Origin of the sequence: Williamwhitmania taraxaci (genome assembly GCF_900096565.1) — a bacterium.
GTDB classification, from domain to species: domain Bacteria; phylum Bacteroidota; class Bacteroidia; order Bacteroidales; family Williamwhitmaniaceae; genus Williamwhitmania; species Williamwhitmania taraxaci.
The window spans coordinates 1-57,671 of the sequence record NZ_FMYP01000013.1 but is presented as its reverse complement, the minus strand read 5'-3'; the positions used below and the strand labels follow the sequence as shown (position 1 = coordinate 57,671).

Genomic DNA, 57,671 nt, shown 5'->3' with positions numbered 1-57,671 from the left:
CATATAATCGCACTGCAGCATTCATAACCTGCGGATGATCTTCACGGGTTTTTTCACCGATTACCAACTGTTTAAGACGGGATAGACTTCGGAATGGATCTACAATAACTTTTCCAGTATCGGTATCGGAACGCAAAAACAACTGTCCTTCGGTAATATAACCTGTATTGTCAGGAATGGCGTGGGTAATATCTCCTCCATTAAGGGTTGTAACTGCAATGATCGTAATTGAACCACCCTCAGGAAATTGCACCGCTTTTTCGTAAATACGGGCTAAGTCGGAGTATAAAGATCCCGGCATACTGTCTTTCGATGGAATTTGGTCCATACGATTGGAAACAATACTCAGAGCATCAGCAAAAAGAGTCATGTCGGTTAGGAGAACCAGTACTTTCTCGTTCTTATCTACCGCAAAATACTCTGCTGCTGTTAATGCCATATCGGGAATCAGCAAACGCTCAATTGGCGGATCGTCAGTGGTGCTTACAAAACTAACAATACGATCGAGAACCCCAGCATTATCAAAAACATTCTTAAAGAAGAGGTAATCGTCATTCGATAGGCCCATTCCGCCAAGGATAATTTTATCGGCCTTAGCGCGTAGTGCAACCATGGCCATAACTTGGTTGTATGGTTGATCTGGGTCAGCAAAGAAAGGTATTTTTTGTCCTGAAACTAAGGTGTTATTCAAGTCGATACCTGCAATTCCGGTAGCTATCAGTTCCGAGGGTTGCATCCGGCGAAGCGGATTTACTGAAGGGCCGCCAATTTCTCTTGATTCGCCCTCAATTTCGGGACCTCCGCCCATAGGTTTACCATAGGCATTAAAGAAACGACCGGCTAGATCGTCACCAACAGTAAGTTTTGGAGGCTCTCCAAAGAATATTACCTCGGCGTTGGTAGCAATACCTTCGGTTCCGGAAAATATCTGGAGCGTTACAACATCGCCCATTATCTTTACGACCTGTGCAAGTTTGCCACTAACTAATGCAAGTTCCTCGTTGGAAACCCCTTGAGCCTGGAGTGTACACGTAGCTTTGGTAATACCTGTAAGTTTCGTATATATCCGCTGAAATGCTTTTGTTTCCATCCCTATGCCCTCTTTTCGTTTAGAATTGAATTAAGCTCATTCTCATATTTTTTGAACTGCTCGCTTTCGAATTCGGCGTAGTTCATCTGCTTTAGCGTGTGAATGATACGCTTGTAGAAAGTTGTGCAACTTTCAAATGAATCAAAATTGATGGAGTGACGAGAAATGCTCATTACAAGGTTAAGCATATACTGCTGGCGAATCAACGGGCAAGATTGATCGATTGCATCGAATCCATCTTGCTGAAGAATAATAAAGTCAATAAGTTCAGCCTTCCAATATTTGTCATGATAATCAATTGGCACGCCATCATCGCCAAGGATGTTGATTTGTTCATAAACTTCTTTTCCGCGACGAACTAAGTTTTTTGCTTCTAAGACTAGTTCCACCCAGTTCGGCTGAATCTTTGCATTTAGGTATTCGATAATTTCCGGATACTCTAAATATTTAGAATAACTGTCGAGCGGGTCGATAGCGGGGTAACGTTTTGAGTCGGCACGCTGCTGAGATAAACCATAGAAGCAACGAGCTGCTTTTTTTGTGGATTCAGTAACTGGTTCTTTTAGGTTACCTCCGGCAGGGGATACGGTACCAATAAAGGTAACTGATCCTGAAGTTCCATTATTTAGGTTAACGTAGCCAGCACGAGCATAGAAATTCGATATAATAGCTGGAAGATCCATAGGGAATGCGTCTGGGCCGGGTAATTCCTCGAGTCGATTCGACATTTCGCGGAGCGCTTGGGCCCAACGGGACGTAGAGTCGGCAAGTAGTAAAACTTTAAGGCCCATTGAACGGTAGTATTCGCCAATGGTCATAGCCGTGTAAACTGAAGCTTCACGCGCAGCAACGGGCATGTTTGAAGTGTTGCAAATGATGGTTGTGCGCTCCATCAATTTACGGCCAGTGCGAGGGTCTACGAGATGTGGAAATTCAACAAACATTTCGACCACTTCGTTGGCGCGTTCTCCACAAGCAGCCATGATAATCATATCGGCATCAGCCTGTTTCGATATTGCGTGCTGAAGAACGGTTTTGCCGCAACCAAATGGCCCAGGAATAAAACCGGTTCCACCTTCGGCCATGGGATTAAAAGTATCAATGGATCTAACACCAGTTTCCATGATGCGGAACGGTCTTGGCTTATCCTTAAATGCTGTGATAGCCATCTTTACAGGCCACTTTTGAATCATTGTGACACTATGCTCCTGCCCCTTTTCATCAACCAATACGGCTACTTGTTCCGTTATTTTGTAGGTTCCAACAGGCACTATAGATTTAATGGTATACCGTTCATTCATTTTAAACGGTACCATAATTTTATGCTTAAGCCAATTCTCTGTTACCTCACCAAGCCAGTCAGCTGCGGTTACTTTCGCTCCAACCTTTGCGATTGGGGTGAAATCCCAAACACTGTCGTAATCCAATGAATCGGTATAGTTCCCTCTTTGAAGAAAGATACCATCCATTTTAGCGAGGTCGTTTTGGAGACCGTCATAATTTTTTGAAAGAATACCGGGTCCTAGAGTGGCCTCTAGCATGTGCCCTTCAAACTCCACTTGGTCGTTAACCTTAAGTCCACGTGTGCTTTCGAACACTTGAACGGAGGCAATTTTCCCTTTCACCTTAATAACCTCGGCCATGAGCTTGGTTATGTCATGCTGAATATAGCAGATTTCGTTTTGGGCAACAGGACCATCAGCTTCCACCATCACAAGATTGGCAATAATACCAACTACTTTTCCTTTTGTTTTCATATGTTGCCTATTCCGGTTTTATGCAAAGTTATACCAACAAATTGAATTACTGAACTTTAAAACTATCTGTTAGGTCGAAACTGTTTTTAAGTTCGCTTACTAAATTCTGGAATAAGGTCTCCCCGTAGGTTCTATCGAGGCTTATCCACCTATGAACAATTAAGGCTTTAATCAAGAACGCCATCAATGAGTTCACATTAAAATAATCATAAACGGCAATTTCTTCCGCTTTTTCCCAGCGCAGTAAATCAAACTTTTTTTCTCGCTCAAGTAAGTTTGGAATTTCCGCAATATGAATTAGCCTATCGATATAATCAATTTCTTGATGCACACCAAAATCGGAAGCACTACTATGAGCCAATAATTCAACTAATGCACCAGTTCCAATAAGATGAGGAGCTATTTCTATTTTTTGTTTTCTGCAGGTAATTGCGGTGAGAATATTTCTAAAATCCCGATCGAAGGAATACCAATTCCGGATGAAGGAATTATTCTTCTTTTGCATTGCGCTGTAAAAATTTGTCCACAGCAGCATCTCCGGCTTAAGCGTTTCGATTTCCGTGTAAGGGATGACATTATCATCCTCGGAAGATATCGGTTCTTTCAGAAAATCGCGAATGAATGTAGGCAGTATTGAGATGTTTTCGAGCGCTAGATTCATTTCTTCTTCCGAATAATTCCCTAGTTCGGAGAATCTAGAACCATCAATACCTTTTAGATAGAGGATATTTGCAACATCGTACTGTCTGAAAATCTCGGACATACGTTTCCAATCGGAGGGAGTTATCGCCTCCTGTATCTCTAGCTTAAGGGATTCAATACTGATAGTCTTCGCCTCTAAATCGAATGCTAATTCAGGAAGACTAGCGGTAAGAAAGTAATAGTTCTTACCCATGCTATTTTCCTCCAAAAAGTAGTTCTACTAACCGAGGTCGAATATATGCCTTGAATAGGTTTTCAAAATCAGAATCGGTGAAAGAGATAAGGTATCCTGCGCCTTTAGGGCCAATTTTAAATCCTGCGCTGAATGAATCGTCAAAAATTAGTTCGACACCTGCATGTAGAATTTCCCCAGTGCTATTTACAAACATGGACTGTAACTTAGATTCCATGTCTTTAGGTAGTAAAATTGTAAGATCAACAGTATTGTTTTTTTGCGGATTCCATGCTGCTATGGCTGTATCAATAATTTGCTTGATAAAGGCAACTTCGTTGATGGCCTCTTTCATGGGAGGATTAACAATGCTTGTCTCTATTAAGCTAGTTATTTGTTGCTTAAGTGCATTTAATGTTTGTTTTCCGGCGAGCCTAATTTCAGATTCGGAGTTTTTTCTTAACTCCTCTGAATCTTTATTTGCTTTGGCAATCAATAGATCTGCATCTTTCCGTGCATTATTGAGAATCAGACGAGCATCTTCCTTTGCCTTTGCAATAATATGCTCGGCTTCTTGAGCGCCTTTGTTAACCCCTTCGTTATAGATCTTCTCAGTGAGTTCATGAAGCTTGTTTTGCATGCAAGTATCTCCTATGTTGGTTACCTTTAATGGTTAAATTCTAATGTCAGAATGATTTAGGTGTCTTACTTCTAAACAAACTGTTTTCCTACGGTTACAAAAATATAAATAATGAGAATAAAAACAACTGCATAATGATGTCTAATAAACTAACATTTATCATCGTTATCAGAATAACAGTTTGTTGAGTCAAAAAAAATTCTTAATTTTAACATACCTTAAATATACCATTATGACCGATCGAAAAAAAATTAAGATAATAGTTAGCATTGATTTTAACGACGAATCAATGGCGGCATTAAAGCAGAGTTATAGAGTAGCGAAGTTTCTCAAGGCTGAAATCGTTTTGGTTCACGTCTTTGAACTTCCAGATTTTCTCGAATCGCTATTTACGAAAAATGAAGATTTGGTTAGGATCACTGCTGAGACGGTTCTAAAACTTAATGATTTGGTAACTCGCGCAAAGCAAGAATCTGATTTAGAGGTTACCTCACGATTTGAAACGGGAAAAGCCTATATTAGAATTGTGGAGGTTGCCAAGGAAATTAATGCACGTCTGATTATTATGGGACGAAGTGGGACAGACGCCACTAAACGTCTTGGATCTAACACAATACACGTAGTTGGTAATGCCCCCTGCCCCGTAATTACGGTGAAAGATTTTAATCATAAAATAGATTTCAAGAACATTATCTTACCGCTTGACCTTTCGAAAAAGACTGCAGAGCAAACAGCAATGGCGGTTGCTTTAGGAAAACATTTTGGTAGCACGATTCATATAGTATCCGTTCTTACGGGTGGAATTTTCCTATATCGCAGCAGAATTTATACTAAAATGCTTCGAGTGGAGCGCGAATTGGCTAAGCAAAATGTAATTACGAAATTGAAACTTTACCCAAAGTCGGCCATTCCTGCGTATGAGTTGATCATGAAGTATTCGGAGGAGGAAAATGCCGATTTGATAATGCTGTTGGCTCGTCAAGAATCTTCGGTCAATGAGCACTATGTGGGGGCTACTGCCCAACACATAATAAATGAATCAATAATACCAGTTCTTAGTTTGATTCCAGCCGAACGACATAGTGGAGAATCTCCTTTTGAATCGGTATGGAACCCATTAGGTGTATACTAAGTAAAGATTCATCAAGGCACTAGCGAATGAATTTATTGCACTACAAACGCTCAAGTATTCGCAATTTAACAAAATGATTACGGTGTATTTTACAATAGGATTTTCGCTATTGGATCATTTGAATAACTTTGCCTCACATCTTACTTATTAGAATAAAACAAAATATATGAATAATTTTGATTGGGCAAATGAACTTAATGTGGCGGTTACTGTCTGCGATTTAAATGGTATTGTTCTATATATGAACGAAAAATCGGCAAAGACATTTTCTAAGGATGGCGGTAAAAACCTAATTGGAAAAAGTTTGATGGGTTGCCATTCCGAAAAATCAAAAGCCAAGATTAGTGAGTTAATGGGAGATGCAAGTACAAACGCCTACACCATTGAGAAGAATGGAATAAAGAAAATGATCTATCAAACGCCATGGTTTGTGGCGGGAAAGATTGAGGGATTAGTAGAGTTTTCGATGGAAATCCCTCTTGAAATGGCTCATTTTAAAAGGGAATAACTTATTTCCCTTTGCGCCACCGCTTAAGAGGGTTAATGCTCTCCCCAAATGTTGAAATTCCATCGGGAACAATACCGTTCTTGACTGATCGTAAATCTTCAACGGAGTAAAATGCCTGCGGGTAGAAGGTCGCAATTGCCTCTTCTACATTGTGAAGTTGCTTACGGTTAACGATCGTATAAATAATACTAACCTTTCCGTCACGACCAGAACCATCAATAACTGTGGCACCAAATCCTTGATGGTGTAAATTTTCAATGAGGCCTGTTTGCTCTTTGGGTGTTATTATGCGAATAATTAGTGTACCCATTGCCAACTTTTCTTCCACTAACATTCCAATATAATTTCCAGTAGCAAAACCGGCAGCATACCCAATATAGCAGACAACATTATCGAGGTGAGTCATAATCTGACCAATTGCCACTATCCAAATAAACACCTCGAAAAAACCCAAGATGGGCGCAATCTTTTTTTGACCTTTGGATACAAGTATTATGCGTATCGTACCAATTGTTACATCACAGATTCTAGCGAAAAATATAATCAGCGGTAGAATTCCGTAAAGGAATATATTTGAGTCGGGGAATGACATATCTAGTTTGTTGTAGTTATACAAGTATAACCATTTTTCTCCAATTATGCCATAAATGAGTATGGAGACCGTTGGTCTCCATACTTTCTATTTTTTTATCCAGTTAATAATCTTTTCCGATTGTGGTTTCTCTTTTGGAGAGGCAAAATCCACCAGTTTACCATTCTCGTCTATCATAAACTTTTGGAAATTCCACGAAACTTCTGCATCCATAACTCCATTCTCACTTTTATTAGTCAACCATTTATACAAAGGGTGAATGTCCTTTCCCTTTACTGATATTTTTTCCATCATTGGAAACGTAACCCCATAGTTCTGAGTGCAGAAACTTTTAATATCGGAATTACTTCCTGGCTCTTGAGACATAAAGTTATTTGCAGGAAATCCAATGATTATGAAATTTCCGCCGCCATAGGTTTCGTATAACTTCTGTAAGTCAGTATATTGCGGAGTTAATCCGCATTTTGATGCAGTATTAACAACCAAAACCTTTTTACCTTTAAGTTCAGATAGATCGTAATCCGTTCCATCAATGGCTTTAACTTTAAAATCGTAGAAGGTACTGGTTTGGCCAAAAGCAATGGCTGCAATAACCATTAGCGAAAAGAAAGAGAGTGTTGTTTTCATATTTTGAAGTTTATGAAGAGAACGCTATTACTTCGATATTGTTCAACAATTTATATCTTTTCTATATCGGCTGCATTAACCCATCCTGAATTACCATCAGAAATTTTAACCTCTATCCAGTGTGTAAGTGAGTCCGTAATTACAACCTTTGTACCTTCGTGAAGAATGAATAGGTCTTTCCCATTTTGATCGGGAGAACTTTTTACAGTTACAACGGGCCGCAGTATTACCGCTTCGTTTTTAGTTCCATAACGATCAGCTTCCGAAAAACTTATTAGAAGAGAAACGACGAACAGAATTGCAAACAAGCTTGAGGCCAAAAATCCAGCTCGTTTGAGAAACAAGGATAACCCAAACCGCCATAATAGAATCGATGATGAACAAACGATAAATAAGAATATAGCAACAATTGCCCAACCGTTAGGATTTGCTAAACTCTTTAAATTCGATATCCAACTGTAGAGAAAGAATTGGGGAATTATTTCAATTTTATCAACCACCTTGAGCTTGGCCACATCAAGATTGTACCGGTAATCCTCATTTGATGGAGAGAGCTTTATCGCCCGTTCATAAAATAGTATTGATTGCGCTAATTCATTCATTTTGTAGAATGAGTTACCTAAATTAAAATACAAATCGGGAGCGCTGAGGCCTTTTTCGAGAATGGAATTATAGCTGTTAATAGCAGCTTGATAATTGCCATTTTGATAGGCAGTATTTCCTTGTGCCCATAATGAGTCTACGGGTTGTTCCGCAAAAGAGAATATCGTAGAAATTGAAAAGACGATTGAAAGTAACAACTTATTCATCGGAATAGAGTTTTTTAACGGTTGTTCATCTTCATTTGATGTGTAACAAATTGAAATACTATCGAATAGTTTGTTCCAAGGTGCTGATAAGTTCTACAGCATTAGAATAAACCTCTTCGCGCCGCTCTACTGTGGCCGCGGGTGAGTAACGGGCAAATTCACAAATAGAAAGTACTTCTAATAGATCCGAAATTGTTTTTTCTGCCACTGATTTTTCTTTAAGCAAGTCAACTGCTCGTTCCGAAGTTAATTCCCCTGATTTTATACTCAGCTTATCGGAAAGGTAACCCAGAATTGCGTTGTGCAGCGCATCGAAATAACTGTCGTTGTCATTTAATTTCAATGCAATAGCCGCATTTTTCAATCTCTTTTTCGCGATTTTATTAGCTGTTTTGTTTTTATATAACAGAACATCCGATTTTACTTTTTGCCGCACGGACAAGAACAATGCAAGGAGAATGGAAATAACAATTACAAGTAGATAGCCCACGTAGTAAAGCCAATTAGTGATGTATAATGCATTAACTTTTTCGAAGGTTTGTGGCTGTATACTAATATATTTTATGTCTTTGCCTAGAACCTTGAGGTCTTGTTTTGAAACGCCACCAGAAGATACAACCTGCGAACCTCCATTTGGATCGGGGAGAACAGTCATGGCAATATCAGAAGTTTTTACCGTAGTGTATGTTCCCTTTTGTGGATCAAAAAAAGTAAATTGCACTTCAGGTATTGTAAAATCACCAGCGCTTCGCGGTATCAATGGATACTCAAATATTTTGAAACCGGTGGAACCTGAATTCTGCGATTTTATACTTTCAGTAATCTTCGGATCGTATGACTCAAAATCGGGAGGAAAAGAGATTTTAGGAGCGCTAATAAGCTTCAAATTTCCATTTCCAGTGATTTTAATGCGATACGAAGCTGCTTCATTTGCCTTTAACTTGGTTCGGTCGATCGTTGATTCGATCGTAAAGTTGCCAACTGCTCCAGTAAATGTAGCGGGTTGGTTTGCGGGTAAATCCTTAACTACTACTGTAGATATTGAACTTACCAACTTTCGCTTAACGGCTTGTGAGGAAGTGAAGAAGCCATCAAAAATATTTTGAGGAGCATTTCCTCTAACTTGGATTATGCAATCGAGGATATAGGGATCGATTTTAATTTTGCCTTTCTGTTGAGGAAACAGCAGCCATTTTTTAATAACTCCTGCGCTGTATACTTTTCCATTCAATGATTCGCGTTGAAAGACAAATTGACTAGGAGTCTCAATTTCCTGACTCCAAAAGCCGTTGAACGATGGAAAGGTCATATTCTCAAAATTTGAAACACTTACCCCTCGAGAATACAGCTTAATCGTTGCGACCAAAGCTTCACCTAAGTATACCGACTGTTTCGATAACTCTACACGCACAAAGAGGTCTCCAGATTCCGATTCCGAGTTCTGACTACTTCTATCTGCTTGATTAGTTGAGTTTTCACCTTTAACAACCTCGATTTCAAAAGGAGTTGAGGTATAGGTCTTACCATTTACTTTTACTTCGGCTGAACCAATTCGATATTTCCCTTCCTTATCGGCTTGTAAAATATAGGTATATACTAAAGTATAGGACTGAGAAACCTGTCCATTTATTACTTCAAAATTACTAGAACTCGATTGGCTTGGTCCAGCAAGAACTGAAAACCCGCGAATTTCGGGTTGTGCGAATGCAGAAGGCTTTGCATTCAGGGTAAATGTAAGGGGAAATCGTTCTCCTACCTCCACAACTTGAGAAGCCGATGCCTCAAAAACAACTTCTTGACTAAAAAGAGATAATTGGCTGCATGCAAAAAGCAGTATGAGTATAAACCTTTTCATTGTATTAGTTGCGTTAATGCTAATTACCAATTTTTTTGAACCTTCACTTTTACCGGTTGACCTTTTTGTTCTCTTGCTTTTTCTTGGACTTTTTGCTCATTATTTTGGAGTGCATTCAAAATTCTCTCTGCATCATCCTTTGATATCTTTTGTTGCGGTTTTTGCGGTTGCTGTTTATCTTGATCATTTTTATCCTTATTTGGATCTTTCTTCTTTTGATCGTCGGGTTTATTTTTATCTTTATTTTTGTCGTCTTTCTTTTTTTGGTCTTGTTTCTTCATTTGCATCGCATACGCTAGGTTATACTTCGTATCCGAATCTTTTGGATTTGCTCGTAACGAGTGCTTATAAGCATTTATACTCTCATCGAACTTTTTTGCCTTGAGTAATGAATTTCCTAGATTATACAAGGTATTTGCTAAATGATCGCGTTGTTCCTTTTGCTTAACCAACGGAAGTGCCTCATTAAAAACTTTAGCAGACTCCTCCACTTTTCCTTGTTTGTATAGGGCATCACCTAGGTTAAACATGGCATCTACTGAATTGGGATTATTCTCCAATGCTTTACGATATTTTACTTCGGAATCAAGGTATTTTTCCTTTTCATACAGGCGATTTCCCATCCGTATATTCTTCTTATCAACCTGCGAGAGAGATTGAAATACGGCGAGCAGTATAACTATGAATGTAAGGATTATTTTCATTTCAAGCGAGATTTAAAAAATTCAAACTTTTCTTGCCACCGGTTTTTTCTTTCTAAAATGAAAAATTCAACGAAGAGAAGAAATAAGGCAAACCAAAGGAAGTAAAGAAATTTCTCATCATACTCTGAGTATACCTTTGAACTAAACTCTTGCTTGTCCATTTTCCGAATTTGTGCAAGCACATCATTGAGTCCAAAGTTGGAATTATTTGCGAGCGTATATACGCCCCCTGTAGCCGACGCAATGGACGAGAGTATATCTTCGTCCAACTTCGACATCACGATCTTACCGTCGGAGTCTGTTAGAAAGGCACTACTGCCTGTGCTTACCGGAATCGGTGATCCTTGAGGCTTACCAATTCCAATGGTATGGATAATAATGCCATTGTTAGCTGCCCTTTTTGCCGAAGTTAAGGCATCATCCTCATGGTTTTCGCCATCGGTAATAATTATGAGTGTTCTGCCTTTTTGATTTTGTTCGCTAAACGAGTTTACAGCCAAATCAATCGCTTTCCCAATTGACGTTCCTTGGGTTGGAACCATTCCAGGATTGATACTTCCCAGAAACATTTTTGCAGAAACATAATCGGAAGTTACCGGTAGCTGAACATAAGCATCGCCGGCAAAAACTATTAAACCAATTCGGTCGTCGGACAGTCTATCGACCAATCGCGCAATAGCTTGCTTTGCTCGTTCTAACCTGTTGGGTGAAATATCTCGAGCCAACATGCTATTGGAAACATCTAGGGCAATGACTAACTCTACTCCTCTTCGTTTAACTTCTTTAAGCTTTGCACCAAGCTGTGGACGCGCCATAGCGAAGGTTAAGGAGAGAAATACGAGGCACAACATTATTGCTTTTACGAGCGGACGTTTGGATGAGGCTTCAGGCATTAACTCCTTTAGGACCTCAAAATCGCCAAATTTACGAATAGCCCGTTTCCTTATTCGATAAGCCAAATAGTAAATGGCCATCAGTAAAGGCAATGCAATAAGCAAATATAAAAAATCAGGATTAGCGAACCGAAACATGGTATTCAATTTAAGGAATTGTTCTTAGAATTGTCACCTTAACAATAAAATCGAGTGCGATAAGTAAAAGCGCGGCAAGTGCGAATGGGAAAAATTGTTCTTCCTTTTTGCTTAAGGTTTTAATATCAACCTTCGATTTCTCAAGTTTATCGATGGCAGAGTATACTTCCTCCAGCTTACGATTGCTCGTTGCTCTGAAATATTTTCCATCGGTCATTTTAGAAATTTCTTTAAGCATGGGCTCGTCAATCTGAACTTCCATATCCTGCATCCGGATACCAAATGGTGTTTGCATTGGATAAGGAGCCATACCCATGGAGCCAACGCCAACCGTATATACCCGTATGCCATAGGTGTGTGCAATTTCAGCAGCGGTGAGAGGCGCAATTTCACCTCTATTGTTGACACCATCGGTCAAGAGAATAACAACGCGACTTTTTGCCTTGCTCTCCTTTAATCGGGAAATTGCGGTACCTAACCCATTCCCAATAGCGGTTCCATCCTCAATTAAACCACTCTGAACCTCCTTCATAAGATTAATTAGGGCAGCGTGGTCGGAAGTTAAGGGGCACTGAGTAAAACTCTCGCCGCTAAAAATGACCAGCCCGATTCTATCGTTTGGCCGGCCAGTAATAAATTGCATACCCATTGCTTTCGCAGCAGTAATTCGATCGGGTTGAAAATCGCGGGCCAACATACTACTTGAAATATCCAATGCGATAATAATATCAATCCCCTCAGTTGTCGTATTTTCCCAGTTTTCGGTTGATTGAGGACGGGCTATTGCAAAAATTATTAGGGCAAATGCCAGCGATTTTAAAACAAATGGAATATGCCTAAAGTGAGTCTTCCATGAATTCCCTACTTTCTCGAGCCCACGTATGGTTGAAAGTTGCAGCGTTGCATTTTGATCTTTTTGACGAAGAACATACCAAACGATTGCTGGAATAAGGCATAACAGCAGGTAAAGCACTTCGGGGTTATCAAAAACTAGTTGTCCCATAGTTATTTGCTACTGTTTATATCTGGTTTACTTTCATTGTTTTTCTCAACTACAGTTGATTCATCTTCAGTAACTTCAGAGAACACCTTTGTGTTTCTAACAAATGTCTCAGCATAATTAATACTCTCCTCGTTCTCAAAAGAAGTTGGGGTGTACTTTGCGAATTTTGTAAGATCGGCAATGGTAAAGATGGTTCGAAGCAAGGTCTGGTTCTCTGTAGTTACCACATTTTGGTTGCGAATACTTTGCAGGGTCTCTTCACTTGTTTGTTCTAGGGCATTTATTTGTTGCGTGCGATAAATATATACCCTTATAATTTCAGTAATGTTCGAGTGGTATTGCTTGAACTTATTGTTTTGCCAGAGTTTCTCTTGTCGTAGATTTGTCAGAAGCCGAATTGCCTGAACGTCGGCTGGTTCTTCTGTCTTAGCAATCGAAAGCAATGGTTTGTTTTGAATACGCCTAATAATAAACCAAGCAACGAGTGCAAGTAGTGCAAGAAATCCGATGCCACCAAAAAGCCATGGTGCGATTTCGCTAAAGGTAATTGGTGCTTTCATCGGTGGTTTTATGTCCCGAAGAACGGCTTTGGTGGTATCGATGGCAATCGTATTCACTTTTAAATGAAGCAATTCTGTGATTATGGTATCAGCCTTTGCACCCTTGAGTAGCAGCAACAGCCTTGGTTCGGGAATAGTATAAGATCCGCTATCGAAAGAGGTCAGCAAATATGCTTTGGATAGCGAAACCTGATCGCCTTCTTTTGCTATCGTATCCACCGGAAAATCGGCTAGTACTTCAATGCCATGCATCAAACTATCCTTATATATAGGGAACCCAATTTTGATCCTATTGGAATGAGTAACAAGAATGCGCATAGCCACTTGATCGCCAATTAGAATGCTATTGGTATCGAGCATTGCTTTATACGATAGGTTTTGTTGTCCAAATCCGGCACTACTAAAGAGTATCAGGATAGCCACCAAAAAAACCTTAAAACTATTAAAACCTGTTAGCATAATTTTTGAAACTATCTGCGTTTGAAAAGCTTAACTAAGGGTTGAACGTAATCTTCATCGGTTCCAATAGAAACGGAATCGACTCGACACTTAGAAAAAATTTCGTTTACCGATAAAGTAGCCTGATTCCACCATTTAGCATAACCATCACGAACAGAATTACTATCGGTATCTATCCATTTATCAACACCAGATTCAGCATCTTTTACCTTGAGCAATCCTACGGCAGGCAATTCTGCTTCCCTCCTATCAAATACTCTAATAGCAACAATATCATGCTTGTTACTGGCAATTCTCATTGCTTCCAAATAGTTTGGTTGGGTAGAGTTGGTCTCCTTAAAATCGATAAAGTCGGATAAAATGAAGGCAGTGCTCCGTTTTTTAATTCCATTTGTTAGGAACCGAAGGGCTTCTGAAATATTAGTTTTGTCGCTAGTTGGCTTAAATTCAATCAACTCACGAATAATCCTAAGAATGTGTCGTTTCCCTTTTTTTGGTGGCATGAATTTCTCAATCTTGTCGCTAAAGAATATGACACCAATTTTGTCGTTATTTTGAATTGCTGAAAAGGATAACACGGCACCAATTTCAGTCATAAGACCCATTTTGAGTTGGTGGGTTGATCCAAAGAACCTGGAGCCGCTAACATCAATCAGTAGCATAACGGTTAACTCACGCTCCTCTTCAAACACCTTAACGAAAGGGCTATTAAATCTTGCCGTTACATTCCAATCGATATTCCGAATATCGTCACCGTATTGGTATTCCCTAACTTCGCTAAAGGTCATACCACGTCCCTTAAAGGCGCTATGGTATTCGCCAGCAAATATATGATTTGTAAGACCGCGTGTTTTAATTTCGATCTTACGAACTTTTTTCAATAGCTCAGTTGTTTCCACGTCTACTAGTTTTTCGAGGTTTAATAATGAGCTTTAAATACCATTCATCTTCCTTAAGTATTACTGCAAACTCCTTGCCTCTTGAGACAAATCTCCATTCGTTTTTAGAGATCTTTTTATACTTACCTGTGAGTTCTTTCATAACAGCATCTCTTTCAAAAAAGTTATACATGCGATTAACGGCAGTACAAATTCCTTGATTGTTAATTAGAAACAACACCGTTTGCTCTTCGAAAGTATTCTCATACTTAATAAAGCCTTTATTTCCATTATGTATCTCTTTAGCAAAGAAAAAACCTTGTAGACTATCTTTCGCCATGCTCTTGATTTGTGAGCGAGAATACCCTATGAAGTTTTGGGCACGGAGAGTCATCGTTAAGCAGCAACTTAACTCAATGAAAAGAAATAGAAGTGCTCTACGGTACTTCAACGGTATTTAGTATTTCTGAAATTAAGTCGTCGCTAGTAAGGTTTTCTGCCTCGGCTTCATAGGTAAGCCCAATCCTATGACGGAGTACATCGCCACACACGGCGCGAACATCTTCCGGAATTACATATCCTCTCCGTTTTATAAAGGCGTATGCTTTGGACGCAAGAGCAAGGGAGATAGATGCACGTGGCGATCCACCATAGTTAATCATACTCTCGAGACGTTCAAGGTTGTATTCTTTTGGATAACGTGTTGCGAAAATTATATCGAGGATATATCGCTCAATTTTCTCATCCATGTAAACCTGCTTTACAACCTCACGTGCCTTAGCTATATCCGCAGTTGTAACTACTGGTCTTGCCGTTGGAAATTCGCTTAACAGGTTTTGGCGCATGATTAATTTTTCCTCGTCCTTTTTAGGATAGGTAATCTTAACCTTAAGCATAAAACGGTCAACCTGTGCTTCGGGAAGTGGGTAGGTTCCCTCCTGCTCTATTGGATTTTGGGTAGCAAGAACCAAGAATGGGTTATCCAGTTTGAATGTTTGATCGCCAATAGTAACCTGACGTTCTTGCATGGCTTCAAGCAGCGCGCTTTGAACCTTTGCAGGGGAACGGTTAATCTCATCCGCCAATATAAAGTTTGAGAATATTGGCCCTTTTCTCACCTCAAAAGTTTCCTTTTTTTGGCTGTAAATGAGGGTGCCAATAAGGTCGGCGGGTAAAAGATCCGGCGTAAACTGGATGCGGTTAAACTTTGCTTCGATAGAATCGGCCAATGTTTTAATTGCAAGTGTTTTTGCCAATCCAGGAACACCTTCCAGCAAAATGTGTCCATTAGAGAGTAGCCCTACCAGCAAACTTTCCACAAGGTGCTTCTGTCCAATAATCACCTTGTTCATCTCCATTCCAATGATATCAACAAATGAGCTCTCTAGCTGAATGCGCTCATTTAACTCTTTTATGTTTACCATTTCTCCCATAATACTGAGAATTCAAAGGGTTGATTAATACATTCACAAATTTGCAACTATAAACGATTTATCGGTGTTAAAAACCGTTAAAAAGAATTAAGATGGCTAAAAACATTGCCTTTTTGAGGCTTTTTAGCTTTCGTCCGCTAGTATTGTGTAATTTTACCAAAAATAATGAAAACAGAACAATGGTTCGACACTTTATAGAACTTTCCTACAATGGGAAAGATTTTGTAGGCTGGCAATTTCAGAAAAATGGAATTAGCATTCAGGAGGTTTTAAATAAATCTCTTTCAACTATCTTTCAGGAGGATATTGAAACGGTTGGCTGTGGCAGAACCGATGCAGGTGTTCATGCCAGCTACTTTGTGGCGCATTTTGATATGGAGAACCCGCATTCGCTAGAAATAGGAAAGGCCATTTATAAACTGAACAGAATACTGCCAAGGAGCATTGCGGTAAGCACTATAACGGTAGTTCAAGCAGGTGCTCATGCTCGATTCGATGCCTGTGAACGAACTTATCGATACATAATATCACCAAAAAAGAATCCCTTTCTAACGGATATGGCCTATCAATTCTCTCTTCCGCTGGATATGGATAAGATGAACATTGCCGCTGGGTTATTACTATCCATTTCGGATTTTACCAGCTTTGCAAAGCTTCATTCCGATAACAAAACAAATATTTGCCGAGTGATTAAGGCGGAATGGACGCAGGAAGCCGATACATTAGTCTTCACCATAAGTGCCGACAGATTCTTGCGGAATATGGTAAGAGCTATAGTTGGAACGTTGATTGATATTGGGTTAGGAAAACTCGAACCGGAATCAATTATTGAGATTGCCGAAGCAGAAAACAGGAATTTCGCTGGCAGTTCAGCTCCTGCCGAAGGATTATTTTTAAGCAACATTGTATATCCGTCACCAATATTCAAGCCTTAATGTCCTTGCAAAAAAAAGCGGTTTCCGAAGAATCCGCTTTTCGTTTAGGTGACAAAATATCTACTAGTATGATTTTTTCATTTTAATCTTGATCTCCTTCTTATCTCCAGCCGTCACACTAAGGTTACTGCTTTCACCGTTGATGTATGAAATCATAGAAGATTCAAAAGAATAGTTTCCTTGACAAAGGTTTGCTATTGAGAATTTACCATCAAAATCAGTATAGGCTACCTTATCGGTTCCTGCTACTTTAACGGCAACTCCAGCCAACGCTTCACCCGTTACTTCATCAATTACACTTCCGGCAACAGAACAAACAAGAACAGTGGCAGTGGTTGTTTCTTTTGCCACCCGGGTATCCTTGTTTTCCGCTATTCCATTTCCACTAATAAACAGACTTAACGAAAGTAGAATGATTTTACTGAAATTTTTCATGGCTATGTAGTCTTTAAATTTTTGTATCATTTACACTACAAATGTATGGCTGCCATGTTACTTCATTCTTAACGTGAGTTGATTTATACATTAACTTTGCGTTAAGAATTTGGAAAGACTACTTTCATAAACTCTGCGGCTGATGTTCTTTTCTTAACAGATCGTTTACCGATTTTACGGGGTTAAAGGTGATTAAGGGAACTTCAACAAATACGGTAATCCAATTGGCCATGGCACCATTCCACAAACCAGGCAACTCCTGGGCTTTAAGGATTTTACCGTCCTTTGATTTTTCTGCGATAAAACCTGTTGCTGGGTCGACAAAGTGCCGTAAGTCGAACTTCTCATTTCGGTAATTGTAAGTCCAGCATACCAGATCAACCGGATTAAAATGGGTTGATTTCTTAAAAATATCTTTGTAGGTTTTCTCCTTTAAATTGATTTGTGAACTTTCGACAATTTGGAGCGATAGAGCTCCACTCTTATCCTTTACCCAAAAGGGGCCTCCTCCCGGTTCTCCTTCATTTCGGACCATTCCACAAACTCTGATAGGTCTATCGAGAAAGCGAATTAACTCTTTGCTCCAAACTTCCATGCTATTCTCATTCTTCTTGGGCAACACAATAAAGTATTTGCGCTCAAGCAATTCTGCTAGTTGTAGAATATCTTCATCCTCTACTTTGGAGGATATTTTATTTAGAATAGTTTGCGTGATTTCTTTTATTTTCAACAGGATACCTGCAATAACCATTTTGTAGTTGACCGTCTCCTGCTTAAGATGATCGGGGACTATGTTGTCAATGTTTTTGATAAAGATTAGCGGCTCAATTCGGTCGTTAAGATTTTCGATAAGAGCACCATGTCCTCCGGGGCGGAATAGCATGGATCCATCACTATTTCGGAACGGTTCATTGTTTTCATCAACGGCAATTGTGTCAGTCGATTTCTTTTGAACAGAAAAGGTCAAGTCGTATTTTACACTGTATTGGTACTCGTATTGAGAAATCACTTTTGCTACCAACTGGTTGAATCCTTCAATATGCTCTGGCGAAACTGTAAGATGGATTTGAACCGTGCGCTCTGGGGTTGATGCGTAAAGCGCACCTTCCACCAAGTGCTCCTCGAGTGAGGTTCTTGAAATATCTTGATATTGATGAAAAAGTAATAGCCCTTTTGGCATACTGCCATAATTGAGCCCGTTTTCGCTTAAAAGGGCATCCAGTAGTTCAACGAATTTTTTCTGCTCGATCAGGTTTTTTGTCGATTTACCAACAGAATTAAGATAGTGTTCTAATTCGGGATAGAAGGCAAACTGATCGATGTGAGCAAAAAAGTGATAGGCAGAGGAAAACGATCGGTCTTCGAATTGGGAGTAGCCTTTCTTTCCAATCTCCTCGATACATTCAAAAAGCGATTTGAACATACGAGATGCGGCACCCGAAGCGGGTACAAACTTGAGGCGTTTACCAGTATAACTCTGGTATTCTTGTATATATTCTTTTACATGAACATCATCGAGAGTTACAATCCCATTGCCTGGCGTTGCTGGCAAAGTAATCTCCGAAAAGGGAAATCCCTTCTTGAAATTTTCAATTTGGGTAATAATTTTGTCGGAAGAAATACCGTATTGCTGAAGTTGAACTTCGTCTTTATCCTTTATTTCCATAATATTGTGATATTATCGCTTTATCCACTGTGTACGTGTTCGCACCAATTCTTTTTGATCCGATTCCCTTACAACATTATTTAAGTAAATACCCTTGCCTTTAGATGCCATGTTTATTTTATAGACATCTCCCAAGACTGCTTCCGCAAGAAAGTTAATGTCGAGTGTTCCAATAATCATTTCGGAGTAATGCTCTTGCGAGTATACATCGCTAATCCACTCGAAATAACGAGTATTTTTAACATTTCCATCCACGTCAACATCGCTACTATTAACCAAACCAGATGAATGGTTCCATGCACATGGCAGCGCATCAACCTTAGCAGGATGCTCCTTTATAGCGAATATTTCATCCGAAACAGGGATTGATCCCGCAACCAGTTCAATTTTTTGGGCACGGCGGGACTCTATGTTAATCAACGACCACGCGGAAGTGGCTCTGATGATAGGTTTATCCAAATTACTGGAGTTAAATAGTAAAAAATCGCGGTATAAAAATTGATCATCACTTGATTTTGGCCAGGTAACGAGTGTAACCTCTGAATCGAGGATTGGCATCTCATCAATTACAATATTTATTCGGCTAAGAATATAACAGAGGTCTTGCGAGCGTAGTTCTTTCTGGTCTAACCCAATTGATGTTGCTTGCCTTTCAGCACTTTCTTGAAATATTTGAAGAAGTGATGAGATTTTAAGATTACTGTAACCATCCAAGTTATCGGACTGGATCCTGTATTTATCTCTACCCTTAGGGATTATATCCTCCATATTGAACCAATTCATCTGTAAAAACAAGGTCTTAAGATAGGAATATTAGGTAGATATTGCCCATAATTATCAAACTTTTCGAAAAGGTTACTTCGCTATCCTCCAAATTGCTTAAAATTGATTAGAAAAAGAAAAGGGCAAGGAATGAATTCCTTACCCTTTTGAAAGACTTTTCCGCTTGTTGTTATTTTTTGAGTTTTTCCATGAATTTCTCAATATTTATAATGTATCGGCTGTGAGTTCCTTTTCCAATCAGGCCTTCCTCGTCGCTTGCCACAACTTCAAAATCAAGTTTTCGACCATCAACCTTAGTAAGGGTTGCCATACATTTCACAACTTTGCCCATTGGGGTTGCCTTTACATGAGAAACAGAGATATCTACCCCAACACTACTAAAGCCTTCGGGTAGATACGGCAGCACTGCATTTAAGCAGGCATTTTCCATGAGTGCAACCATCGCTGGAGTAGCAAAAACCTCCACCAGTCCCGAACCGTATTTACTGGCAGTATCGTTAGCCGTAACAGTTTGGGTAGATTCGAAGGTTATTCCATGGGGTATAATAATATCTGCCATAAACCAACTTTATTTTAAATTTTCCATTACACCTATTTTCTAAGTGCTTTCAGCTTTACAGCCATACCTTCGGCTAGTAATTTACAATTGGCAAGCTTTTCGTCGTTGGGCATCCCAAAAATATCGGCAGGTTGTGCAGCCATTTCCCATCCAATGTTTTCAGCAAATTTGGTGAGATTCTTTACTCCTCCTCCATTCCAGCTGTAGGAGCCAAACAACCCAAGCAAGTGATCTTTTACGCCCATATGTTCAAGTTCTCGAGTTAGGTTCTCCATCAATGGAAACATTTCAGAATTATAAGCACAGCTGCCAAGCATTACTCCCTTATACTTCCATATTTCATTGATTAAATGCGAAATATGTGTTCTTGAAACATCAAAAACACGAATATTCGTTATCCCATTTTCAACAAGCTGGCGCGCAATATAATCGGCAACCTCTTCAGTATTTCCATACATTGAAGCATAGATGATAACAACCCCTTCCTCCGTTTGATACTTGCTCCATTTATCATAAAGTCCAAGAACCTTTTGCGGATCGGTGCGCCAAACTGGCCCATGGGTTGGGCAAATGGCTTTAACCGGAACGCCTTCTAGTTTCTTGAACGCTTTTTGAACCATATTGCAATACTTACCTACGATATTGGAGAAGTACCGACGCATTTCATCTTCATAGTAGGCGAAGTTGATTTCGTCATCGAAAACGCCACCATCCAAAGTGCCAAAAGATCCAAATGCATCACCCGAAAACAAAACTGCATCAGTCTGGTCGTAGGTCATCATAGTTTCTGGCCAATGAACCCATGGGGTCATCACAAATTTTAGTTTATGATATCCAAGATCCAAAGTGTCACCGTCATCAACAATATGGAGGTTGTCCTTGATTCCCCAGTAGGCCTCAATAATCTTAAAAGTTTTAAGATTTCCAACAATCTTAACACCAGGATACTTGTCAATAATTGCCTTAATTTCGCCGGAATGATCTGGCTCCATATGGTTGATAATAAGGAAATCGAGCCTTCTCCCGTTGAGCATTGCATCAACTTTCGATACAAAATCACCGCCGGAACGCAATTCGACAGTATCAACTAAAGCAGTCATATTGTCGAGAATGAGGTAGCAATTGTAGGCAACGCCCTTATCCAATGGCCACATATTTTCGAAAAGGAATTTCCTCCGATCGTTAATACCTAGCCAATATACTTTCCCTGTAACTTTTAAAGGATTCATGGTGAAATATTTTTGTTGTTACTATTACCTTACCAATACTTTCCGTCGCAAAAATAAGCAAAGCTAGGATGAATCCATTGGTTATACAAAAATAATACGTCGATAATTGGACCATAGGTTTCGTGCCAATCTTCTGTATTCAAACCAGAGAAAGACATTTGACTATACAGACAATAGCAGAATAGACTTAGTGAAATAATAAAGGGGATACAAATTTGTATCCCCAATTATAAAGAAGAGAGTAGCGATTATTTTTTTACAAAAATTGAAAAGCCCCATGGCTCAAAGGTGAACTCTTTAGTTGATTCGAGTTTAACTTCTTTACCGAGAAGCCAATCCATATAGTTTCCTGCAAGAACTTCGTTTTCAAGAGTTACCGTTTGTTTTTCCTTACTAAAGTTAAATACTGCAAGCACCTTGCCACCTTCATTCTCGCGGGTGAATGCATAAACAAATGGATTCTTGGATTTGATACGGAACATATCCGCCCCCTTTTCACCATTCATTAAGGCTGAATTAGTTGATTTTAACTCAACCATTTTCTTATAAAAAGGAGTCCAAGGGCTTTCATTCCATAAAATTGTATCCTTCTCAAAGAACAGGAGACGTTTACTTAGGCCAACTTCTTGTCCACTATAAATAAGAGGCATTCCCGGTACTACAAAAGAAAAGACACCCATTGCTTTAACGGCGGCGCCCATTCTTTCAAACTCTGTTCCATTCCAGCTGTTTTCGTCGTGGTTGGTAATGAATACCATCCGGAATGCATTCTTTGGAAATCGCACTAGTTCCTTTTGAAAGAATGAATCCAATTTTGCAACGGAATCTTTACCTTGAGCAATTGTATTCATCAAGTGGTGTAGGTCCCAAGAATAGGTCATATCGAAAGCATATTCCTGCAAATCGGGTTGTTCCGCTTCGGCAAGCATAAATACAGGTTTGATTTTATCCAATTCGGCACGAGCTTTGTTCCAAAATGGTGTTGGGACCATTCCTGCAACATCACAACGGAATCCATCCACATCGGCCTCAGTAATCCAATATTTCATGGCACCAATCATATAGTCGTGCAATTCTGGTTTTGAGTAATCGAGTTGGGCTACGTCTGTCCAATCAAATGGTGCTAATATTTTCCCAGTAGAATCTTGCTTAAACCATTCGGGATGTTGACCGATAAGTGCGTTGTCGCGAGATGTATGGTTCGCAACCCAATCGAGAATTACTTTCATGCCGTTGTCATGAAATGTTTTCACAAGGTCTTTAAACTCTTCCATAGTCCCAAACTCAGGGTTAATTGCCATGTAATCTTTCACAGCATAGTAACTGCCGAGCGAACCCTTTCTCTCTTTTTCACCAATTGGGTATATTGGCATAAGCCATATAATCTTAACTCCAAGATCTTTTATTTGGGGTATTCGGGTTTTCAACTCTGTAAAAGTTCCCGATGGTGTATATTGTCGAACATTCACCTCGTAGATGGTGGCATTGTCCGACCACTCTGGGTGAACAATTTGAAACTTTTCGGCAGGTTGTTTGTTCTCATTACCATTGCAGGAAGTAAGGGCAATAGCAGAAGCGATCAAAAGCGCCAAAATAAAGCTCGTAAAATACAAGCGCAATCGTTTTAACATTGAGGTCATAGCTATAATTATTAAAGTTACAAAACTTATTATCAGTTATTTACAAATATAAAAAATAAAATTTAGTTTCCCATTTCATCATACATTTCGAACAAAAAGCTATTTTTGTATAGTGGTAAATTTCGCTAAATGTAAGATAAAACGTTAATTACAAATATATTAACATCATGAAAAGAGTTTTAGTTGCTACCGGAGGAGGCGATTGTCCGGGATTAAATGCGGTAATAAGGGGTATAGTAAAGCGGGCAGCCCAAGAACAAGACTGGGAGGTAATTGGCAGCATTCAATCATTTGATGGTATTCTGCGCGAACCAACAGAAATAAGAGTACTCGATGAGAGAGCTGTTGCTGGCATTCACGTTCAAGGCGGTACACTTATCGGTACAACCAACAAAGGTGGTCCTTTTGCTTGGCCTGTAAAAAACAGTGATGGTACTTGGTCGGCAGTTGATCGCTCCGACGAAATGATAAGAAAACTTCAATACCTAGGAGTCGACGCTGTTATTAGTATTGGCGGTGACGGTTCACAAGAAATAAGCCAAAGATTATACGAAAAGGGGCTAAATGTAATTGGCGTTCCTAAAACGATTGACAACGATCTTTCTGCAACAGATTTTACTTTTGGATTCCAAACAGCCGTTCAAATTGCAACTGATGCCGTTGATAAGTTAGTAACCACTGCTGCAAGTCATAACCGGGTATTGATTCTCGAGGTTATGGGACGTAATGCAGGTTGGATTGCACTACACGCTGCTGTTGCTGGTGGAGCGGACGTTTGCTTGATTCCAGAAATACCATACAACCTTGATAAGGTGTTAGAGCGATTGAATGGCCGTTTCTCAAAGGGAAAAGGATTTGCAATTGTTGTAATTGCTGAAGGAGCGAAACCTGTTGGAGGCGATATCACTTCCGAAAAATCAGACGAGGTGGGCTATGCAAACCTTCGAATGGGCGGAGTTGCTTCCAAACTAATGAAGGATCTAAAAATGGCTGGTTTCGAAGCAGATATGCGTGAAACTGTACTGGGTCACCTTCAACGTGGAGGTATCCCAAATGCTTACGATCGAGTTCTTGCGACTCAGTTCGGTGTAAAAGCCTTTGAGATGGTTTTGGAGGAAAACTTCGGAACAATGGTTGCCTATCGACATCCAGACATTATTTCGGTTCCCCTTATTGAAGCCATAAACCGACCAAATTTTGTGGAGCCAACCTGTTCCTTGGTTGTTACTGCAAAAGGGGTTGGAATTAGTTTTGGAGATTAATTCTAGCAAAATAAAAAAAGCGGCGTAAGCCGCTTTTTTTATTTCCATACATTCTAGTTCTCAAGTAGAATTACTTTGGAACTTCGCGCTGGAAGCATCACTGTTTTAGTAATATCCAACGTTTCCTTTTTTAGAATATCGAAGCCTTTGGCTGTATTGTTTAATACCTCATTAAAACGCTTCATTCCCAATTCTACATCCTTGTCACTTGCATTTAACACTACCATTACTGTCTGCTGAGCATGAACTCGAAAATACACGTAAACATTCTCTTCGGGAACAAACTGAATTAAGCTACCCTTAGTTAAGGCTGGTGATTCTTTACGCCACTTTGCCAGTTTTGAAAAAAAAGTATATGCTTCATTCTGTATTTGGGTTCTACCTTCAGGCAAAAATGCATTGGCCGTATCCGAAGGCCATCCACCGGGGAAGTCCTTCCTTAAGTTTCCATCTCCATTAGCCTTATCTGCGGCCATCAGTATCTCATTTCCATAGTAGAACTGAGGAATACCTCTAGTTGTTAGCAGAAAGGTCATAACCATTTTATACTTGTTTATGTCTACTGCCTCGTTTGTTTTAAACAATCGGCTAAGATCATGATTATCTGCAAATACCATAATATTATTAGTATTTGCATACAGGAAATCTTGGGAGATAATATCATATAGGCGAATTAGACCGGTATCCCAACTTGCTGGCTCATCAAATGCTTTTTCGATAGCACCCATCAACGGAAAATCCATCACGGTTGGTAAATTTGAATTATAACCGCGAGCAGTTGGTGAATTCATCTGCCAGTACGAAACCCAAGCCGGTTGATTCATCCAAACCTCTCCTACGATGTTAAGGTTCGGGTATTCCAGCATTAACTTTTGCCCCCAAATGGACATAAAATCGGCATCGGGATAAGGATGTGTATCCATTCTGATGCCATCAATTCCCGAAAATTCTATCCACCAAATGCTATTCTGAACTAGATAATCGGCAAGTAACGGATTTCTTTGATTTAGGTCGGGCATGGAAGGAACAAACCATCCGTTAGCCATCTTTTTAATATCCGATTTTGCAGCATGAGGATCGGAAATCGAAGCAGCACGGAAACTCGAGTTTGTATATTCAGGCCACTGGTTCAACCAATCCTTGGAGGGCAAATCTTTAATCCACCAGTGTTGGCTGCCACAGTGATTAAAAACCATGTCCTTAATAACTTTAATTCCATTTGAGTGGAACTTGTCTACCATGCCTTTATAATCAGCATTCGATCCAAATCGGGAATCAGTTTTGTAGTAATCGGTTATAGCGTAGCCATGATAGGAGGAGTTATCCATATTATTCTCATCCATAGGGTTAAACCAAACTGCAGTTACCCCAAGATTTTTGATATAGTCAATGTTCTTTTCAATACCCTTTATATCTCCACCATGTCGGGCATATTGGTCTTTTCGGTCTACAGTATCCTTGTAATTAGGTAGTTTATCATTTTTCAAATCACCATTAGCGAACCTGTCAGGCATAATAAGGTATACAACATCTTCACTGCTAAAGCCTTTCCTTTCAGCCGATCCTTCAATGCGCGCTTTCAACTCATACGTTACGGAAGAAACCTGTTTTCCATTTTTGGTGAAGGAGATCTTCAACATTCCCGGTTTGGCCTCTGGCATAATCCCTAAATAGAGGAAGATGTAATTTGGATTTTCGGGCTTCACTTCTTTTCGAACAGAGACACCCGGATATGAGATAGATGCTGAAGTAGTGGCAATCCCTTTTCCATAGATTACGAGTTGAAGGCTACCATCCTTCATTCCAGTCCACCAAAAGGGAGGATCGATTCGCTCTGGTTTCTGTGCAAATAGGCTTGCCATACTCAGCACAACCAATGAGAATAGTAAGAAAGATTTTTTTGTCATGGTTCATAATTTTTTATGAAAAAGGGTTGGTCCGAATATGCTTTCGGCAACCAACCCTTCGTCGTTGTTATTATGTTTTGGTGCCCGAAGGGCAATTACTTATTTCGACCTACTGCATTTAAGTCTTCAAATGCCTCTTTAAGACGTGCCACCATCTCCTTTTCGCCCTCACGTAGCCAAACACGAGGATCGTAAAACTTTTTATTTGGAGAATCGGTTCCTTCAGGATTTCCAATTTGACCTTGAAGGTAGTCCTTCTTTGCTATTGAGAATTTACGGATGCCGTCCCAGTATGCCCATTGCATATCGGTATCAAGGTTCATCTTCACAACTCCGTATGAAATTGCTTCGGAGATAAGGTGTTTTTCGGAACCCGAACCACCGTGGAAAACAAAATCAACTGGCTTTGCTGTGGTTTTATATGCTTTTTGAATAAACTCTTGGGAATCCCGCAGAATCTTGGGATTCAAAACAACGTTACCCGGTTTATAAACGCCGTGTACGTTTCCAAAAGAAGCGGCGATGGTAAAGTTTGGGCTAATTTTGCTCAACTCTTCATACGCATAGGCAACTTCTTCGGGTTGAGTATACAACTTGGAGCTGTCAACATTGGAATTGTCGACACCATCCTCTTCCCCACCGGTGATACCCAATTCGAGTTCGAGGGTCATGCCCATCTTACTCATACGGGTAAGATACTTTTTACATATTTCTATATTCTCTGTCAAAGGTTCTTCGGAGAGATCGAGCATGTGTGAACTGAACAAAGGGGAACCTGTTCTTTTAAAATGCTCCTCGCCAGCATCTAGCAAGCCATCAATCCAAGGTAAAAGTTTCTTTGCTGCGTGATCGGTATGAAGAATTACAGTAACACCATAAGCTTTAGCTAGGGTATGTACATGAAGAGCACCGGCAATTGCGCCAAGAATGCTTGCATTTTGGCCATCGTTAGAAATGCTTTTGCCAGCAAAAAAGGCTGCACCGCTATTCGAAAACTGCACAATTACTGGAGTATTTACTAGGCGGGCTGTTTCAAGAACAGCATTTATGGTGTTTGTACCGGTGACATTAACGGCTGGAAGTGCAAATTGGTTAGCTTTTGCAAAGGCGAAAATTTCTTGAACGGTTTTGCCCGTTACAACACCAATTGGGAAACGATTGTTGCTCATCATAATAATAGTTTATTGAATATTTTGTTCTCATGCAAAGATAAAGAAAAGCGATGAGAGGAAAAACCTCTCATCGCTAAACAAACTATTATTTGGATAGTTCAGCAACAATATTGCTATTCTTTGCAACTGTGTAAGGTTTTCCATACACCATGATTTGGCTGTCGGGCCCATGTTCATTGAATACCATGACTTCCTCGGTGGTTACTCGAATGCGGAGTGCCGTTCCACGATGCACAATTCGGAACGAATAGGCATTCCAACCCTGGGGTATACTTGGCGTAAAACCAACTTTACCATCAACCACACGCATGCCACCAAAGCCTTCTACAATTGACAACCAGGTGCCGGCCATGCTGGTAATATGAAGACCTTCTCGAACTTCCTTATTGTAGTCGTCAAGGTCAAGACGTGCAGTTCTAAGATAAAGTTCGTAAGCTTGGTCGGTCTTGCCTATTTTGGAAGCAAGAATTGAGTGAACGCAAGGGGACAGAGAGGACTCATGCACCGTTCTCGATTCGTAGAATTCGTAGTTGCGCCGAATGGTCTCGATATCAAATCGATTCTCTAAAAAATAAATTCCCTGCAGAACATCGGCTTGCTTAATATAGCAGGAGCGAAGAATTCTATCCCATGACCATTTTTGGTTCAAAGGCCGGTTTTTAATATCCAGATCCTTTACCAGAATTTGTTCCTTATCCATGTATCCATCTTGCTGAAGGAAAATCTTCAATTTCTCCTCGGTTGGATAATACATGTTCTTAATAATATCTTGCCATTTGCCGACTTCCTTCTTATCATCGAAGGCCGTTTTGGTAATGATCTCCTTATAGCGTGCAATGTTGGTCTCTTTAACCTTCTGCAGTGCCTCAATGGTATACTCCAAGCACCAGCACGCTATAGTATTGGTATACCAGTTGTTATTTACATTGTTTTCGTACTCATTGGGACCAGTTACGCCAAGCATTACATACTTTCCCTTTGCTTCGGAGAAAGTAATCCGTTGAGCCCAGAAGCGGCTAATTCCCATGAGCACTTCAAGCCCTTTATCGGCAAGGTAGGATTCATGACCGGTATAGCGGATGTAGCTGTTAATGGCAAACGCAATGGCGCCATTGCGGTGAATTTCCTCAAAGGTGATCTCCCACTCGTTATGGCACTCTTCCCCATTCATGGTAACCATTGGGTAAAGCGCAGCACCGTCAGTAAAGCCTAGTTTTTCGGCATTTTCAATGGCCCTTTGGAGGTGGTTGTATCGATACACCAGCAAATTTTTTGCTACCTCTTCGCCAGCAGTGGCCATATAAAAAGGTAGGCAATATGCTTCGGTATCCCAATAAGTGCTTCCGCCATATTTTTCGCCGGTAAACCCTTTTGGTCCGATGTTAAAGCGTGCATCTTTCCCAGTATAGGTATGATTGAGCTGAAGTATATTGAAGCGGATACCTTGCTGTGCGGCAACGTCACCCTCAATTACAATATCGCTGTGCTCCCACTTTTGAGCCCACTCGTTTATATGATCTTTGAGTATTGCATGAAAACCCTTACTGTTTGCATCTTGCAATTTCTTACGAGCAACCTGCATCAGGTCCGAAACCTTGTGGTCGAGAGAGGTTACAACCGTTGCATACTTATAAACAACAATCTCTTCATCGCTATTGGCATTTAGAATCACTTTGTTTCCTAGAAGAAGGTCTTCTTCAACTAAATGTGCCTTTGTTGTTAGCTTATTGCCTCCAGCAAAAACGTCAAAGAGCATTCCGGTGCAAATATTGAAATCGAGTTTCTTCGTTTTCGATGTAATATATGCCTCGTGATGGTAGCAGGAACCATCGGTTTTCTCCCAAAACTTCTCATTATAGTTAGAATCCTCATTTTCAACATCCGCATCAATGTAGGGAAGGATTTCTAAGCTTACGCTTTGGTTCAATGGTGTGATTGAATACCGAATAAGACCCAGTTCATGTTCGGTAATACTTAAAAAACGTGTAGACTTCACGTGTAACTGAATACCCGATTGCATAGCCACGGTAAACTCCCGTTCAAGTACCGATTGCTTCATGTTCAGCTCTCTGCGGAATTCAAGAATCTTACAGGTAGCCAAATCGAGCATCTCACCATCAACCTTAACGTCGATGCCGATCCAACTCGGTGCATTAATCACTTTTGCGAAATATTCAGGGTAGCCATTTTTCCACCAGCCCACTCTTGTTTTATCAGGGTAATAAATACCGGCGATGTAGTGACCTTGCAACGTGACGCCCGAATACTTCTCCTCAAAGTTGGCACGTTGGCCCATATGTCCGTTCCCGATGCTAAAAAGGCTTTCGGAGTCCCTACTCTTTTCGGGATGAAATCCTTCTTCAACAATACTCCATTCGTCGTGCTTCAGATAGGTGCTCATACAAATATTTTTTTGAAGTCTTAAAACTTAATTAGTTCGATGTTTGCATTTTCAAATCCAGGTACTACCTTATCGGCACGGCCCAAAATCTCTGGCGATCCAATTCCGATACATTTCATTCCGGCAGCCAATGCCGCTTCTATGCCAGCAGCAGCATCCTCAAAAACCACACAATTGGTTGGGTTTTCATTTAGTTCCTGTGCTGCCAATAGAAATACTTGAGGATCGGGTTTCGCTTTAAGTGCCTTATTTCCATCAATTACGGCATCAAAGAAGGATTGAAGTTGAACGCGCTCAAGGATCAACATTGCATTTTTACTGGCTGATCCGAGTGAAATTTTAATACCCTTTTCGCGCAGCATCGTCAAGAAACTTATCACCCCGGGAAGAATCTCATCAGGAGTCATTTTATAGATATACTCCAAATACCACTCGTTCTTTCTAGCAGCCATAACTACCTTTTCCGCATTGGAATAGGTAAGTCCACCAACTTCCAGTAAAATATCAAGCGAGGTCATGCGACTAACCCCTTTTAATCGTTCGTTATGCTCAATGGAGAATTCAAAGCCCAGCTCATTGGCTAAGCGGTTCCATGCGAGATAGTGGTACTTTGCAGTATCCACAATCACTCCGTCGAGATCAAATATGCAAGCCTTTATTATCATTGGTAACAAAATTGCGATGGTTATCTTATTTCGTTTTTGTCGTGTACAAAGAATACTCCAATAGCCGCAAATACCATGGATAAGCCGGCAACACCAAGCATGAATATCGCTTGCCCTCCAAGAAGGGCAAGGATAACTCCGCCTAAAAGACCAGCTGCTATTTGTGGAATAGTTATGGATGCATTAAAAATACCCATGTAAACACCCATCTTGCTTGCAGGAAGTGATGAAGAAAGGATGGCATATGGCATTGCTAAAATTGCAGCCCATGAAATACCTACTCCCGCCATTGCAAAAATCAGCATATATTGGTCTTTTATAAAAATCATCGATAAAAGGCTTAAACCACCTAATAATAAGGAATAGCGATAAGTATTCTTTCGACCAATAATTCGGGCAATACGTGGCATGAGCATTGAGAAACCAGCTGCGAAGGCGCTATAGCAGGCAAATATTACACCTGTCCAGTTTCCAGCAGCATTAAATGCGGCGGAGGTTGAATCGGTTGGAACTACTCCCCATACATTCTGGGCAATTCCACTGGTAGTATACACCCACATTAAAAACAAAGAGAACCAAGAGAAAAACTGGACAATAGACAGCCGCCACATGGTTTCTGGAATATCTTTTAGTAGCGTTAGAAAGGATGTGTGCTTCTTTTCTTCAGCAGTGATATTATTAAGTTCCTCATACTCTTTTGGCGGAAATTCCTTAGTAGTGAAGGATGTCCAGAGAACTGTTATAAGCAAAATAGCACCCCCAATGTAGAAAGCCCATATTACAGTTGGTGCTACTTTTGCACCTTCTGCCGGAATATTCGACACACCAATATAGGTGAGTAAAAATGGAAGAATCGACCCTAAAACAGCTCCCGTATTAATGAGAAAACTCTGAACCGAATAACCAATGTTGCGCTGATCGTCGTTAACCATATCGCCCACCAATGCTCGGAATGGCTGCATCGTTACATTAAACGATGTGTCCATGAATAGAAGCATGACGGCACCAAATATTAAGGGTGGAAATAGGTAGGTGAAAAATTCCGAGTTCGGCATGAAAAACATGGCGAGGGCTGAGGCAATGGCTCCACCAAGAATAAATGGCACGCGTCGGCCCAACCGAGTCCAGGTCTTATCGCTTGACAGACCAATAATAGGCTGGACGAGCAATCCCGCAAGTGGTGCGGCTAACCAGAAATAACTTAAATGGCCTACATCCGCACCTAAGGAAGAGAGAATACGGCTGGTATTACCATTTTGCAGGGAATAACCAATTTGAACGCCAAGGAAGCCAAAGGAGAGATTCCAAATTTGCCAAAAACTGAGGTGTGGTTTTTTAGCCATACTACTATGCGTTTAGTTGTTTGAAAGGTTAGATGCCAGATTTGCAAACTATTGCAAAATATCATATCCCAATGCACGCCCATCAATGGCGAACTTAGGTTGTGGGTATTTCTGCGGATATTGCTTACAACTCTTTCTCAAAAATATGAAAAAGAACCGAATTAACACACCTATCCAGAGCAGAACCACTTAAATATGAGGAGATTTAAGGCATTCAATCCCATATCTAAATCGATTGCGGATAGAGTAAAAAAAAATAAAAAAATCTTAATATTCAGTTAACAAATGACCTTGAACGCTATATTTCGCAAGCATTAATGCCTATTTTGATCCGCAATTTCTTGTAAATTGAGCATTAGGGGACATGGAAACGATCCAATAAAATTTGCTATTTGCTCGCTTGATAACCATTAGGATAAAACCAAGCCTAATGCAGCACGATTATTAGTACAGCAGGTAGTGCATACGGAAACGGGCCCACTAAATGTGAGCCCGCTAACAACACCTTTATATAATAGGCGAAATTCAGAATAGCGATTACACCCTTAATGAGCTGTTTCTCTGAACTAATTCGGCCTGCAAAACCTCTGAGACAATTTCAGTATTTTCTTCGATACTACTGAGCCGTTTATGGAGCATTTCCATGGCACGAATACCCATCTCTTTGCCAGGTTGTCGAATTGTGGTAAGAGTAGGATAAATCATTTTCGCAATATCATCATCCCCATATCCTACAACAGCCATATCGTCTGGAACAAGTTTGCCTAACAATTTGAGCGATTGAATAACCCCAGCAGCCGTAAAATCGTTTACGGTAAATACCGCATCGAATTGCAAACCGCTGCTTACCAATTCCGGCATTTTTTCGAGTGCCTTATCAAATGTATCGCACGAAACAACAAGCTTCTCATCAAATGGGATATGATTGTTCTCCAATGCCTGCAAATATCCTTTTAGTCGTTTTCGACCAATAAGCCTTGTTTGTGGTCCGGCAAGGTGAAGGATACGTTTATGTCCACCATCAATTAGATGCTGAACGGCCTTAAGGGCACCTTGAAAATCGTCAATAACAACGCTATCGCTTTTGAAATCGTCAGGAATCCGATCGAAGAACACGATCTCAATCCCCTCCTCCTTAAACTGGCGGAAGTGGTCATACTTCACTGTCTCTTTCGAAATAGAGATTAGTAGCCCATCAATTCGACCATCGGCTAAGGCGGCCATCGCTTCAACCTCTTTATCGAAAAGTTCATTCGATTGTGCGATCATCACACTATATCCGTATTTTGTAGCCACCTCATCAATTCCGCTGATCACTGAAGAGAAAAAGTAGTGTACTATTTGGGGAATAATTACCCCCACCACATTACTCTTTCGATTCTTCAGACTTAGGGCAATCGCATTCGGTTTATATTTCAATCTATCTGCCAGTTCCTTCACAACCCTACGAGTTTCCTCGCTAATATCAGGATGATCTTTCAGGGCGCGTGAAACAGTGGATGGCGATACGCCTAATTCGCGAGCTATGTCCTTGATTGTTACTGGATGTGGCTTCATATGAACTTTATTGGTAATATTCAAATGTAATTAGATTAATGGAAAGGTCAAAATAGGTGTTAATTCTAAATAAAATGACAAACGTCATTCCAATAAAGATCAATTTGCAATCGATTGCGGTTTCGTTTGCATTGATTTACACGGCATAAGGTATTAACTTCACATATAAAATACGTTAACTTTACCTAAATTGAGCAGCGCAAAATCTAAAAAAGAATTATAAACAAAAAATTATTGTTTTACCTAAGCCTAATGTAAGTATTATGAAGCACCTCTTCACACTTGTAGGACGAATGCTATTAGTTAGCATCATTCTATGCTCAGGGGGCCTGGCTTATGCTCAAGACCTATCTGTCTCGGGTAAAGTCACCGATGCCTCGAACGGTTCAACCATGGTTGGAGCAACCGTTTATGTAAAAGGAACCAGCAATGGTACCGCCACTGATCTAGATGGTAACTACACAATTAGCGTTGCCAGTCAGAACACGCTGGTATTTTCGAGTATTGGTTACACTACGCAGGAAGTAGTGGTTACCGGTAATATTATTAATGTTGTGCTAAAACCCGCAACAGAGCAAATCGATGAGGTTGTAGTTATCGGTTATGGTACAGTAAAGAAATCTGATGCAACAGGATCAGTTGTTGCAGTAAGTTCGGACCGATTCAACAAGGGTGCCATTACTTCTGCGCAAGATCTATTAGTTGGCAAAAGTGCTGGTGTTGTAATTACAAATGCTGGCGGAGCTCCCGGAAGTGGCTCAACTATTAGGATTCGTGGAGGTTCTTCGTTGAATGCTTCAAATGATCCTTTGATTGTTGTTGATGGTGTTGCCATCTCAAACGAAAACGTTTCGGGAAGCAGCAACTTCCTCTCCTTTATTAACCCAAACGATATTGAAACCTTCACGGTACTTAAAGATGCTTCGGCAACTGCTATTTACGGGTCTCGTGCATCGAATGGTGTTATTATAATTACCACTAAAAAAGGTAAAGTAGGAAGTGCATTTTCTGTAAGATACGATGGCAATACATCGATATCTAGCGCAATCGAATTTTTAGATGTGTATTCCGCTGACGAAATAAGGAAGATCGCATTCGACAAGCAAGATCTTTTTGGTGTTAGCAGCTTTACCCGCCTTGGAAATAGTTCGACCAATTGGCAGAAGGAAATTTTCCGCACTGCTATTTCACAAGATCACAACGTAAGTGTAACGGGTGCCTATAAAACATTACCTTATCGTGTATCTGTTGGATATACCGATCAGAATGGTATTATGAAAAACACCGACCTACAAAGGACAACAGGATCGATTAATTTGGATCCTAGTTTTCTTGATGGTAGCCTTAAAGTTTCGGTTAACGCCAAAGGAATGTATACCAAAAATAATTTTGGTGATGCAGGAGCATTAGGATCAGCTGTAAATATGGATCCAACCAAACCAATTAAAGATGGCAATGCCGTTTCTGACGGATATTTTCAGTGGGCAAACTACGGTTCTAGCCTTGGCACATCTAATCCTGTAGAACAGTTAATGGCTGCAGATAATAAATCAGAAGTGTCTCGTTTTGTTGGAAATGCTCAGATTGATTATAAACTTCCATTTATTGAAGGGTTAAAGGCCAACCTAAATGTGGCGACAGACTTCACTAAATCGGACGGTTATAACAATCGACCAATAACATCTCCAACCGGACTAACTGGTGGCTACTTAGGACGATTGAGCGATTACAATGCAAAAAGTTATAATAACCTTCTCGATTTTTACTTCAACTATAATAAAGACTTAACTGAAGTATCGAGCAAGTTAGATTTAACAGCAGGTTACTCATGGCAACACTTCAAACGTGAAGGTGGTTCTTATACCGATGGTGTAATACCTAACAGTAATGCTCCAGTTACAACTTCATACATTTCTGAAAACTATCTCGTTTCATTTTTTGGACGATTGAACTATACCTTCATGGATCGGTATTTGTTTACCGCAACCCTTCGTAACGACGGTTCATCTCGCTTTGCAGGTTCCAATCAGTGGGGTCTTTTCCCTGCAGCAGCTCTTGCTTGGAAAATTAAGGACGAGACGTTCCTAAAGGATGTAAAGGTTGTTTCTGAAATGAAACTTAGATTGGGATGGGGTGTCACTGGACAACAAGATATTGGAAGCGATTATCCATCTCAGTCAGTATTCATCGCCTCATCTCCAGGATCGTTTTATCTCATCGATGGAGAATATATCCCTACATTGCGCCCTGGTGCATCCGACCCAAATATTAAATGGGAAGAAACAACAACCCAGAACATTGGTTTAGATTTTGGGTTCGTAAACGACCGTATTTCTGGATCTATCGACGTATACAAGCGCAAGACCAAAGATCTATTAACCATTGTTCCAATACCTACAGGAAGCAATAACTCAAATAGACTCTTCACTAATGTTGGTAGTCTTGAAAACAGTGGTGTTGAATTATCAATTAACACCCGACCTATTTCTAAAAAGGACGTGTCGTTGGAGTTAGGGTTTAATGTTACTTATAACAAAAATAAGGTTACTAAATTGCTGATGAGCGATGATCCAAACTTTCCAGGTATTCTTGAGGGTGATGCATTTACAGGGATTAAGCAAGTTGTAAAGGTTGGTTACCCTGCTCACTCATTTTACTTAAATCAGCAAGTTTACGATGCCAACGGCAATCCAATTGAAGGTTTGTATGTTGATCTTTCAGGTCAAGGCGGAGTTGTTAGCGGAGATAATGCAGACAGATACATTTCAAAGAGCCCATCACCGGATTACCTACTAGGATTCTCGGCACGATTTACTTACAAGAATTTTGACTTCTCCGGATCGGCTCGCGCAAGCATTGGCAACTACGTTTACAACCTTGTATCAGCAGGTGCTTCTTACGACCAAATGTTTCAGCTTAACTACTGGAAGAATTTTACAAGACAATTGAATGAGACCCAATTTGTAAAGCGTCAGTTCTCGAGCGATCACTTTGTTGAAGATGCTTCGTTCTTCAAACTTGACAACTTAAGTGCAGGTTACAACTTCGACAATTTTTATGGTAAAACGACTGCTCGTATTAGTTTCACCGTTCAAAACGTGCTTACAATTACGAAGTATTCTGGCCTCGACCCAGAAGTGTCCGGTGGTATTGACAATAACTTTTACCCAAGACCTAGAACATTTATGCTTGGTTTAAGCCTAAAGTTTTAACATTTACAAGGAGGAAATAAAATATGAAAACTAGAAATATAATTCTTGGAATTGTTCTTTCAACACTCATGGTAACATCGTGTGTGAAAGACCTTGATATAACACCGAAGGACCCCAATACCATATTATCAGGAAACCTCGGAGACGATCCAGTATATACAAAACAATTTTTAGCTAAATTGTATGCTAGCTTTATTATCTCGGGCCAAGGATCAAATGGTGGCGATGATATTGCTGCATCGGATGGTAACTTTTTTACCACTGTGCGTGCACTTTGGAACGTTCAGGAAATCACTACGGATGAGGCAATATGTGCCTGGGGTGACATTGGTATTTCCGATTTGAATACTCAAACTTGGAGCGCCACTAATCCATTCTTAACAGCGCTATACCAACGTTTAGGTTTATCAATTACGTATGCAAACCAGTTTATAGGTGCTACAAATGGCAGCACGGATCCTACAATAATTCGCTATAATGCTGAGGCTAGATTTTTAAGAGCGTTGGCTTATACATACTATATGGATCTATTTGCTAACCCACCTTTTACAACTGAGGCCGATGGTGTTGGTAAATTCTTTCCTAAACAAACTGATCGCGTAACATTATTCAACTACATTGTTGCTGAACTAACAGATATTGAAGACAAACTCTCTGAGCCAGGTTCAAGTTCCGCTCAAGCTAATAAAGCTGCAGCATGGATGCTTTTAGCACGTGTTTATCTTAATGCTGGAGTATATACCGGAACTCCACAATGGGAAAATTGCAAAATCTATTGTGACAAGGTAATTAATTCAGGCAACTACTCTTTAGCTTCGAATTATCGCCAAAATTTTAGCGCTGATAACGACAGAAGCACTAATCCTGAAATGATTTTTGCCTATGCTCAAGATGGTGTAAATATCCAAGGCTATGTTGGAACTACCTTTATTATTGAATCATCAAGCGATGCTAGATACATTAAAGCTGAGGATTTCCATGGATTAACCAACAATACCAACTGGAATGGCAACAGGGCAAGAAAGCAATTTATGAACGTTTTAGTTGACACACTTGCCACTTACGGCAACATTGCTGTGCCAGCCAATGATACACTCTTTAAAATATCGAAAGACACCCGTGTATTAATTAAGATGAAGAAGAGCATGGATATACCTAGTCCTTCTTCGAGCGGCGATTATGGCATTGGAGTATATAAGTTTACTGCAACTAATGCTGACGGAACTCAAGCCGCTACCTATAATTCAGCATATGCTAGTACTGATTTTCCTGTTTTCCGCCTTGCTGATGCATATTTGATGAGAGCTGAGGCAAATTTCAACGGTGCCACAGGTGGTGCAAGTGAGGCGCTGGCTGATGTAAACTACATTAGAGACAGAGCATTTCATGCAGGTGCATTTGGTGCAAATCCAGCAAATCGCATTGCCGCTGTAACAGCCAAAGCGTTGCTCGACGAACGTGGACGTGAATTCTACTATGAGGCTCAACGTCGTACCGACCTAATTCGTTTCGGACAATTTACAAACGGAACTTATGTATGGGCTTGGAAAGGTGGCGTAGCCAACGGAACTAGCACAAGTTCGCATTTAAACATCTTCCCTATTCCAGGCGAAGAAGTTTCTGCAAACCCGAACATCAAACAGAACACTGGTTACTAATCTTTAAAACTCAGAAGAAATGAACAAGCTATTATATATTATGTCCATTGGAATGCTGGGGCTTCTATTCTCCTGTGAGAAGGATGAATCGAAGGCAACCATGCTAGAGAATCCTATCGTGCCAACGTTTCAAACAATTCCGGATCTTACGCTTACCCGTGCTGCTGGAACAAACACATTGAAGTTTGTTGGTACACTCTTAAATCCTGGTTATAATGCCTCAGCGAAATACTTTTTAGAGGCTTGCCCTAAGGGAAATAACTTCGTGAATACTGCTGCTATTCTTTCAGATGTTCAAGACACAAGCATGCTAATCACCGTTAGTGATTTGAATAGCATTTTGTTGAAGAAATTTCCAGGAGATCAAGTTTCGGAAGCGGATTTAAGAATCCGTGCAGTAATGGTTGTCGATGGTGGTACTGGAAGCAAAACTTTCGAGTATACTTCAGAAACTAAAACGGTTAATGTAACACTTTATGGCTTACCTCGTCTTGATTTCATAACAGGTGGTGTCGTTGTTGGAAAAGTTGAATCGGCTTTAGGAAATGGTGTCTATGCTGGTTTTGTTAAGTTCGACAATACAAAGACCTATACTTTAAAGGATCCTGATGCAAACAAGACCTATGGGGGAAATTCTGGTATCCTTTCAGAAAATGGCTCTGCAATTTCTATAAACGATAATGGATGGAACAAGGTTAATGCTGATGTTAATGGATTAACCTACGCTGTTGCACAGTATCGAATTGGACTTGTAGGCTCGGCTAGTCCTAATGGATGGGATTCACCTGATTCACCTATGGATTACGATGCAGCTACCGGAACTTGGCAAATCACTGTTGATCTCATTGTCGGCGAAATAAAATTCAGAAAAAATGATGGTTGGGCTTGGAACCTTGGAGGTACTGCCAGCAGTTTGGTTCACAACGGAGCAAACATTGCTGTAAGTGCTGCCGGTAATTATACCATTACACTTACTATCACAAATGATGTAGGTGAACTTGGTTCTTTTACGATTGTTAAAAACTAATTTTTCAAGCCTTCCCTTAAAGGGAAGGCTTGAAATTCAAAATTTAAGTTTTTTTTGAAAGAGTCTTAAGAGTGACGATCTCATAAAAATCATCATTACTCACAAGGTAATTTCAGTTAACATTTTAAAAAACTGTTCCATGAAAAAAATATTATTACGATCGCTTACATCCTTTTTTGCGGTTACAATGCTATTTGTTGCTTGTACAAAGGAGGATAAGGATGTTACGCTAGAATCAAAACTCGCAACCTCCGAAACCACTAAAATCTTTAATACCTCTGCCACTGTTATCGGCTTTGTAGTTTCAACGGGAAGTGGTATAAGTGAAAAAGGTGTTTGTTACAGTACTTCACCAGAACCTACGATAGCTGGAGACAAAGTAATATTTACAGCAGATTCTGTTATTACAGCAACTTTTGAGGTTACTCTTACAGGATTGGATTTTGCCACCAAATACTATGCGCGTGCGTATGCAATAACTGTTGGTGGTGTTTTATATGGTGAAGAACTGTCTTTTACAACTTTACCAAATGTACCAACTGTTACTACCGCTGTTTTTACGGCTATGTCTGGAACAACAGCCCAAGGTGGCGGTGAAGTTAGCGACGACGGTCGTGGAGCAATAACTCAACGCGGGGTTTGCTATAGTGTTCTACCAAATCCTACACTTGAGCATTGCAAAGACAGTATTACTTCCGATGGTAAAGCAGTTGGAACATTTACAAGTTCTATCTCCAAACTAAAACAGAAAACGAAGTATTATGTTAAAGCTTTTGCAACAAACAGCGGCGGTACAGGTTACGGCACAGAGGTTTCCTTTACTACACCTGCTTCTATTGTAAAATTGTATGCGGCCGGTGCTTTCCAAGGTTGGGATCCTGCTGCTGCTAAAGATTCCTTAATGAACACTGAAACCGACCCAATTGTAAGAGGTTTTATTTACTTCCCTGCTGCCGGTGAATTCAAATTTGTTGCGCAAAAAAGCTGGACAGGAACAGCTTATGGTTTGGGAAGTGCGGCTGGGATACTTAGCACTGCTGCTGATGCCGGTAATTTGAGCGTTCCTTCGGCTGGATACTATCAATTTGCAATAGACATGATCAACATGACCTATACTGCAATCAAAACTGATTGGGGTATAATCGGCAGTGGTACTGCAGGTGGCTGGGATTCCGATCAAAACATGACTTACAGTGCATTCTTCAGAAGTTGGTTTGCCACTATTCCATTAACTGCTGGAGAAATTAAATTCAGAGCTAATGATGGCTGGGATATCAACTTTGGTGGCCCTGACGGAAAACTAACTGCAGGAGGCGATAATATTGCCGTATCTACAGCGGGTACTTATAGTGTTATGATGAATCTATCCTCGCCTAACAATTACAAATATTCTGTTACTCAATGGGGTATTATTGGTAGTGCTACTGCAGGTGGCTGGGATTCTGATCAAAACATGACGCCAAACGCAAACAACACCTGGACAATAACTGCTAACCTGACTGTTGGTGAGTTTAAGTTCAGAGCAAATGATGGCTGGGATATTAATCTAGGCGGTACTCCATCAAATATATCATGGGGTGGCGATAACATAGTAGTATCCACAGCAGGAACGTATACAATTACGTTAGATCTTGTAAATGGAACATATACTATTCTATAGTATCGATAAAATGTAATTTTGAAAAAGAAGTTACCCAATTTGGGTAACTTCTTTTTCTATAATATTGGGTAACTAAATATGTTATTCCATTTCACCTAACTTTTTTACACTTAATACGTTTTTGGAAGATAGGTAATCATTTCCTCCGATAAAATGAATGCTAAATATGGTAACGTTTCAACCAAATCATTTTCAAAAATGAAGACCATCCTAACTAAAGTAATTGCAATAACTGTTTTTTTATTTTGGATGAGCAGTACATTGCTATCTCAAGTCATTACCGTAACTCCTACCCTACCCACAGCCACCGATCAGGTTGTTGTTACCTTTGATGCAACCCTAGGTAATGCTGCATTAAAAGATTTTGCCGGCGATATCTATGCTCACACGGGCGTAAATGTCGATGGTATTGAACAGTGGGCCTATGTAATTGGAGCTTGGGGCGTCAATACCGCGCAACCCAAACTCACCCGCTCCGGTTCAAATCCCAATCTTTATACCCTAACTATTTCTCCATCAATCAGGGAGTTCTACAAAGTTCCTGCCGAAAAAAAAATCACAAAACTCTGCTTTGTATTTAGAAGTGCTGACGGTTCAAAGCAGACCAGCCCCGATATTCTATATAACGTTTATGAGCCAGGGCTTTCGCTTACCCTCTCGAATCCACTAAAAGATCAACCAATTTACGAACTTAATTCAGCTGTAGCCATTGAGGCCTCTGCCAATAACTCTACTTCATTAAGCATATTTATCGACAATATTCAAGTAAATACAACCACTAATGCTACTATTAGCTACAGCTATCCTGCGTCGGCCTATGGCAATCACTGGATAAAAGCGGTAGCTTCAGATGCGACTTCAACGCTCGCCGACTCTGTTAATATTATTGTCCGTCCTGCCGTTATTACAGAAGAACTTCCTGCCGGAGTTAAGCCCGGCATCAACTATATCGATAATACTACCGTAACTCTCGTTCTAAAAGATCCGGCTGCAAAAAAGAGCTATGCCTTTGCTTTTGGCGATTTTAGTGACTGGCTAATTAAAGCTGATTACTATATGAAGCGCACATCCGATGGCAAATACTACTGGATAACGCTTTCAGGGTTAGATCCTAACAAAGAGTATGGTTTCCAATATAATGTGGATGGAAATATAACCATCGCCGATCCTTACTCCGAAAAGTTGCTCGATCCCTGGAGCGATCAGTATATTGTAGATTCAACGTATTCAGGATTGAAGCAATACCCAGTTGGGAAAACCACTGGAATAGTTTCGATATTCAAAACCGGTCAGCAGCCATACCCTTGGCAAGTCACAAACTTTTCGAATCCCGACAAATCAAAGCTGATTATCTATGAGCTACTAGTTCGGGACTTTACACACGCTCATTCCTATGCCCGTGTTGCCGATTCAATTGCCTACTTCAAACGTCTAGGCGTTAACGTAATTGAATTAATGCCTATAAACGAATTCGATGGGAACTTATCGTGGGGTTATAACCCTAGTTTTTACTTTGCCCCTGATAAGTATTACGGACCCGCAAATGAGTTGAAGCGATTAGTTGATGTTGCACACCAGAACGGCATTGCCGTAGTTTTGGATCTCGTGCTTAATCACTCATATGGGCAATCACCATTCTTAAAACTTTACTTCGATAAAAACACGAATAAACCAACTGTTGATAATCCATGGTATAATGTTCAATCGAACTTTACTAACCCCGATGCGCAGTGGGGATACGACTTTAATCATGAGAGCATCGAAACTCAAGCATTAGTGGATAGTATTAGTAGATTCTGGATGTCGGAATACAAAGTCGATGGCTTTCGATTCGACTTTACCAAAGGGTTCAGTAACACTCCTCACACAAGCAGCGACCCTTGGGGAGGTCAATATGATGCTGCCCGTATTACCATACTCGAGCGCATGGCAAACAAAATTTGGGAGTATAAATCTGATGCTTACGTGATTGCCGAACATCTATCAGATAATGCAGAAGAAACCGTGCTTGCAAACCATGGCTTAATGCTTTGGGGTAATTTGAATGGGAGTTATTTAGATGCAGGAATGGGCTTTATACCAAACTCTAACTTCTCTGGAATATCCTACAAGAGCCGTGGTTGGAATAACCCAAACCTAATCGGGTATATGGAAAGTCACGACGAAGAGCGAAGTATGTATAAGAACCTGACCTCTGGAAATTCGGACGGTGCCTATAGTGTAAAGAATTTGAAGACAGCATTAAACCGTTCAAAACTAACCTCTCTATTTCTTATCCCGGTACCAGGTCCAAAAATGATTTGGCAATTTGGTGAGGTTGGTTATGATTTTTCCATCGATTTAAATGGAAGAACGGGTGAAAAGCCTATCCGGTGGGACTATATGAATAACGCCGATCGCAGTTTGCTATTCTCTCACTACGCTACCCTCAATAAGCTGAAACGTGAGTATGCTCCATTCTCAGGTACAGACTTTACAACTTCCTTTTCCGGAGTCATTAAAACTATGAGATTAACTTCAGGAGCAGAAACAGCAGTAATTATCGGCAACTTTGATGTAAAATCAATGGTTACTACAGTTTCCTTCCCTACAACCGGAAAATGGTATGAATTCTTTAGCCAGGATTCAGTAACAATTACATCCACAGATTTAAACCTAACCCTTGGAGCTGGGGCCTATCGGATGTTCACCAACACTAGACTAATCCAAAAAGACACCTACACTTCCACACCAATAATTCAGGCCGATAACAGTGGTGTTTGGTTAAATGTATATCCGAATCCATCCAACGGTTCAAGTATCAATATCCTTGCAGGAAGTAAGGTTCCAACTGAAGCTGAAGTTTCCGTGTATAGCTTGTCCGGCCAAAAACTCGCTACCCTATTCACTGGAACAATAATAGATCAGGAGTTAATCCAAGTCCAGAATAATTACAGAGCGGGTATTTATATCATTTCTGTAAAGACAAAGACTACCACGCTATCGCAGAAGCTAGTTATTTTCTAATATTTTTCGAATAAAAAAGAAGCCGGCATATACTAGCCGGCTTTTTTTTTACTTTTGTGCTCTGCAAACTATCTTAATATGACTATCAAACAGCTGTTCGCTGTTTTTTTCTTTTTTGCCATTAGCCTCCAACTTGGTTATGGCCAACTGAACAGCATCGAACAAAACCCATTCGAAGTTTCTGTAAGATCACACTACGGTTATTTAGCGTATCATCACCCACAAATGCGACTTCTGCAAGAGCGGCATGTGAGCGCACTCGAGGTTGCAATTACCATGCAATCGCCCGAAAATCGGAAGTGGGCAAAAGGATTTGGTTACCCTGAACTGGGCTTCGTTTATATGTGGTTCGACTTAGGCAGCCCCACCTATCTGGGACAAGCCTTCTGCTTGATGCCTGCAATTAACTTTACCCTAAATGGCAGAGGACCCCGCTCGACCTTTTTCTTCCGGATGGCCTCTGGCGTAGGTTATGTAACCAAGATTTTTGATCGAGAGACAAACTATAAAAACACGGGGACGAGCAACCACATCAATGCAGCAGTAAATTTCCTTTTCGAATACCGTTATACCATATCTCCTTCGCTCAACTTGAGAGGTGGCCTAGCACTTTCGCATCTCTCCAATGGCTCATTTAAGAAGCCAAATGCAGGATTAAACTTGCCAACTGTATACTTTGGAGCCGGATATCGGTTCAGCCGCAACGCTACTTTTAAATCCTACTTTAATGCAGACAGGTTGGATACCTTGCAGGGAAAATTTTCGGTTATTGCCTATGGAGGGGCAAAACAGGAGAACCCAATTGGAACTGATCGTTACCCCATTGGTGGCATATCATTGGAATACACCTGGAGAGCTAAACCATTTCAACGTTTTGGCGTTGGTTTTGATGCCATGTATAACGGGGCGTGTGTGGAAAACCTGAAGGACGTAGATGAATCGGCACATGGAGTTGCACTTACGCGACTTGGTGTTAATTTTCGCTATGAATTTCAAGTAGGACGAATAGGAATCAACCTCGGGATTGGCCCATACCTTTACGGTATTGACAAAACCGGTGGTCCCCTATACGAACGTCTAGCGCTTCGGTATTTCTTCTCGGAAAAATTATTTGGACATGTTGCATTGAAAACCCATTGGGGCAATGCCGACTATGTTGAATACGGTTTAGGTATTAGGTTATGAGAAAAGGGGTTTACTATATTAGCTCAATAATAGCCTTGCTATTGTTGAGTTCTTGCGAAATTGGTTTTGATTTTCTCAATCCAGCAGGTCCTATGAAAGAGGTTGAACGCCCCATCATTGGAAGAGTTTCGAAAATAGTCATCAACCATGATGTGAAGGTCACCGTTCACGTTACCGAAGGACGTCAATACGCCACAGTTAAAGCAGGTGAGAACATTATTAGCGAGGTAACAACGACGATGGTAGACTCAACCTTAACCATTCGTAATGAAAGTGGAAAGGCATGGTCTACGAGTTTTAAGAACAGAAAAGAGGTTTCCCTCTATTTAAATAATACCGTAACAGCTATTTCCTATTTTGGAATACAAGACGTCACTGTTATGGATACCATAAGAGCAAATCAGTTTACTTACTACTGCGATGAATCGGGAGGAAGAGTATCGATACCACTAATTGCCAATCGATGTAATATTGAGCAGCACTCCGGTGTATCGGACCTAATTATAGTGGGTAGGTGCAACGATGTAGATGTCTACTACAAGGGAACCGGTTGGATTTATCTACAGGATTTCAAAAATAGCAACATGGTAGTCACCAATAATGGAACCGGCGATATTCTCGTAAACGCATCCAACAATCTCACCGCTACAATTAAAAGCATCGGAAACATTGTGTATATGGGCTTTCCCAGTATCACATTGGTTAAGGATGGAAAAGGGAACTTACGCCCGGCCAACTAATCACGACAAGGATGGTAATTGGTCTCTAAAAGCATTTGCCATACTAAACTAGACTGTTGTTTTACACCACAATAGATTTACGTCATCCTCTAAAAAAAGTCACGTGTGCTTCGGAACAAAGTCACGCTTGTCTCGTGGTAAACTCAATCGGGATTTATTAAGGTTGAATCACTGGGGACAAATAGTTTTCATCAGTATTAAAAATTCCATTTTGCCGCAACGGTTGGCATTATTTCGAGTTTATTCGAAGGGAAAATAAAGTTACTGCTGATTTCAAATTCACTACCTATCGATAAATTTTTATTTACGTTGTACCAAATCTGTGGTTCCGATAGAAAAACCCATGTCTTTCCATCGGCAACACCAAGCCCGTTTATTTTATCTTGGCTCCAAACGTCGAAAAATCCAGTTAGTGTAATCTTCCCATTGGCAATCATGGTGAACCATGTACCGGTCCACTGAATATCGGGTCCCTCTTTGCCCCCGCCATTAAAATGTTTATAAGCAATATAGGAACCTAAATTTACCTTGCCAAGTGTAAATGAGGTGGATGCTCCAAAAAGGTATGCATTTCGAATATGGCCGCCAAAGTCTGAGTTTCTATCCTTGAACAATCCTCCATTGAACTCTAAATGCAGTGCAACAGGTGCACTCCAAAGTTTTACATCACGCGCAATTTCCCAGTAAGATGCTGAGATATCGCCATCCTTACCGTTGTAATCCATATCAATAAAGAAGAAGGTTGAGCCCAGACTATCAGGACGAAACATCTCCACGGTAGATGTAAAGAAACCCCTATCGGAGGTGCGTTTATCATTGGCCTTGCCCATATCGTAATGTAGCTGCAGATTCTGGGCACTTAACGCGAATCCGGAGATAAGCAGGAAGGACAAAATGGCGTATCGCATAATGGTACGGATTTGTTAGTTTTGTTGGTTTGGATATTCAAGGCAAAATAATGCCTCAATATACAGGGACAAAAAGGGGCTAACGCCCCTAAATGCCAATTATCAAGTTCTAATTGTAATTGATCAGTGGAATACGTAAAACACTAGAGTAAATTACGCCCCTTAGTTAACTCCTCTGGCAAAAAGCTAAGCATGGTATCCCCACGTAAGCCTAATCGCAGCGTTTCAAGCGAAACAACCTCGTTTACTGCAATGTTTCCCAGGTTTACGTTTGATCCAAAATGTTTTATAAACCAAACCTGTTGATTCTTCAATGGAGCTTCCCAAATAACATTATCACCATGCACGTCCTTGTCGATAAGGCTAACTAGCTCTGTATCGGCAGACCCGTCGGTATGGTAAATGCCGATATTTCCGCTTTCGCGTGCCTCTGCAATAACCTTGGTTGATCCTGATTTCAACTCCAAATTCATCATCGAAACCCAGGCTTCGTTGGAAATCTCCACCCCGGCCACCTTCGATCCCACTTCGGAGAGCACAATCCTGTTGTTAGACAGAATATTAATGTAATTACACTTCTCTGCATGATCCATTGCCATACTCCCATCCGACACTTCCACCGCTAAAACGCCAAACCGATCAAGCAATTGTTGATACTGCTCAAACTGGTTGCGAATTACAAAGGCCTCGAATAGTGTGCCACCCAAATAGCAACGAATATTATTGCTTTGATAGAAACGGATTTTCTCTTCAACACGGTTGGTTACCATAGAGGTTCCAAAACCAAGCTTTACGTAATCGATATATTGCCCACAAGCGTCAACCATGTTTTCGGCTTCGCGCAAACTCAACCCTTTGTCCATTACCATGGTAATGCCCGATTGGCGAGGCTTGATTGGTCTTGCAGGTATGTTAGTTAGTTCAAAATTCATACGGCTGTATTATATTAATAAACCAAGTTATAAAAGATCGTCTAAATTCTTTAGTTCGGGATACTCGTTGAAAAAATCAACTCCCGCTTCTTCATCTATGGTTATTGCCCTTTGGAGATGCTCAAAAGCTTGGGTGCGCATACCTTTGCGAACCTCTATGATGGCTGCTTGAACGAGAAATTCCACTTCCTCCGAAATTTCTACACATCGTAAAAAATTTCGCAATGCTCGCTCCTCATCGTGCTGTTCGATGTATATATAGGCAAGTCCAGCAATAGAGTCAACATCCTCTTCGTCGAGCAGGATTGCCTTTTCATAGGCCTTTACTGATTCGGGAATAGAACCTAACTTATGGTATACTTTGCCCAAGCCAAACCAATACTCAGGGTTGACATCGTCATATTTCAGGCAAAGCTTAACCATGGTTAAGCTCTCAAAATAGTTTCCCTTTTCCATGTGTATCACAGCTAAGCCATAGTATGCCTCCGCGTTTTCTGGATCAAGAAGAATGGTTCTATCGTAGTAGGAAATGGCTAGCACCGATTCGCCCAACTTTTCGTAACACTCCCCAATGGAGCACAGAGCATTTACGTTTTCAGGATCTGTCTCAAGCAGTTCCTTAAATAGTTCAATTGCTTTTGGATAGCGCTCAAGGGTAGCCAGCGTATGGGCTAAACTTAAGATATAGATTGGTATCTCTGCAATAATGGCAACACAGAACTCAAATGCATCTAAGGCTTTTTCATGCTCATCTTCGCGAGAGTAGAGCAAGCCGAGGTTGTACCAGGCAGAATCATTAAAAGGGTCGTAATTAAGGTAACGGATATAACCATTGATGGCCTCGGGTGTTTTACCCTCCCTGTCGTAGCAATATGCAAGGTCGAACCAAAGATTTTCATTGTCAGTATCCTCACTAATCGCAATTTCTAGGTAGGGCAAAGCCGATTTGGTATCTCCTTTCTCAAGGAACATACTACAAATATTGCCTAAGATTTCAGTTCGATTCTCGAGATTCTCGGCTAGTGCTTTTTTGAAGTAACTATTAGCTTTAAGTCCCCATTTTTGAGCCAAATATAACTTACCAAGAAGGAGCATAACGTCTGGATTATGCGGTTCGATTTGAGCAAGCAAGTCGAGCAGTGCTGTTGCCTCTTCAAACTTTTTGTCGGCAATCAGGATTTCGGCATGTTTGAGCTGCAACTCGGAGGAATAAGGATGCTGTTGGCGCGCAATTTCGGCTGCGACACCCGCCCCTGGCGCATTATGCAAATCGAGGTAATGGTCAATAATATTCTCGAACTCAAATACATCAAAATAGTACGTTGAACTGCTCCGAAGCATATCCTCATACCGTCGAATAACCTCTCGCGTATCACCCTCTGTTCCTCGATTATAATCGCCTTCTTCTCTCATAGCAGCATATTCCTTACAACAAGCAAAACTACCACAATAAATCACGCTTCTCCGCTTTACTTTGATATTAATATGAACATTTTATCAACCATTTTATAAACAAGACTATTCCGCAGACCGTTTCCATGATTAAGCCAAAGCCAGATCAAATCACTATATTTGCAGCAAAAAAAATGGGAATATTTGAATTTAGTCTAATCGTTTTCGCCTCTTTCTTCAGTTTGATTAATCCGCTTGGATCGATGCCAATTTTCATGTCGATGACTAGCGGCTTAAGTCCTAAAGAACGTTCAAAAGTTGCTATAAAAGCGGTTGCCGTTTCCCTCATTATTCTACTGGTCTTTGCTTTAGCCGGACAGTTAATCTTTAAGTTCTTCTCCATTTCCATTGATAGCCTAAGAATAGCCGGAGGTATAATATTCTTCATGATGGGCTATGATATGCTTCAAGCCAAGGTTGTTCGTGTTAAGATGGACGATCCAGCGGAGAGCAAGGCGTATGGGAATGACATTGCTATAACACCGCTGGCTATTCCCATGATTTGTGGCCCTGGCGCAATTACCAATGCCATTGTGCTCTGGTCCGATGCTACCACACCCACGTTAAAAATAGTTTTGGTTGCGGTGATGACTGCAGTATTAGGTATCACCCTTCTAGTCCTGCTGGGAGCAGGAAAGGTTGTTCCATGGATTGGCGACACTGGAAATAAAGTTATGATGCGGCTTATGGGATTACTTGTAATGGTAATTGCCGTTGAGTTTTTCTTTGCCGGACTAACACCTATCTTGCGGAGAATCCTGAATATTGGATAGTTGGAAGAACAATAACCATTGAAGATATCTCTCTTGAATGATATCAAAAAGTAATGCCTCACATCCGTATGTGAGGCATTCTGCATTACAAGTAATCTAATTAATAAGCACAACTATTTCCCATAATTTCGATACTGCTGCATGAACTGAATCCGTTCAAATGCTGCGGGGTTGTATGTTTTTGTGTAACTCATCTTCCCTGAAAATTCGGAAAGATTCTTATACCCTTGTTCGTTCATCCAATGAGTAAGTTCGCTTATCATTTTTGCTACCTGACCATTTCCGTTCCGATAAAGCGTAGAAGCAACCTGCACCGTACTTGCACCGGCCAGAAGCATTTTTATCAAGCCCGCTCCGTCGTGAACACCTGTAGATGCCGCCAAAGAACATTTCACCTTACCCGACATAAGGGCAACCCAGCGTAGGGAATGGTATATATCCGCAGGTGTTGTTAGAACTGAGGAATTTGTAAATTCGAGGGTATTAATGTCGAAATCGGTATTGTAGCTGCGATTAAACAAGACCAGCCCTGCAATACCTGTCTTGGAGAGTTTCTCCAGCAGTGCGGCAAGGTTGGAAGCATATGGACCAAGTTTTATAGACACAGGAATCTTCACCTTTGCCAAAACTCGTTTTATGGCCTCGAAGTAGATCTTTTCATTATCGTCGGCACTGCGTGTGGAATCACTCGGCAGCAGGAAAATGTTCAACTCAAGAGCGTCGGCTCCGGCCTTTTCTATTACGTGAGCAAAATCATCCCATCCATTTTCCGAAACGCAGTTTATGCTCGCAATAACGGGTATGGTGAGTTTTTTCTTCGCATCAGAAATCAACTTTAGGTAGTTTTGTACCGGATCTTCAATCTCATCGTAGTCATACTCAAAATACTCCATCGTTTCGGGATAAATAAAGCCCGATGCCGACATCTTCTCAATTGATCGCTGAGTATGCTGAATAATCTCTTCCTCAAAGATCGACTTTAGAACCACAGCCCCAACCCCAGATTTCTCTAGGTCAATGAGCTTTTCAATAGTATCGGTTAGTCCCGAACTCGATGCAATGATTGGGCTCTTCAACTTAAGCCCCATGTAGTTGGTTGAAATCTCTGGCATGGCAATTTCTTTGTTTAAGTTAATGATGAGTTTTGATTACTAAACTTTAAACAACGGAAAAGGAAAAATTCCCTTAAAGAAAGGGAATTTTTATTGATTGTTCATAGACAATCCTTCAACAGCAGGATATAAAATAGGGCATACTACTATTCGAACATATCAGATGTTACTCTAATATAGCTATATAAACAAGCAATGCCCCACTATTCATCTGGAACAATGGGGCATTTTGTTAAACAAGTGGGTATTGCTCTTGGCTATTTCTTCTCCAAATCACGAAGATGCTCCAATTTCTTATTCTGAAGAAACTCGTGAATTCCACACAGATGCTCCTTTACGCGTTTGTTGCCAAACTCAAACACCTTATTGACCAATCCTTCAAGGAAATCTCGATCGTGCGATACAAGAATTAGCGTGCCATCGTAAGCTTGGAGGGCGCTCTTTAGAATATCTTTAGTTCTTATATCGAGGTGGTTGGTTGGCTCATCGAGAATGAGCAAATTAACAGGCTCTAGCAGCAGTTTAATCATCGATAGACGCGTACGCTCACCTCCAGAAAGCACCTTTACCTTCTTATCGATATCGTCGCCGCCAAACATAAAGGCGCCCAGCAAATCCTTAATCTTGGTGCGCATGTCGCCCCTAGCAATATCGTCGATGGTTTGGAAAACCGTAAGCTCCTCGTCCAGCAGCGATGCTTGGTTTTGGGCAAAGTAGCCAATCATGGTGTTGTGACCCAAGGTTAGCGTTCCGTTGTAGTCAATTTCGCCCATAATAGCCTTCACCAATGTCGATTTTCCCTCACCATTCTTCCCAACAAAGGCTACACGTTCGCCGCGCTCAATGGTTAGCGTGGCTTCTTTAAACACAACGTGCTCTTCGTAGCTCTTAGTAACGGCATCGAGAATTACAGGATAGTTTCCCGAACGAGGCGATGGTGGAAACTTTAAGCGAAGAGACGAGTTATCGACCTCATCAACCTCTACCAACTCCAGCTTCTCGAGCATTTTTACCCTACTTTGCACCTGCAAAGTCTTGGAATAGGTGCACTTGAACCTATCAATAAACAGCTGCGTGTCGGCAATGAACTTTTGCTGCTCATCGAACGCTTTTTGCTGCTGTGCTCTACGCTCCAAGCGCAGCTGAAGGTATTGCGTGTAGTTTACCTTATAATCGTATATGCGCCCCATTGTCACTTCAATGGTGCGGGTGGTAATATTATCGATAAAGGCCCTATCGTGCGAAATTACGATAACCGCCTTAGCGCTATTGGTAAGAAACTCCTCCAACCATTGAATAGATTCAATGTCGAGGTGGTTGGTAGGCTCATCGAGAAGAATCAGATCGGGTTTTTTAAGCAGAATTTTGGCCAACTCGATACGCATGCGCCATCCTCCGCTAAACTCACTCGTTGGACGGGTAAAATCGGCACGGGAAAAACCAAGTCCGAGCAGAATCTTCTCTATCTCCGCATCGTAGTTAATCTCCTCTATGTGGTAAAACTTCTCGCTAAGGGTTGAAACCTCTTCAATAAGCTGAAAGTAGCTCTCCGATTCATAATCGGTGCGAACTGTTAGCTCGTTATTTATTTCCTCAATACGGCGCTGCATCTCCAAAATTCCAGAGAATGCTTGTGCTGTCTCCTCAAATACCGTGCGGTTGTCGGCCGTCATAAGGTGCTGTGGAAGGTAGGCTATCACAGCCTCCTTGGGTGCCGAAACTCTTCCCTTATTGGGCATTCTTTCTCCTGCAAGAATCTTGAGCATGGTAGATTTCCCTGCACCATTCTTACCCATTAGGGCTATTCTATCGGTCTCGTTTATCGCAAACGTAACATCCTTAAAAAGGGTTGTCCCCCCAAACTCTACTGATAGTCCATCGACTGTAATCATTCTCTCTGTTTTTTTGAAGCCGCAAAGGTAGCAAGATAATTGAAAGAAGAAGGTAGACGGAAGGTCTAGTGAAGTAAAGGGAGTAAAAGAAGTAAAGGGAGTAAAAGAAGAAATAGAAGGTCGGAGAACCTTGGCCTGAAAGGCCTGCCTGTAAAAGCAGAGGGCACAGCCCTGTGTAAATGCAATGGCGGCATTTAGGACTGAAAGTCCGACACGTTTCTTCTCCTTGGTTCTACCCAATATCTTCCAAATCTGCTTGCGTGATTTGCCGATACCTATCGCCCCTTTAGGGCTTATAACAATGCTCACTACACACACAGGCCTTCGCTTTGCTCCAGCCTGTGCTTTTACCTTTCGGGGCTTTGCCCCTGTTGGTTGGATACTAATAGAAGGTAAACGGGAGTTTATAGGCCACAGCCTATATGTACAACCAAAACTGTTTCGTATATTTTCGCCCAAATTATACCTGTCGCCATGTCGGAGTTTACAAATCATAAAAACGCACGCGTTCAAGCGCTTATTGACCTTACCGTTGGGATGGTGGAGGGTGGAAACGGCGCCGCGCTTTACAAAAAGTATGAGCACATATACGCCTCAATAGTTCCACGCGATGTAGTGGCTGCGGTAGACGACCTCGTTCTTCGCAATATTCCGATGGATAAGCTAAAAATTGGTGTCGGAAAAATGCTGAACATCCTTTATAAGCAGCTAACTGATTACAAAGGGATTCCTGTGCCTACAGAGAGCTTTATTGGATACCTCATTCAGAATAATAACCAAATGGATGAGCGCCTAAAGGCATTCCGACCGCTGCTAAAGGAGATAAACGCCACGCCCAAAAGTGTAACGCTTAAGGCTACACTCGAAAAGCAGTTTAGCGAGATGCTAACCTTCGAAAAGCACTACACCATTAAGGAGAACATCCTCTTCCCTATTCTTGAAAAGCAGTGGCCCGACTACCGTTGCCTGCAAATAATGTGGTCGCTGCACGACGATATTCGGCGCAACCTAAAAGCTATTGTGGCCGAGCTGCAAAAGCCCGAGCTGGACGTGGTTGAGTTCAATATTCTTTCGGGCGATATCTTCTTCGACATGTATGCCATTAGGTTTAGGGAAGATAAAATTCTCTTTCCTTTGATTATGGAGAGCATACCAATGGAGATATTTGACGGATGCCTTGCCGATGCAGCCGAGATTGGATTTCCATACGTGCAGCCAACCGAAACCACCGCCCAAACCACAACCAGAACTATTATGGACAACAAAGTAGACCTACATACCGGTGCCCTTACGCCCGAGCAAATACGCCTTGTGTTTAACCATCTTCCGGTAGATATTACCTACGTGGACGAAAACGACCAGGTGCAGTTTTTCTCCACGCCTCCTCACCGCATATTTACGCGCACCAAGGCAATTATAGGCCGAGAGGTAAAGAACTGCCATCCGCCGCAAAGCGTGCATGTGGTCGAGAAGATTGTAGAATCGTTCCGCAGTGGAGCGCGCAGCTCCGAGAGCTTTTGGATACATATGGGGCCAAAGTTTATCCTAATTCAATACTTTGCAGTGCGCGACGAGCAAGGCATATACCGTGGCGTGGTGGAAGTAAGCCAAGAAATTAGCGAAATACAAAGCCTAACGGGCGACAAACGCCTGCTGGACGAATAAACACGGGCAAACAGCAAGCAAATATTGAGATTGCAAGCTGTTTGTGGTGCAAAGTTGTCAGTTGGAGGTAGCAAAGTGTTGGGTATCTCAAACGATTCATTGAACTACAACCGAATATTCTATGCTGATGCAGGGCATGCACATAGCGTAGAACAGAAGTGGCAAGGTGAGAGGAACAAAATTCTCTGAATATTCGTTTACGCCTAATAGATAGTTTAGTATATTTAGCCAAAATACGGAGTTGCTATGGATTTGAAAGCTAGAAAATTAAATGCAATAGAGTATCTGATCCATTTGGAAGACGAAGATGTGTTTTCGAAGATTGAAGAAACAATCTTTAGGTATGAAGTTGCTAGAGAAAAGGCTTTAAAGCCACTTACAGAAGAACAACTTATCGAAAGGGCTAGAAAATCTAACAGCGATTACCTTGCAGGAAAAGTCAAAACGCAAGACCAACTAGAAACCGAATCAGAAAAGTGGTAACCGAATGAAGATTATTTGGTCTGACTTTGCCGCTGAAACGCTCAAAGATATTTATGACTACTATAAGGAAGCAGCTAATGAAATAGTTGCAAGGAAAATCAAGGGAGATATATTTTCGACTACAGCGCAATTAATTAATCATCCGGAATCAGGTCAAATAGAAGATACTTTATTACAGCTTAATGAAAGACACAGGTATTTGGTTAGCAATAACTTTAAGATTGTATACAAGAAAATTGAAGAAGGCGTGTTGATAACAGATATCTTTGATACTCGCCAACACCCAACAAGCATTAACAACCCAAAAAGAAACCCCAAGCCACAATAATCAAAAAGAAAAGTAGAATCTATATAATATAGCTAAATGAAAAAATATATAATTTCAATTGCTTCTTTAGTAGCAAGTATTTTATGCTTAGTAATAATTTCATGCATAAATCATGAAATTTCCATTGCATATAAACTTGCAGTGGGTAAAACTAAAGCATTATTCGGGCTTACTGAATTAACATACACTTACAAATACTACTTTTTGGCAATAGGTATAATATCACTGACTCTTGCACTAATAGCAAAAAAAAGAAAAGAGAATAAAACCTTGACTAGAGTAACTATTTACATGAGTCTTATTGCTATAGTTATTGTATTCATTCCAATATGGAGACTAATGATTTAATATAATACTCCCCAAAAATCAGTCCACTGGTTAAGTTGAAAAAAAGAATAAATTTACCAGTGATTATGAAAAAGGGAAGACGAGTATTTACCGAAGCCTTTAAAGCTCAAGTAGCCATCGCTGCGCTCAAGGAGCGCGAGACGCTAGCGGGATTATCTAAGCGCTTTGACCTGCACCCCCAAATGATTACCAAGTGGAAGCAGGAGTTTGTGGAGCGATCATCCGAAATCATAAAGACCCGAGCCCCAAAGGAGAGCTTTGAGGCCGAAAAGAAGCGCCTTTTTTCTAAAATTGGCCAGCCGACAATTACGCTACCGGCTTGCCGGATTAGGAATTGCAGGCCTACAATTGGGCCAACGGCTTCCCGTTATCGAAAATGTAAGGTGACAATTACACCAACGGCTAACCGATAGCAAAAATGCAAGGTGACAATTGTGCCAACCGCTTCCCGTTATCGAAAATGTAAGCCTACAATTACACCAACGACTTCCCGATTACGAAAATGCAAGGCTAGGTGTCTTTTTACCTCAATAAATCCTTGCCAACTTTAAATTATTGGCAACTATTGTTTAGCGGACAGCAAAAATTGTTAGCTTAGTGAGAAATAAACCATATCTATATTTAGGGTTTATGGGTTGTGCACAAGGCAAGTTGTTCAAAACAAATCGACATGATAAAAAGGACATTACTATTAATTTCAATACTGACTATTCTCATGTCAATCAATTCTTGCGACCAAGTAGAGCAGAAGTATTTAAACTTCAATAAAGCTAAGCAAGATGAACTATTTAGAAAGGGTTGGATACCTAATGAATTTACATTTGAATCGATGACAAATATTTGTCAGCATACAAACCTTGACTTAAATACTTGTTTTTTCCAGTTTAATTTATCGAGTATCGACCTTAACTCACTTGAGGCTTACATGACACCAACAAATATTTTATTTGAAAACCCTAGAAGTATTAGTTTGTCAAAGAAATTACCTGATAAAATAAATAAACTCGACCATTACTTTTTTATAGATAAGAGAATACCTGATACACTATTTGTCGCTATAGACAGGAGTGAAAAATTAATTTATGGGTGGAGAAAATAAAAAAACTTAACTACTTAATACCAAAGTTTTGACGTGACAGTTAAAAAAAATTTACTGCTTCAGTTTTAACGAGGGATATGATTACTGCTTCGATCCGAACCTTACTTTGTGAACTAGACGAAGGCAACTTCACTCTATTTCAAAGCAGCAAACGTTAGTGTACTTTTAAACGATGATCTTATGATACGCTATTTTAGCACTAAGTTTATTTCCTACAATGACAAGAAAACGATAATAAAAGCAATGGATTCATTAATAGATAGAACACGTGATGACTGTTTTATATTTCCATTTTGTCTTTTTCACAAATCATACTATTCACATTTTAAAGAAAAGAGAAGCAAGATTCAACTCACAAATGCAACTTGGGTTAACTGATTATATGTTAAGAGGGGAGAGATAAACCCTAGCCTTTTTCTAGGCCGACTGTTAAGAATATCTTCGACCCACTGAACCTGCTCTTGTGTTATCGTTTTAAAGTCCGTTTTCTTCGGGAAATACTGCCTTACCAAGCGGTTTGCATTCTCGTTAGCGCCGCGCTCCCAGCTGTGGTATGGCCGTGCAAAGTAAAAATTTATTTGCAACTTTTCGGCAATAACCTGATGTGCTGCAAACTCCTTTCCATTATCAGCGGTAATAGTGTGCATTTGGTGTGCCAACGGGGATAGCGCCTCCACTGCAGCAG

Annotated in this window: 51 protein-coding genes (1 of these 51 running past the window's edge); 18 read left to right on the top strand and 33 right to left on the bottom strand. The window is 40.6% G+C overall.

The window, feature by feature from the left end:
* The 4 genes in view from BLS65_RS05285 to BLS65_RS05270 are tightly spaced (at most 46 nt apart) and all read right to left on the bottom strand, a layout consistent with a single transcriptional unit that may run on beyond the window.
* Window positions 1-1,090, bottom strand: the 5' portion of a protein-coding gene (locus BLS65_RS05285; protein WP_092436628.1) for a V-type ATP synthase subunit B. 233 nt of this gene lie to the left of the window's left edge; 1,090 of the gene's 1,323 nt are visible here — the first part of the coding sequence; the start codon lies at window positions 1,088-1,090; its stop codon lies off the left edge, out of view.
* A gap of 2 nt (window positions 1,091-1,092) precedes the next feature.
* A complete protein-coding gene (locus BLS65_RS05280) occupies window positions 1,093-2,847 on the bottom strand; it encodes a V-type ATP synthase subunit A (protein ID WP_092436625.1) in 1,755 nt (584 codons plus the stop codon).
* 46 nt (window positions 2,848-2,893) lie between these two features.
* Window positions 2,894-3,742, bottom strand: coding sequence for a DUF2764 family protein (locus tag BLS65_RS05275; RefSeq protein WP_092436622.1), 849 nt, complete (start codon window positions 3,740-3,742; stop codon window positions 2,894-2,896).
* 1 nt (window position 3,743) lies between these two features.
* A complete protein-coding gene (locus tag BLS65_RS05270) occupies window positions 3,744-4,361 on the bottom strand; it encodes a hypothetical protein (RefSeq protein WP_092436619.1) in 618 nt (205 codons plus the stop codon).
* A 232-nt stretch (window positions 4,362-4,593) separates the two neighbouring features.
* Here BLS65_RS05270 and BLS65_RS05265 point away from each other — a divergent pair, with 232 nt between their 5' ends.
* Together BLS65_RS05265 and BLS65_RS05260 are read left to right on the top strand one after the other, a co-directional pair.
* Entirely contained in the window at window positions 4,594-5,493 is a 900-nt protein-coding gene (locus BLS65_RS05265; RefSeq protein ID WP_092436616.1) for a universal stress protein, read from the top strand.
* Between the two features lie 166 nt (window positions 5,494-5,659).
* Window positions 5,660-6,001, top strand: coding sequence for a transcriptional regulator (locus tag BLS65_RS05260; protein ID WP_092436613.1), 342 nt, complete (start codon window positions 5,660-5,662; stop codon window positions 5,999-6,001).
* A gap of 1 nt (window position 6,002) precedes the next feature.
* Here BLS65_RS05260 and BLS65_RS05255 read toward each other — a convergent pair whose 3' ends face one another.
* From BLS65_RS05255 to BLS65_RS05205, 11 genes are all read right to left on the bottom strand, one after another.
* The gene (locus tag BLS65_RS05255; RefSeq protein ID WP_092436610.1) at window positions 6,003-6,593 is read right to left on the bottom strand and encodes a DUF2179 domain-containing protein; all 591 of its coding nucleotides are present in this window, start codon (window positions 6,591-6,593) and stop codon (window positions 6,003-6,005) included.
* 87 nt (window positions 6,594-6,680) lie between these two features.
* A complete protein-coding gene (locus BLS65_RS05250) occupies window positions 6,681-7,220 on the bottom strand; it encodes a glutathione peroxidase (protein ID WP_092436607.1) in 540 nt (179 codons plus the stop codon).
* Between the two features lie 50 nt (window positions 7,221-7,270).
* Window positions 7,271-8,029, bottom strand: coding sequence for a tetratricopeptide repeat protein (locus tag BLS65_RS05245; protein WP_092436604.1), 759 nt, complete (start codon window positions 8,027-8,029; stop codon window positions 7,271-7,273).
* A 58-nt stretch (window positions 8,030-8,087) separates the two neighbouring features.
* Window positions 8,088-9,884: a BatD family protein gene (locus BLS65_RS05240; protein WP_092436602.1), complete on the bottom strand. Its 1,797-nt coding sequence runs from the start codon at window positions 9,882-9,884 to the stop codon at window positions 8,088-8,090.
* A gap of 23 nt (window positions 9,885-9,907) precedes the next feature.
* Window positions 9,908-10,588: a tetratricopeptide repeat protein gene (locus tag BLS65_RS05235; RefSeq protein WP_092436600.1), complete on the bottom strand. Its 681-nt coding sequence runs from the start codon at window positions 10,586-10,588 to the stop codon at window positions 9,908-9,910.
* Window positions 10,585-11,619 (bottom strand): VWA domain-containing protein, encoded by a 1,035-nt coding sequence (locus BLS65_RS05230; protein WP_092436659.1) that lies wholly within the window; start codon window positions 11,617-11,619, stop codon window positions 10,585-10,587. Before BLS65_RS05230 ends, BLS65_RS05235 begins: the two co-directional genes overlap by 4 nt.
* 10 nt (window positions 11,620-11,629) lie before the next feature.
* Window positions 11,630-12,622, bottom strand: a complete 993-nt coding sequence (locus BLS65_RS05225) for a vWA domain-containing protein (RefSeq protein ID WP_092436598.1) — start codon at window positions 12,620-12,622, stop codon at window positions 11,630-11,632.
* Between the two features lie 2 nt (window positions 12,623-12,624).
* Window positions 12,625-13,641, bottom strand: coding sequence for a hypothetical protein (locus tag BLS65_RS05220; RefSeq protein ID WP_092436596.1), 1,017 nt, complete (start codon window positions 13,639-13,641; stop codon window positions 12,625-12,627).
* A gap of 11 nt (window positions 13,642-13,652) precedes the next feature.
* Window positions 13,653-14,540, bottom strand: coding sequence for a DUF58 domain-containing protein (locus tag BLS65_RS05215; RefSeq protein WP_092436594.1), 888 nt, complete (start codon window positions 14,538-14,540; stop codon window positions 13,653-13,655).
* Complete coding sequence (locus BLS65_RS05210; RefSeq protein WP_125869773.1) at window positions 14,527-14,859, bottom strand: hypothetical protein; 333 nt, start codon at window positions 14,857-14,859, stop codon at window positions 14,527-14,529. The genes BLS65_RS05215 and BLS65_RS05210 overlap by 14 nt, the downstream gene beginning before the upstream one ends.
* A gap of 97 nt (window positions 14,860-14,956) precedes the next feature.
* The gene (locus BLS65_RS05205; RefSeq protein WP_092436590.1) at window positions 14,957-15,952 is read right to left on the bottom strand and encodes an AAA family ATPase; all 996 of its coding nucleotides are present in this window, start codon (window positions 15,950-15,952) and stop codon (window positions 14,957-14,959) included.
* 179 nt (window positions 15,953-16,131) lie between these two features.
* On the opposite strand from BLS65_RS05205, the gene truA reads away from it, so the two are divergent.
* The gene (gene truA, locus BLS65_RS05200; RefSeq protein ID WP_092436657.1) at window positions 16,132-16,887 is read left to right on the top strand and encodes a tRNA pseudouridine(38-40) synthase TruA; all 756 of its coding nucleotides are present in this window, start codon (window positions 16,132-16,134) and stop codon (window positions 16,885-16,887) included.
* A gap of 63 nt (window positions 16,888-16,950) precedes the next feature.
* Here the strand turns inward: truA and BLS65_RS05195 are convergent, their stop codons facing one another.
* The 6 genes from BLS65_RS05195 to BLS65_RS05170 all read right to left on the bottom strand — a co-directional run bounded on the left by BLS65_RS05195 (window position 16,951) and on the right by BLS65_RS05170 (window position 23,199).
* Entirely contained in the window at window positions 16,951-17,322 is a 372-nt protein-coding gene (locus BLS65_RS05195; RefSeq protein ID WP_170830006.1) for a carboxypeptidase-like regulatory domain-containing protein, read from the bottom strand.
* A 124-nt stretch (window positions 17,323-17,446) separates the two neighbouring features.
* Window positions 17,447-18,988: a DUF4301 family protein gene (locus tag BLS65_RS05190; protein WP_092436585.1), complete on the bottom strand. Its 1,542-nt coding sequence runs from the start codon at window positions 18,986-18,988 to the stop codon at window positions 17,447-17,449.
* A 12-nt stretch (window positions 18,989-19,000) separates the two neighbouring features.
* On the bottom strand, window positions 19,001-19,756 hold the full coding sequence (locus BLS65_RS05185; protein WP_212590501.1) for an acyl-[acyl-carrier-protein] thioesterase: 756 nt from the start codon (window positions 19,754-19,756) through the stop codon (window positions 19,001-19,003).
* Between the two features lie 184 nt (window positions 19,757-19,940).
* Complete coding sequence (locus BLS65_RS05180; RefSeq protein ID WP_092436580.1) at window positions 19,941-20,330, bottom strand: thioesterase family protein; 390 nt, start codon at window positions 20,328-20,330, stop codon at window positions 19,941-19,943.
* A 32-nt stretch (window positions 20,331-20,362) separates the two neighbouring features.
* Complete coding sequence (locus tag BLS65_RS05175) at window positions 20,363-21,559, bottom strand: FprA family A-type flavoprotein (RefSeq protein WP_092436578.1); 1,197 nt, start codon at window positions 21,557-21,559, stop codon at window positions 20,363-20,365.
* Window positions 21,560-21,807: 248 nt separating this feature from the next.
* The gene (locus BLS65_RS05170) at window positions 21,808-23,199 is read right to left on the bottom strand and encodes an alpha-amylase family glycosyl hydrolase (RefSeq protein ID WP_212590500.1); all 1,392 of its coding nucleotides are present in this window, start codon (window positions 23,197-23,199) and stop codon (window positions 21,808-21,810) included.
* Between the two features lie 167 nt (window positions 23,200-23,366).
* On the opposite strand from BLS65_RS05170, the gene BLS65_RS05165 reads away from it, so the two are divergent.
* On the top strand, window positions 23,367-24,461 hold the full coding sequence (locus tag BLS65_RS05165; protein ID WP_092436573.1) for a 6-phosphofructokinase: 1,095 nt from the start codon (window positions 23,367-23,369) through the stop codon (window positions 24,459-24,461).
* 53 nt (window positions 24,462-24,514) lie between these two features.
* Here BLS65_RS05165 and BLS65_RS05160 read toward each other — a convergent pair whose 3' ends face one another.
* From BLS65_RS05160 to BLS65_RS05135, 6 genes are all read right to left on the bottom strand, one after another.
* Window positions 24,515-26,368 (bottom strand): glycoside hydrolase family 13 protein, encoded by a 1,854-nt coding sequence (locus BLS65_RS05160; RefSeq protein ID WP_244500663.1) that lies wholly within the window; start codon window positions 26,366-26,368, stop codon window positions 24,515-24,517.
* 95 nt (window positions 26,369-26,463) lie between these two features.
* Window positions 26,464-27,540, bottom strand: a complete 1,077-nt coding sequence (fbaA, locus tag BLS65_RS05155; RefSeq protein ID WP_212590499.1) for a class II fructose-bisphosphate aldolase — start codon at window positions 27,538-27,540, stop codon at window positions 26,464-26,466.
* An 85-nt stretch (window positions 27,541-27,625) separates the two neighbouring features.
* The gene (locus BLS65_RS05150) at window positions 27,626-29,941 is read right to left on the bottom strand and encodes a family 65 glycosyl hydrolase domain-containing protein (protein ID WP_092436571.1); all 2,316 of its coding nucleotides are present in this window, start codon (window positions 29,939-29,941) and stop codon (window positions 27,626-27,628) included.
* Window positions 29,942-29,961: 20 nt separating this feature from the next.
* Window positions 29,962-30,606: a beta-phosphoglucomutase gene (gene pgmB / locus BLS65_RS05145; protein WP_092436568.1), complete on the bottom strand. Its 645-nt coding sequence runs from the start codon at window positions 30,604-30,606 to the stop codon at window positions 29,962-29,964.
* Between the two features lie 20 nt (window positions 30,607-30,626).
* A complete protein-coding gene (locus BLS65_RS05140) occupies window positions 30,627-31,949 on the bottom strand; it encodes an MFS transporter (RefSeq protein ID WP_092436566.1) in 1,323 nt (440 codons plus the stop codon).
* Between the two features lie 537 nt (window positions 31,950-32,486).
* Window positions 32,487-33,506 (bottom strand): LacI family DNA-binding transcriptional regulator, encoded by a 1,020-nt coding sequence (locus BLS65_RS05135; RefSeq protein ID WP_092436564.1) that lies wholly within the window; start codon window positions 33,504-33,506, stop codon window positions 32,487-32,489.
* Window positions 33,507-33,769: 263 nt separating this feature from the next.
* Here BLS65_RS05135 and BLS65_RS05130 point away from each other — a divergent pair, with 263 nt between their 5' ends.
* The 7 genes from BLS65_RS05130 (at window position 33,770) to BLS65_RS05100 (ending at window position 45,994) form a co-directional block, all read left to right on the top strand.
* Entirely contained in the window at window positions 33,770-36,718 is a 2,949-nt protein-coding gene (locus BLS65_RS05130; RefSeq protein WP_092436562.1) for a SusC/RagA family TonB-linked outer membrane protein, read from the top strand.
* A gap of 23 nt (window positions 36,719-36,741) precedes the next feature.
* Entirely contained in the window at window positions 36,742-38,376 is a 1,635-nt protein-coding gene (locus BLS65_RS05125; protein WP_092436560.1) for a RagB/SusD family nutrient uptake outer membrane protein, read from the top strand.
* A 19-nt stretch (window positions 38,377-38,395) separates the two neighbouring features.
* Entirely contained in the window at window positions 38,396-39,403 is a 1,008-nt protein-coding gene (locus BLS65_RS05120; protein ID WP_092436558.1) for a SusE domain-containing protein, read from the top strand.
* 139 nt (window positions 39,404-39,542) lie between these two features.
* Window positions 39,543-41,063: a cadherin repeat domain-containing protein gene (locus BLS65_RS05115; protein WP_092436556.1), complete on the top strand. Its 1,521-nt coding sequence runs from the start codon at window positions 39,543-39,545 to the stop codon at window positions 41,061-41,063.
* Between the two features lie 198 nt (window positions 41,064-41,261).
* The gene (locus BLS65_RS05110) at window positions 41,262-44,069 is read left to right on the top strand and encodes an alpha-amylase family glycosyl hydrolase (RefSeq protein ID WP_170830005.1); all 2,808 of its coding nucleotides are present in this window, start codon (window positions 41,262-41,264) and stop codon (window positions 44,067-44,069) included.
* A 78-nt stretch (window positions 44,070-44,147) separates the two neighbouring features.
* On the top strand, window positions 44,148-45,254 hold the full coding sequence (locus tag BLS65_RS05105) for an acyloxyacyl hydrolase (protein WP_092436551.1): 1,107 nt from the start codon (window positions 44,148-44,150) through the stop codon (window positions 45,252-45,254).
* Between the two features lie 92 nt (window positions 45,255-45,346).
* Window positions 45,347-45,994, top strand: coding sequence for a GIN domain-containing protein (locus tag BLS65_RS05100; RefSeq protein ID WP_170830004.1), 648 nt, complete (start codon window positions 45,347-45,349; stop codon window positions 45,992-45,994).
* Window positions 45,995-46,191: 197 nt separating this feature from the next.
* On the opposite strand, the gene BLS65_RS05095 is transcribed toward BLS65_RS05100, so the two are convergent.
* The 3 genes from BLS65_RS05095 to BLS65_RS05085 all read right to left on the bottom strand — a co-directional run bounded on the left by BLS65_RS05095 (window position 46,192) and on the right by BLS65_RS05085 (window position 49,247).
* Window positions 46,192-46,902 carry a DUF5020 family protein gene (locus BLS65_RS05095; RefSeq protein WP_092436547.1) on the bottom strand — a complete coding sequence of 237 codons (711 nt, stop codon included), beginning with the start codon at window positions 46,900-46,902 and terminating at the stop codon, window positions 46,192-46,194.
* A gap of 143 nt (window positions 46,903-47,045) precedes the next feature.
* A complete protein-coding gene (locus BLS65_RS05090) occupies window positions 47,046-47,834 on the bottom strand; it encodes a phosphosulfolactate synthase (protein ID WP_092436544.1) in 789 nt (262 codons plus the stop codon).
* Between the two features lie 27 nt (window positions 47,835-47,861).
* Window positions 47,862-49,247 carry a tetratricopeptide repeat protein gene (locus BLS65_RS05085; RefSeq protein WP_092436542.1) on the bottom strand — a complete coding sequence of 462 codons (1,386 nt, stop codon included), beginning with the start codon at window positions 49,245-49,247 and terminating at the stop codon, window positions 47,862-47,864.
* Window positions 49,248-49,420: 173 nt separating this feature from the next.
* On the opposite strand from BLS65_RS05085, the gene BLS65_RS05080 reads away from it, so the two are divergent.
* Window positions 49,421-50,059: a MarC family protein gene (locus BLS65_RS05080; RefSeq protein ID WP_092436651.1), complete on the top strand. Its 639-nt coding sequence runs from the start codon at window positions 49,421-49,423 to the stop codon at window positions 50,057-50,059.
* 113 nt (window positions 50,060-50,172) lie between these two features.
* Here BLS65_RS05080 and BLS65_RS05075 read toward each other — a convergent pair whose 3' ends face one another.
* The gene (locus BLS65_RS05075; RefSeq protein WP_092436540.1) at window positions 50,173-51,171 is read right to left on the bottom strand and encodes a dihydroorotate dehydrogenase-like protein; all 999 of its coding nucleotides are present in this window, start codon (window positions 51,169-51,171) and stop codon (window positions 50,173-50,175) included.
* A 257-nt stretch (window positions 51,172-51,428) separates the two neighbouring features.
* Window positions 51,429-53,063 (bottom strand): ABC-F family ATP-binding cassette domain-containing protein, encoded by a 1,635-nt coding sequence (locus BLS65_RS05070; RefSeq protein ID WP_092436649.1) that lies wholly within the window; start codon window positions 53,061-53,063, stop codon window positions 51,429-51,431.
* Window positions 53,064-53,537: 474 nt separating this feature from the next.
* Here BLS65_RS05070 and BLS65_RS05065 point away from each other — a divergent pair, with 474 nt between their 5' ends.
* The 6 genes from BLS65_RS05065 to BLS65_RS05040 all read left to right on the top strand — a co-directional run bounded on the left by BLS65_RS05065 (window position 53,538) and on the right by BLS65_RS05040 (window position 56,986).
* A complete protein-coding gene (locus BLS65_RS05065; protein WP_092436538.1) occupies window positions 53,538-54,728 on the top strand; it encodes a DUF438 domain-containing protein in 1,191 nt (396 codons plus the stop codon).
* A gap of 246 nt (window positions 54,729-54,974) precedes the next feature.
* Entirely contained in the window at window positions 54,975-55,211 is a 237-nt protein-coding gene (locus tag BLS65_RS05060; RefSeq protein WP_092436536.1) for a hypothetical protein, read from the top strand.
* A 4-nt stretch (window positions 55,212-55,215) separates the two neighbouring features.
* On the top strand, window positions 55,216-55,539 hold the full coding sequence (locus BLS65_RS05055; RefSeq protein ID WP_092436534.1) for a type II toxin-antitoxin system RelE/ParE family toxin: 324 nt from the start codon (window positions 55,216-55,218) through the stop codon (window positions 55,537-55,539).
* Between the two features lie 36 nt (window positions 55,540-55,575).
* The gene (locus tag BLS65_RS05050; RefSeq protein ID WP_092436533.1) at window positions 55,576-55,887 is read left to right on the top strand and encodes a hypothetical protein; all 312 of its coding nucleotides are present in this window, start codon (window positions 55,576-55,578) and stop codon (window positions 55,885-55,887) included.
* 65 nt (window positions 55,888-55,952) lie between these two features.
* A complete protein-coding gene (locus tag BLS65_RS05045; RefSeq protein ID WP_092436531.1) occupies window positions 55,953-56,300 on the top strand; it encodes a transposase in 348 nt (115 codons plus the stop codon).
* A gap of 257 nt (window positions 56,301-56,557) precedes the next feature.
* The gene (locus BLS65_RS05040; protein ID WP_092436529.1) at window positions 56,558-56,986 is read left to right on the top strand and encodes a YbbD-related protein; all 429 of its coding nucleotides are present in this window, start codon (window positions 56,558-56,560) and stop codon (window positions 56,984-56,986) included.
* Between the two features lie 347 nt (window positions 56,987-57,333).
* Here the strand turns inward: BLS65_RS05040 and BLS65_RS05035 are convergent.
* A partial coding sequence (locus BLS65_RS05035) for an IS30 family transposase (protein ID WP_125869772.1) occupies window positions 57,334-57,671 on the bottom strand: 338 nt, incomplete at its 5' end.

Bases quoted from the DNA above. Each gene is read 5' to 3' on its own strand.
- BLS65_RS05280 (WP_092436625.1), bottom strand. From the start codon at position 2,847: ATGAAAACAAAAGGAAAAGTAGTTGGTATTATTGCCAATCTTGTGATG.
- BLS65_RS05275 (WP_092436622.1), bottom strand. From the start codon at position 3,742: ATGGGTAAGAACTATTACTTTCTTACCGCTAGTCTTCCTGAATTAGCA.
- BLS65_RS05270 (WP_092436619.1), bottom strand. From the start codon at position 4,361: ATGCAAAACAAGCTTCATGAACTCACTGAGAAGATCTATAACGAAGGG.
- BLS65_RS05265 (WP_092436616.1), top strand. From the start codon at position 4,594: ATGACCGATCGAAAAAAAATTAAGATAATAGTTAGCATTGATTTTAAC.
- BLS65_RS05260 (WP_092436613.1), top strand. From the start codon at position 5,660: ATGAATAATTTTGATTGGGCAAATGAACTTAATGTGGCGGTTACTGTC.
- BLS65_RS05255 (WP_092436610.1), bottom strand. From the start codon at position 6,593: ATGTCATTCCCCGACTCAAATATATTCCTTTACGGAATTCTACCGCTG.
- BLS65_RS05250 (WP_092436607.1), bottom strand. From the start codon at position 7,220: ATGAAAACAACACTCTCTTTCTTTTCGCTAATGGTTATTGCAGCCATT.
- BLS65_RS05245 (WP_092436604.1), bottom strand. From the start codon at position 8,029: ATGAATAAGTTGTTACTTTCAATCGTCTTTTCAATTTCTACGATATTC.
- BLS65_RS05240 (WP_092436602.1), bottom strand. From the start codon at position 9,884: ATGAAAAGGTTTATACTCATACTGCTTTTTGCATGCAGCCAATTATCT.
- BLS65_RS05235 (WP_092436600.1), bottom strand. From the start codon at position 10,588: ATGAAAATAATCCTTACATTCATAGTTATACTGCTCGCCGTATTTCAA.
- BLS65_RS05230 (WP_092436659.1), bottom strand. From the start codon at position 11,619: ATGTTTCGGTTCGCTAATCCTGATTTTTTATATTTGCTTATTGCATTG.
- BLS65_RS05225 (WP_092436598.1), bottom strand. From the start codon at position 12,622: ATGGGACAACTAGTTTTTGATAACCCCGAAGTGCTTTACCTGCTGTTA.
- BLS65_RS05220 (WP_092436596.1), bottom strand. From the start codon at position 13,641: ATGCTAACAGGTTTTAATAGTTTTAAGGTTTTTTTGGTGGCTATCCTG.
- BLS65_RS05210 (WP_125869773.1), bottom strand. From the start codon at position 14,859: ATGGCGAAAGATAGTCTACAAGGTTTTTTCTTTGCTAAAGAGATACAT.
- BLS65_RS05205 (WP_092436590.1), bottom strand. From the start codon at position 15,952: ATGGGAGAAATGGTAAACATAAAAGAGTTAAATGAGCGCATTCAGCTA.
- truA (WP_092436657.1), top strand. From the start codon at position 16,132: ATGGTTCGACACTTTATAGAACTTTCCTACAATGGGAAAGATTTTGTA.
- BLS65_RS05195 (WP_170830006.1), bottom strand. From the start codon at position 17,322: ATGAAAAATTTCAGTAAAATCATTCTACTTTCGTTAAGTCTGTTTATT.
- BLS65_RS05190 (WP_092436585.1), bottom strand. From the start codon at position 18,988: ATGGAAATAAAGGATAAAGACGAAGTTCAACTTCAGCAATACGGTATT.
- BLS65_RS05185 (WP_212590501.1), bottom strand. From the start codon at position 19,756: ATGGAGGATATAATCCCTAAGGGTAGAGATAAATACAGGATCCAGTCC.
- BLS65_RS05180 (WP_092436580.1), bottom strand. From the start codon at position 20,330: ATGGCAGATATTATTATACCCCATGGAATAACCTTCGAATCTACCCAA.
- BLS65_RS05175 (WP_092436578.1), bottom strand. From the start codon at position 21,559: ATGAATCCTTTAAAAGTTACAGGGAAAGTATATTGGCTAGGTATTAAC.
- BLS65_RS05170 (WP_212590500.1), bottom strand. From the start codon at position 23,199: ATGACCTCAATGTTAAAACGATTGCGCTTGTATTTTACGAGCTTTATT.
- BLS65_RS05165 (WP_092436573.1), top strand. From the start codon at position 23,367: ATGAAAAGAGTTTTAGTTGCTACCGGAGGAGGCGATTGTCCGGGATTA.
- BLS65_RS05160 (WP_244500663.1), bottom strand. From the start codon at position 26,368: ATGACAAAAAAATCTTTCTTACTATTCTCATTGGTTGTGCTGAGTATG.
- fbaA (WP_212590499.1), bottom strand. From the start codon at position 27,540: ATGATGAGCAACAATCGTTTCCCAATTGGTGTTGTAACGGGCAAAACC.
- BLS65_RS05150 (WP_092436571.1), bottom strand. From the start codon at position 29,941: ATGAGCACCTATCTGAAGCACGACGAATGGAGTATTGTTGAAGAAGGA.
- pgmB (WP_092436568.1), bottom strand. From the start codon at position 30,606: ATGATAATAAAGGCTTGCATATTTGATCTCGACGGAGTGATTGTGGAT.
- BLS65_RS05140 (WP_092436566.1), bottom strand. From the start codon at position 31,949: ATGGCTAAAAAACCACACCTCAGTTTTTGGCAAATTTGGAATCTCTCC.
- BLS65_RS05135 (WP_092436564.1), bottom strand. From the start codon at position 33,506: ATGAAGCCACATCCAGTAACAATCAAGGACATAGCTCGCGAATTAGGC.
- BLS65_RS05130 (WP_092436562.1), top strand. From the start codon at position 33,770: ATGAAGCACCTCTTCACACTTGTAGGACGAATGCTATTAGTTAGCATC.
- BLS65_RS05125 (WP_092436560.1), top strand. From the start codon at position 36,742: ATGAAAACTAGAAATATAATTCTTGGAATTGTTCTTTCAACACTCATG.
- BLS65_RS05120 (WP_092436558.1), top strand. From the start codon at position 38,396: ATGAACAAGCTATTATATATTATGTCCATTGGAATGCTGGGGCTTCTA.
- BLS65_RS05115 (WP_092436556.1), top strand. From the start codon at position 39,543: ATGAAAAAAATATTATTACGATCGCTTACATCCTTTTTTGCGGTTACA.
- BLS65_RS05110 (WP_170830005.1), top strand. From the start codon at position 41,262: ATGAAGACCATCCTAACTAAAGTAATTGCAATAACTGTTTTTTTATTT.
- BLS65_RS05105 (WP_092436551.1), top strand. From the start codon at position 44,148: ATGACTATCAAACAGCTGTTCGCTGTTTTTTTCTTTTTTGCCATTAGC.
- BLS65_RS05100 (WP_170830004.1), top strand. From the start codon at position 45,347: ATGAAAGAGGTTGAACGCCCCATCATTGGAAGAGTTTCGAAAATAGTC.
- BLS65_RS05095 (WP_092436547.1), bottom strand. From the start codon at position 46,902: ATGCGATACGCCATTTTGTCCTTCCTGCTTATCTCCGGATTCGCGTTA.
- BLS65_RS05090 (WP_092436544.1), bottom strand. From the start codon at position 47,834: ATGAATTTTGAACTAACTAACATACCTGCAAGACCAATCAAGCCTCGC.
- BLS65_RS05085 (WP_092436542.1), bottom strand. From the start codon at position 49,247: ATGAGAGAAGAAGGCGATTATAATCGAGGAACAGAGGGTGATACGCGA.
- BLS65_RS05080 (WP_092436651.1), top strand. From the start codon at position 49,421: ATGGGAATATTTGAATTTAGTCTAATCGTTTTCGCCTCTTTCTTCAGT.
- BLS65_RS05075 (WP_092436540.1), bottom strand. From the start codon at position 51,171: ATGCCAGAGATTTCAACCAACTACATGGGGCTTAAGTTGAAGAGCCCA.
- BLS65_RS05070 (WP_092436649.1), bottom strand. From the start codon at position 53,063: ATGATTACAGTCGATGGACTATCAGTAGAGTTTGGGGGGACAACCCTT.
- BLS65_RS05065 (WP_092436538.1), top strand. From the start codon at position 53,538: ATGTCGGAGTTTACAAATCATAAAAACGCACGCGTTCAAGCGCTTATT.
- BLS65_RS05060 (WP_092436536.1), top strand. From the start codon at position 54,975: ATGGATTTGAAAGCTAGAAAATTAAATGCAATAGAGTATCTGATCCAT.
- BLS65_RS05055 (WP_092436534.1), top strand. From the start codon at position 55,216: ATGAAGATTATTTGGTCTGACTTTGCCGCTGAAACGCTCAAAGATATT.
- BLS65_RS05050 (WP_092436533.1), top strand. From the start codon at position 55,576: ATGAAAAAATATATAATTTCAATTGCTTCTTTAGTAGCAAGTATTTTA.
- BLS65_RS05045 (WP_092436531.1), top strand. From the start codon at position 55,953: ATGAAAAAGGGAAGACGAGTATTTACCGAAGCCTTTAAAGCTCAAGTA.
- BLS65_RS05040 (WP_092436529.1), top strand. From the start codon at position 56,558: ATGATAAAAAGGACATTACTATTAATTTCAATACTGACTATTCTCATG.